This window comes from Micromonospora sp. NPDC023814 (assembly GCF_040639595.1).
GTDB lineage: Bacteria > Actinomycetota > Actinomycetes > Mycobacteriales > Micromonosporaceae > Micromonospora.
This window is the reverse complement of sequence record NZ_JBFAAF010000066.1, coordinates 1-41,581: the sequence shown is the minus strand read 5'-3', so window position 1 is coordinate 41,581 and position 41,581 is coordinate 1. Positions and strand designations below refer to the sequence as shown.

30 protein-coding genes are annotated in these 41,581 nt (G+C 71.9%); 19 read left to right on the top strand and 11 right to left on the bottom strand.

Annotated elements, in window-relative coordinates; all coding sequences use genetic code 11:
• Positions 1–377 precede the first annotated feature (377 nt).
• The 10 genes from AB0G14_RS27530 (at position 378) to AB0G14_RS27485 (ending at position 12,036) form a co-directional block, all read left to right on the top strand.
• Positions 378–629, top strand: a complete 252-nt coding sequence (locus AB0G14_RS27530; RefSeq protein ID WP_357702224.1) for a hypothetical protein — start codon at positions 378–380, stop codon at positions 627–629.
• A gap of 92 nt (positions 630–721) precedes the next feature.
• Positions 722–1,642, top strand: coding sequence for a helix-turn-helix domain-containing protein (locus tag AB0G14_RS27525; protein ID WP_357702222.1), 921 nt, complete (start codon positions 722–724; stop codon positions 1,640–1,642).
• 243 nt (positions 1,643–1,885) lie between these two features.
• Complete coding sequence (locus AB0G14_RS27520) at positions 1,886–3,130, top strand: hypothetical protein (protein WP_357702220.1); 1,245 nt, start codon at positions 1,886–1,888, stop codon at positions 3,128–3,130.
• A 443-nt stretch (positions 3,131–3,573) separates the two neighbouring features.
• Positions 3,574–5,211 carry a ribosomal protection-like ABC-F family protein gene (abc-f, locus tag AB0G14_RS27515; RefSeq protein WP_357702218.1) on the top strand — a complete coding sequence of 546 codons (1,638 nt, stop codon included), beginning with the start codon at positions 3,574–3,576 and terminating at the stop codon, positions 5,209–5,211.
• 74 nt (positions 5,212–5,285) lie between these two features.
• Positions 5,286–6,899, top strand: a complete 1,614-nt coding sequence (locus AB0G14_RS27510) for an ABC-F family ATP-binding cassette domain-containing protein (protein ID WP_357702216.1) — start codon at positions 5,286–5,288, stop codon at positions 6,897–6,899.
• Between the two features lie 140 nt (positions 6,900–7,039).
• Complete coding sequence (locus AB0G14_RS27505) at positions 7,040–7,927, top strand: ABC transporter substrate-binding protein (protein WP_357702214.1); 888 nt, start codon at positions 7,040–7,042, stop codon at positions 7,925–7,927.
• Positions 7,924–8,874 carry an amino acid ABC transporter permease gene (locus AB0G14_RS27500; protein ID WP_357702212.1) on the top strand — a complete coding sequence of 317 codons (951 nt, stop codon included), beginning with the start codon at positions 7,924–7,926 and terminating at the stop codon, positions 8,872–8,874. Before AB0G14_RS27505 ends, AB0G14_RS27500 begins: the two co-directional genes overlap by 4 nt.
• A complete protein-coding gene (locus AB0G14_RS27495; RefSeq protein WP_357702210.1) occupies positions 8,871–9,635 on the top strand; it encodes an amino acid ABC transporter ATP-binding protein in 765 nt (254 codons plus the stop codon). Before AB0G14_RS27500 ends, AB0G14_RS27495 begins: the two co-directional genes overlap by 4 nt.
• Positions 9,635–11,257 (top strand): D-aminoacylase, encoded by a 1,623-nt coding sequence (locus AB0G14_RS27490; RefSeq protein ID WP_357702208.1) that lies wholly within the window; start codon positions 9,635–9,637, stop codon positions 11,255–11,257. Before AB0G14_RS27495 ends, AB0G14_RS27490 begins: the two co-directional genes overlap by 1 nt.
• A gap of 8 nt (positions 11,258–11,265) precedes the next feature.
• Positions 11,266–12,036, top strand: a complete 771-nt coding sequence (locus AB0G14_RS27485; protein WP_357702206.1) for a serine hydrolase — start codon at positions 11,266–11,268, stop codon at positions 12,034–12,036.
• Here AB0G14_RS27485 and AB0G14_RS27480 read toward each other — a convergent pair.
• Positions 11,919–12,932: a LysR substrate-binding domain-containing protein gene (locus AB0G14_RS27480; protein WP_357702204.1), complete on the bottom strand. Its 1,014-nt coding sequence runs from the start codon at positions 12,930–12,932 to the stop codon at positions 11,919–11,921. The two genes, AB0G14_RS27485 and AB0G14_RS27480, sit on opposite strands and share 118 nt — an antisense overlap.
• A gap of 219 nt (positions 12,933–13,151) precedes the next feature.
• Here AB0G14_RS27480 and AB0G14_RS27475 point away from each other — a divergent pair, with 219 nt between their 5' ends.
• The 3 genes from AB0G14_RS27475 to AB0G14_RS27465 all read left to right on the top strand — a co-directional run bounded on the left by AB0G14_RS27475 (position 13,152) and on the right by AB0G14_RS27465 (position 18,037).
• Positions 13,152–13,796, top strand: a complete 645-nt coding sequence (locus AB0G14_RS27475; RefSeq protein ID WP_357702202.1) for a hypothetical protein — start codon at positions 13,152–13,154, stop codon at positions 13,794–13,796.
• A gap of 403 nt (positions 13,797–14,199) precedes the next feature.
• A complete protein-coding gene (locus AB0G14_RS27470) occupies positions 14,200–15,783 on the top strand; it encodes a class I adenylate-forming enzyme family protein (protein WP_357702200.1) in 1,584 nt (527 codons plus the stop codon).
• Between the two features lie 100 nt (positions 15,784–15,883).
• Positions 15,884–18,037, top strand: coding sequence for an MMPL family transporter (locus AB0G14_RS27465; protein WP_357702198.1), 2,154 nt, complete (start codon positions 15,884–15,886; stop codon positions 18,035–18,037).
• A 101-nt stretch (positions 18,038–18,138) separates the two neighbouring features.
• Here AB0G14_RS27465 and AB0G14_RS27460 read toward each other — a convergent pair whose 3' ends face one another.
• Together AB0G14_RS27460 and AB0G14_RS27455 are read right to left on the bottom strand one after the other, a co-directional pair.
• The gene (locus AB0G14_RS27460) at positions 18,139–20,526 is read right to left on the bottom strand and encodes a hypothetical protein (protein WP_357702196.1); all 2,388 of its coding nucleotides are present in this window, start codon (positions 20,524–20,526) and stop codon (positions 18,139–18,141) included.
• A 23-nt stretch (positions 20,527–20,549) separates the two neighbouring features.
• Entirely contained in the window at positions 20,550–22,193 is a 1,644-nt protein-coding gene (locus AB0G14_RS27455; protein WP_357702194.1) for a fatty acyl-AMP ligase, read from the bottom strand.
• A 178-nt stretch (positions 22,194–22,371) separates the two neighbouring features.
• Here AB0G14_RS27455 and AB0G14_RS27450 point away from each other — a divergent pair, with 178 nt between their 5' ends.
• Positions 22,372–28,011: an SDR family NAD(P)-dependent oxidoreductase gene (locus tag AB0G14_RS27450; protein WP_357702192.1), complete on the top strand. Its 5,640-nt coding sequence runs from the start codon at positions 22,372–22,374 to the stop codon at positions 28,009–28,011.
• 74 nt (positions 28,012–28,085) lie between these two features.
• On the opposite strand, the gene AB0G14_RS27445 is transcribed toward AB0G14_RS27450, so the two are convergent.
• From AB0G14_RS27445 to AB0G14_RS27435, 3 genes are read right to left on the bottom strand one after another with little or no spacing between them, the layout of a single operon-like run.
• Positions 28,086–28,556, bottom strand: coding sequence for an SRPBCC family protein (locus tag AB0G14_RS27445; RefSeq protein WP_357702190.1), 471 nt, complete (start codon positions 28,554–28,556; stop codon positions 28,086–28,088).
• A 31-nt stretch (positions 28,557–28,587) separates the two neighbouring features.
• Complete coding sequence (locus AB0G14_RS27440; protein WP_357702188.1) at positions 28,588–29,613, bottom strand: SDR family oxidoreductase; 1,026 nt, start codon at positions 29,611–29,613, stop codon at positions 28,588–28,590.
• Positions 29,610–30,854: an aminotransferase class III-fold pyridoxal phosphate-dependent enzyme gene (locus AB0G14_RS27435; RefSeq protein WP_357702186.1), complete on the bottom strand. Its 1,245-nt coding sequence runs from the start codon at positions 30,852–30,854 to the stop codon at positions 29,610–29,612. The genes AB0G14_RS27440 and AB0G14_RS27435 overlap by 4 nt, the downstream gene beginning before the upstream one ends.
• Positions 30,855–30,975: 121 nt before the next feature.
• On the opposite strand from AB0G14_RS27435, the gene AB0G14_RS27430 reads away from it, so the two are divergent.
• Both AB0G14_RS27430 and AB0G14_RS27425 read left to right on the top strand, forming a co-directional pair.
• Positions 30,976–31,809: an enoyl-CoA hydratase-related protein gene (locus AB0G14_RS27430; RefSeq protein ID WP_357702184.1), complete on the top strand. Its 834-nt coding sequence runs from the start codon at positions 30,976–30,978 to the stop codon at positions 31,807–31,809.
• A 16-nt stretch (positions 31,810–31,825) separates the two neighbouring features.
• Complete coding sequence (locus tag AB0G14_RS27425) at positions 31,826–32,308, top strand: SRPBCC family protein (protein WP_357702182.1); 483 nt, start codon at positions 31,826–31,828, stop codon at positions 32,306–32,308.
• A 184-nt stretch (positions 32,309–32,492) separates the two neighbouring features.
• Here the strand turns inward: AB0G14_RS27425 and AB0G14_RS27420 are convergent, their stop codons facing one another.
• Positions 32,493–34,694 (bottom strand): MMPL family transporter, encoded by a 2,202-nt coding sequence (locus AB0G14_RS27420; protein WP_357702180.1) that lies wholly within the window; start codon positions 34,692–34,694, stop codon positions 32,493–32,495.
• 659 nt (positions 34,695–35,353) lie between these two features.
• Here AB0G14_RS27420 and AB0G14_RS27415 point away from each other — a divergent pair.
• Positions 35,354–36,022, top strand: a complete 669-nt coding sequence (locus AB0G14_RS27415) for a hypothetical protein (RefSeq protein ID WP_357702178.1) — start codon at positions 35,354–35,356, stop codon at positions 36,020–36,022.
• A 181-nt stretch (positions 36,023–36,203) separates the two neighbouring features.
• Complete coding sequence (locus AB0G14_RS27410) at positions 36,204–36,818, top strand: class F sortase (RefSeq protein WP_357702176.1); 615 nt, start codon at positions 36,204–36,206, stop codon at positions 36,816–36,818.
• Between the two features lie 42 nt (positions 36,819–36,860).
• Here AB0G14_RS27410 and AB0G14_RS27405 read toward each other — a convergent pair whose 3' ends face one another.
• A complete protein-coding gene (locus AB0G14_RS27405; protein WP_357702174.1) occupies positions 36,861–37,715 on the bottom strand; it encodes a phosphotransferase in 855 nt (284 codons plus the stop codon).
• A gap of 647 nt (positions 37,716–38,362) precedes the next feature.
• Here AB0G14_RS27405 and AB0G14_RS27400 point away from each other — a divergent pair.
• The gene (locus tag AB0G14_RS27400) at positions 38,363–38,839 is read left to right on the top strand and encodes a MarR family winged helix-turn-helix transcriptional regulator (protein WP_357702172.1); all 477 of its coding nucleotides are present in this window, start codon (positions 38,363–38,365) and stop codon (positions 38,837–38,839) included.
• A 240-nt stretch (positions 38,840–39,079) separates the two neighbouring features.
• Here the strand turns inward: AB0G14_RS27400 and AB0G14_RS27395 are convergent, their stop codons facing one another.
• The 3 genes from AB0G14_RS27395 to AB0G14_RS27385 all read right to left on the bottom strand — a co-directional run bounded on the left by AB0G14_RS27395 (position 39,080) and on the right by AB0G14_RS27385 (position 41,581).
• Positions 39,080–39,496, bottom strand: a complete 417-nt coding sequence (locus AB0G14_RS27395) for a nuclear transport factor 2 family protein (protein ID WP_357702170.1) — start codon at positions 39,494–39,496, stop codon at positions 39,080–39,082.
• Positions 39,497–39,598: 102 nt separating this feature from the next.
• Positions 39,599–40,585 (bottom strand): DUF817 domain-containing protein, encoded by a 987-nt coding sequence (locus AB0G14_RS27390; protein WP_357702168.1) that lies wholly within the window; start codon positions 40,583–40,585, stop codon positions 39,599–39,601.
• 276 nt (positions 40,586–40,861) lie between these two features.
• The gene (locus AB0G14_RS27385; protein WP_357702166.1) at positions 40,862–41,581 is read right to left on the bottom strand and encodes a transposase; all 720 of its coding nucleotides are present in this window, start codon (positions 41,579–41,581) and stop codon (positions 40,862–40,864) included.

Here is a 41,581-nt window from a genome sequence, read left to right as displayed (position 1 = left end):
GGCGCGTTCCTGTCCATGCTCGTGCCGCTCGCGGTCTTCTTCGCCTTCCAGCGCTACTTCGTGCAGGGCGTCCTCGCCGGGTCAGGCAAGTAGCGAAAGGTGAATCACGGGGTGCGCGCCGGGCACGACGCAGGAGCCGCGCACCCCAGCACCCGGAACCCGAGACCGGGCCGGGACCGGAACCGGGGTGGGGCCCGACTCCGCCGACCCCACCCCGGGCACCGCCGTTCGGCGAATTCGTCGGCTGCCCGAAGTACGTCGGTCGCCCGAGGCGATCGGCCAGCCCCGCATCTCGTGCGTGCGACCTCGGTGGTGGTGCGCCTGGTGCCGGATCTGCCTCGCGGGCATGGCCGCCACCTACCGCAAAGGAGCCGGTGATGAGCCCGTCGGAACTGCTCAGTACCAGGGCGGAGGCACTTTTCGCCTCCACGCTCCAACCGTCGAAGGATCCGACGCCTGAACAGATCCGGCAGGCGGTGTTGTACAGCGTCAGCCGGCACCGGGCGGCCGGTTGCGCGGCACTCGTCGCGCAGGAGTACGGCGACCATCCGGTCGAGGCGGTCAGTCGCATGCGCTGGGCCGTGGCCGCCGTCCGAGCGGCGTACCAACTGGTCGGGCCGTCGGCCTGACCGCCGGCGTCCGGCGTCCGCGAGTACGGATCGAGGTTCAGGCTGGTCGGTGGGGGTAGTGGCGGCCGGCCAGCCAGATGGTGAGGCCCTTCATGGTGGTTGATCAGTCCATGGTCGGCCGGTCGGCCTGCTGCCTTCCGGCTGAGGACGTTTCTCCGGCGGCAGGCTCTGCGCTGTCGGCGATCTCTCGATGCCGTCAAGGACGGCGCCCGCGGACCAGCACCGGTCGCCGTCAGCTGTCCATACCCGTGCTGGATGTCCCGCTCTGCTACGCCGGGCTGGAGTTGCAGACGTCCACCGGCCTGGTCCGACTGCACGTTGAGTCGAGCGCGGTCATGCTCAGTGGCCAGCAGGTCGCCGTGCTGGCCGTCCTGATCACGGCGCGGGGGACGCCCCTCAGCCGGGAGGCGATCTGGGCCGCCATGCCGCGCGGGTATCGGCCGCCGACAGCTGCCCAGATCGGCGTGGTGATCGCCAACATCCGTAGGAAGATCGGTGCCGCACGCATTCTCACCGGGGCGGACGGCTGGTGGGTGCGGGATCCGATCGCGCCGGAACCGGTCGACGGCACCGACGTGCTGTCGTTCGGCAGTCTGCGACTCGATGTCGAGCATCGGTACGTGTTCGACGGGCCGGCTCGGTTCATCCGGCTCGGCCCGAAGAAGTTCGCCGTGCTGCGGGTGCTGGTCGAGGCGCGGGGAGTGCCGCGCAGCAGGAGTGGGATCTGGTCGTCGTTGCCGCCGCACGACCGGCCCGCAACGATCGCCGCGGTGGGCGTGCTCATCCACCACCTCCGGGAACGACTCGGGCCGGACCGGATCATCACAGGCGGGGGCGGCTGGCGGCTGGCCGGCCCGGCGAAGCCCCCGCCGCGCGGCGGAGTGGGCCGGCGTGCGATTGGAACGCACGACCAGCGAAACCTGGCTGGCCGGGCAGAATGCGCCCGTCAAGCTGAGCCCCCAGCAGGCCGAGGCGTTGCAGGTGCTGATCGATGCGCAGGGCGAGCCTCGTAGCGGCGCACAGGTCCGGGACGGGATGAGCGTCAGGGCGCGCCCGAAGAACGCCCTGGCGGTGGGCAGCGTCATCGCACGCCTGCGGCGCAAGATCGGCCGGGACCGGCTGGCCACTGGCAGGGCCGGCTGGTGGTTGACCGATCCGGCCCTCGCCCAGGTAGGAGGTGAGCGGAGGATACCGATGCGAGCCCAATGCGGATAGTGTCCTCGGCCGTACTGTCCGCTCGCCTGAAGGGTTCTGCCATGGCCTTTGGTCGTCGATGGCTGGTGCGAACTGCCGCCGCCGCGCTGCTCCTGCTTGCCGGGATGGCTATCCCCGCCGGTCCCGCCTCGGCGGCGGACCCGGGCGCGAGGTTCACGCTCGATCTGCCCGGTACGACGATTCCGCTGGGGGTCGAAAAGAAACGGGTCCACCTGCGACTCACCAATCTGACCGACCAGACCCCGAGAGAGATCATTTTCTACGTCCGCCCCTCCGAGTTGGACTGGTCGTACAAGGCCGCACTCATCTGGCCAGAGGGCGGTGGCTCCGGTGAGTGCGACGGCGACCACTCGGGCTGGTACTGCCGTATCGAATCGAGCCTGTTTCCGGAGCTGATGCCGGCACCCGGTGGGACGGTTGATCTGCCCATCGATATTCAGGTCTACGAAAAAAAGAAGCCCTACGAAGGCAGGTTCCACGTCGAGGCTGGCATGGCCTGGGGCGAGGACAAGATGCAACTCAGTGCCAGCAAATGGTTCACGCTCACGTTGGTCGACGATCCCGAAGCCGACCTGTCGGTGGTGGCGCCGGACGTGAAGCAGTCGGTGCGGGTCGGTGCGGACGGCCGGCTCGAATCCACCGGGACGTTGAACCCGGGCGAGACGGGCGCGGTGCGGTACCGGGTCGTCAACCAGGGCCGGAAGGCAGTCAGCGGCGTCAAGGCCACGCTGCACCTGCCCAAGGGTGTGACGTTCACCCGACCGCCGAAGGAGTGTGCGGTCGGCGACGACGGGCGGTCAGCGGTCTGTACCTACGACACGCTCGCGCTCGTACCGGTCGGCCAGGGCACCGACCCGAATGACAGCATCTACTCCGCCGTCGAGTTGCACAATCTGGTGACGGCGTCGGCCTCCGTCACGGCGCCCGTCACGTTGGCGGGCGGGACCGTGCGGGTCGAGGGCCTGACCGAGCGGACGGATGCCCGCTCCGGCCCGGAGCATGCCGTGCTTCCGGCGAACGCCGTCGCCGTACGGGCAGCCGATGTGGACGACAGCGACAACGGGGACGGGTTCGCCGTCGTGGTCGCCGCGAGCGGCAGTGGCGGGGACGGCGGCGATGACGGCGGCAGCGGTGGCGGCGGGGGTGATCTGCCGATCACCGGGCCGCAGTCCGGGCTGATCGCCGGAGCCGGTCTCGCCATGGTGGCGGGTGGCGGCATCATGTTGCTCCTCGCCCGGCGCCGCCGCGCGGTCCCGATGCGCGGGGACGAGACGCCCGCTGTCTGACCTGTCTTCCACCGGCCCGCGACGGCCGTTCACGTAGAGGGGCGGGATGGTTTCCCATCCCGCCCCTCGCTTTCCAGCAGGCACGTCGTGGCGTGTACGAGCACCACCGCATCTGACGCACCGCTACCACTCCGTCGTCTCGTAGACACGCTCAGGCGGTGTGGCTTCGCCGGATCGTCGGCCCAAGCCCAGGCGTTCTCCTGCGAGGCGGTTGCCGTACCGGTGCCACTCAGGAAGTTGTTAAGCTGGTGCTGCGCGGCGGAGACCGCGATGAGAGTGCGAGGGAGCGGACTGTGGTGACGGGGGACGACGACATCTCGGGGTGAGCGGCCCCGGCCGCCTGCTGCCGGCCTGCGCCGGTGCGGCGTGTCTCGTCGTAGACCTGTCTGCCCGACCGGGGCGTCTGTCGCGTCCCCGGCTCTCTTTCCGAGGGTGTCTCCCCGATGTCTGACGTCTGCATTGTTTGTACGAACCTGTCCTTTTCCTGGCCGGACGACACTCCGGTCTTCCGGGACCTGTCCTTCACTGTGCCGCCCGGCCGCACGGGCCTGGTCGCGCCGAACGGCGCCGGCAAGACGACCCTGCTCCGTCTGATCGCGGGCGACCTCATCCCGACCGGTGGCAGCGTGACAGTCGAGGGTGTGCTCGGCTACCTGCCGCAGGACCTGCCCCTGGCCGGTGACCTGACCGTCGCGGAGGTGCTCGGGGTCGACGCGGCCCTCGCGGCACTGCGCGCCATCGAGGCGGGTGACGCGGCGGAGGAGCACTTCACGGCCGTCGGGGACGACTGGGACGTGGAGGAGCGCAGCCGCACCGAACTCGACCGGCTGGGCCTCGGTGACGTGGGGTTGGACCGCCGTCTGCGCACTCTCAGCGGCGGGCAGGTGGTGTCGCTCGGCCTGGCGGCGCAGCTGCTCAGGCGCCCGGACGTGCTGCTGCTCGACGAGCCGACCAACAACCTCGACATCGACGCGCGGCACCGGCTGTACGAGGTGCTGGAGGGCTGGTCCGGGTGTCTGCTGGTGGTCAGCCACGACCGGGTCCTGTTGGACCGGATGGACCGCGTCGCCGAACTCGACCGTGGTGAGGTTCGCCTGTTCGGCGGGAACTTCACCGCGTACGAGGAGGCGTCGCGCGTGGCACGCGAGGCGGCGGAGCGGACCGTGCGTAGCGCCGAGCAGGACGTGAAGCGGGAGAAGCGGGAGATGCAGCAGGCCCGGGAGCGGGCCGACCGGCGGGCCAGCAACGCCGCCCGCAACCTCGGCAACGCCGGTCTGGCCCGCATCGTCGCCGGTGGGCTCAAGCGCAGCGCCCAGGAGTCGGCCGGCCGGGCACAGCAGGCACACGCCAACCGGGTCAGCGAGGCCCAGACCCGGCTCGACGAGGCCAGTCGGACGCTGCGCGACGACCAGGCCCTGACCCTGGACCTGCCCGACACCACCGTTCCCGCCGGCCGCACCGTGTTCACCGGCGAGCGTATGCAGGTCTACCACGGCGACCGGGCCGTCTTCGCCGGCGACGGCGCCGACCTGACCATCCGGGGACCGGAGCGGATCGCGCTGACCGGCCCCAACGGCGCCGGGAAGTCCACCCTGCTGCGTCTGTTGCAGGGTGAACTCCACCCCGACGCCGGGCAGGTGCACCGCGCCGCAGGCCGCGTCGCGTACCTGTCGCAACGCCTGGACCTGCTGGATCTCGACCGGACGGTCGCGGAGAACTTCGCCGCGTACGCCCCCGACCGGCCGCAGGCCGAACGGATGAACCTGCTCGCCCGGTTCCTGTTCCGCGGCGCCCGAGCCCACCTCCCCGCCGGCGTGCTCTCCGGCGGCGAACGGCTGCGCGCCACCCTCGCCTGCGTCCTCTACGCCCAGCCGGCACCCCACCTGCTGCTGCTCGACGAACCCACCAACAACCTCGACCTGGTCAGCGTGGGCCAACTGGGTAGCGCCCTCACCGCCTACCGGGGTGCGTTCGTGGTGGTCAGCCACGACGAACGGTTCCTCACCGACATCGGTGTGCAGCGGTGGCTCCGCCTCGATGGCGGCCACCTGCGCGAGATCCCCGCACCCGACCGCGCCTGACCGCCGACTCCGCCCGGCTCCGGGCCACGGGCCGTGCCGGCCCGTGGCCCGGAGCACCCCGAAGGTGACCCTCCATGCCCGAAGCACTGCTCGCTCACGACCTCGTCCACACCCTCGGCAGCCGTCGCGTGCTGGACGGGGTCTCCCTCACCGCGGCCCCCGGCCGCCGGATCGGCCTGATCGGCGAGAACGGCACCGGCAAGTCCACCCTGCTCCGCCTGCTCGCCGGTGCGGACGAACCGGACGCCGGCACCGTCGTTCGCCCACCGGACCTCGGATACCTGCCGCAGGAAGCCCCCTACGACCCGACCGCGACCGTGGCGGACGTGCGCGACGACGCCCTGCGCGAGGCCCGTGCCGTCCTCACCGACCTCGATCGGCTCGCCGACCAGCTCGCCCGCACCGCTGACGACACACCCGACCACGAACGGCTGCTCGCCGAGTACGGCGATCTGCTCGACCGCGCCCAGGACATCGACGCCTGGGGTGCCGAGCGACGTGCCGGCATGGTCCTCGCGGCACTCGGTCTCGGCGACGTGGCACCGGAGCGGGCGCTCGCCGCGCTCTCCGGCGGCCAGCGCGGCCGGCTGGCGCTCGCCGCCCTGCTCGTCCGCCGGCCCTCGGCGCTGCTGCTCGACGAGCCCACCAACCACCTCGACGACGTCGCGGCGGCCTTTCTCGAGCAGCAGTTGTGCGACCTGCCCGGAGCCGTCATCGTAGCCAGCCACGACCGGGCCTTCCTCGACGCGGTCTGCACCGACCTGATCGACCTCGACCCCGCTGTCGCCGGCCCGGTCCGCTTCGGCGGCACCTACCGCGACTATCTGGCTCACCGGCGCAACGAGCGGGAGCGCTGGCAGCGACGCCACGCCGAGCAGCAGGAGGAACTGGCCGAGCTACGCCGGCAGCTCGAGGTGACCGCGCACGAGGTCGCGCCGGGCCGGGACCGGCGCGACAACGAGAAGATGGGATACGGCCACACCGCCGGCAGGGTGCAGAACCAGATCGCCCGACGGGTACGCGCCGCCGGCCGCCGGCTCGACGACCTCGAACGTACCGCCGTCGCGTCACCACCCGAACCGCTGCGGTTCCGCGCCACCGCGCTCGCCACCGCCACCGCCGACGGGACCATCGTCAGCCTGCGTCACGTGCGGATACCCGGCCGACTCACCCTCGACCGTCTCGACCTCGCCGCCACCGACCGGCTGCTGGTCACCGGCGCCAACGGTGCGGGCAAGTCCACGCTCCTCGCCGTCCTCGCCGGCCGGCTGGACCCGGCCGGTCACGTCCGGCGCCGCCCCGACCTGCGCATCGGCGTACTGACCCAGGACACGGTGTTCGACCGGCCCGAGCGCACCGCCGAGGAGATCTACGCCGACGTCCTGGGCCAGGTGCGCGCCGACGCCGTACCGCTGGACGACCTCGGCCTGCTCACCGCCGCCGACGCGCGCCGGCCGGTCGGCGAGCTGTCGGTCGGCCAGCGACGCCGGCTCGCCCTGGCCCTGTTGGTGGCCGACCCACCCGACCTGCTGCTGCTCGACGAGCCCACCAACCACCTCTCGCCCCGACTCTGCGACGAGCTGGAGGACGCCCTCGGCGGCAGCCCCGGCGCCGTCGTGGTCGCCAGCCACGACCGGTGGTTGCGCTCCAGGTGGCACGGACGCGAGATCCAGCTACGCGGCACCTGAACGGGTGCCTGCCACGGCCTGCACAGCGAACGCGGGTGAGCGTCGAAGAATTCGATGCTCACCCCGCAAAGCATTCGGGCTGTTCATGCTGGCTGATCCCCGATAGGGTCCCCGCCATCGTCTCAGGCAGGAGGTTTCCGGTGGTCAGGAAGCGTGCGCTTCGCGTTGTCGTCGGTCTCGCCGCACTCTCGCTCGCCGTCGCCGGCTGCGGACGTTCGACCAGCGGTCAGACGCCGCAGGCCGGTGGTTCCGCCTCGGTCGCCGCCGACGCCAAGGCTGCCGACCTGGTCCCGGCCGCCATCAAGGAGAAGGGCGTGCTCCGGGTCGCCACCGCCGAGGGCTACCCGCCGATGGAGATGTACAAGGAGGGGACCCAGGAGCTGACCGGCGTCGACCCGGACCTGGCGGCGGCGATCGCCGGGCGGCTCGGCCTGAAGCTGGAGATGACCAACGCCAGCTTTCCCGGCCTGATCCCGGGCCTGCAGGCCGACCGCTGGGACCTGGCGATGTCCTCGATGAGCGACACCGAGGAGCGCCGTAAGGCCGTCGACTTCGTCGACTACTTCCAGGCCGGCGGCGCGATCATGGTGGCGAAGGGCAACCCGGCCGGGGTGAAGGACCTGGCGGACCTGTGCGGCCGGGCCGTGGTGCTCGCCAAGGGCAGCTCCAACCTCGCCATCGGGGAGAAGCAGAACGCCTCGTGCGCCAAGAAGATGACCATCTCGCAGAGCGAGGACGCCCCGACCGGCCTGCTGCAGATCGACGCCGGGCGCGCGGTGGCCACCATCGTCGACTACCCGGTGGCCAAGATGCTCGCCGGACAGAGCGGCAAGTACGAGGTACTGGAGGCCCAGTACGAGGCCGGCCCGTGGGGCATCGCGATCGACAAGAAGGACAGCCAGCTGCGGGACGCCGTCCAGCGGGCACTCCAGGAGCTGATCGAGACGGGCGAGTACGCCAAGATCCTCGAGAAGTGGGGCGTGCAGGGCAGCGGTGTGCAGACCGCGACGGTCAACGACCAGAAGTGAGCACACCGGTGGATGCGACCGTCAAGGGCCCGGCTTCGGCCGGGCCCGCCAGCCCGGAGGTGAACCGGATCAGCCACCCGCTGCGACCGGGGCGCTGGCTGGCCGCCGGGGCGACCGTCCTGATCCTGGCCTGGCTGGCCTGGACCATCGCGATCAACCCGAACCTGCACTGGGACATCGTCGTCGAGTACCAGTTCGACCGGGTCATCCTGGAAGGGCTCTGGGTCACCGTCCAGCTCACGGCCGCCTCCATGGCGATCGGCGTGGTGCTCGGCGTCATCGTGGCCCTGATGCAGGTCTCCGACAGCCGTACCCTGCGCGCCGGCGCCATGGCATACGTCTGGTTCTTCCGCGGCACGCCGCTGCTGGTGCAGCTGATCTTCTGGTTCAACATCGCGCTGATCTTCCCCGAGATCGGGCTGGGCGTGCCGTTCGGCGGCCCGAAGTTGGTGACCTGGGAGACGAACACCCTGGTCACCGGATTCGTCGCGGCGCTGCTCGGGCTGAGCATCAACGAGGGCGCCTACATGAGCGAGATCGTCCGGGCCGGCCTGCGCTCGGTCGACCCCGGCCAGCAGGAGGCCGCGGCGGCGTTGGGCATGTCGCGCACGAAGATCATGAAGCGGGTGGTGCTGCCCCAGGCGATGCGGATCATCGTCCCGCCGACCGGCAACCAGTTCATCTCCATGCTGAAGACCACCTCGCTCGTCTCGGTGATCGCCGGCGCCGACCTGCTCACCGTCGCCCAACGGCTCTACCTGACCAACTTCGAGGTGGTCGCCCTGCTGATCGTCGCGTCCATCTGGTACCTGGTCCTGACCACCGTCGCCAGCATCGGCCAGTACTACCTGGAACGCCGGTTCAGCCGTGGCTTCGGCGCCACCGCTGCGGGCACCCTGCGCGGGCGGATCACCCGCAACCTGCGCTTCACGGGGAGCGCGCCATGACCCCGCCGATGGTGCAGTGCCGGTCCCTGCGCAAGAGCTTCGGCCGCGTGGAGGTGCTGCGCGGCATCGACCTGACCATCGAACGCGGCCGGGTGGTCTGCGTGGTCGGCCCGTCCGGATCCGGCAAATCCACCCTGCTGCGCTGCCTCAACCACCTCGAGGAGCCGCAGGCGGGTCGGGTCTACGTCGACGGGGAGCTGATCGGGTACGAGGAGCGCGGCGGCCGGCTGCGACCGCTGCCGGACGCGCGACTGCGCCGGCAGCGCGAGTCGATCGGCATGGTCTTCCAGCGCTTCCACCTGTTCCCGCACCGCACGGCCCTGGAGAACGTGATGGAGGGCCTGGTCGCGGTGAAGGGCGTCCGGGCGGCCGACGCGCGACGGCGCGCCGCCGACCTGCTCGACCGGGTCGGCCTGGCCGACCGCGCCCACCACTACCCGGCACAGCTCTCCGGCGGTCAGCAGCAGCGGGTGGCCATCGCGCGGTCCCTGGCCATGTCGCCGAAGCTGATGCTCTTCGACGAGCCGACCTCGGCGCTCGACCCGGAACTGGTCGGCGAGGTGCTGGAGGTGATGAAGGACCTCGCGGCGAGCGGGATGACCATGATCGTGGTGACCCACGAGATGGGCTTTGCCCGGGAGGTCGGCGACCACCTCGTCTTCATGGACGAGGGCCTGATCGTCGAGCAGGGGCCACCCCGCGAGGTGCTCGCCGCGGCGCGGCACGACCGTACCCGCGCCTTCCTGTCCAAGGTGCTCTGATGACGCGGTTGGGCCTGCTGGTCACCGGCGGGGACGTGATCGACGGCAGCGGCTCGCCGGCCCGCCCCGCCGACGTGGGCGTCCGGGACGGGCGGATCGTGCTGCTGCCGCCGGGCAGTCGCACGCCCGCCAGCGAGGTCATCGACGCGAGCGGGCTGGCCGTCACGCCGGGCTTCATCGACGTGCACACCCACTCCGACCTGCTCGCCGGCGACGACGCGCAGCGGGAGGTGCTGCGCCGGGCGCCGCTGGTCCAGGGCGTCACCACGGAGATCTGCGGCAACTGCGGGATCAGCCCCTTCCCGGTCCCACCCGAACGCGCCGGGCCGGTGCGGGAGCTGCTCGCCGCGACCTTCGGTCCGCCCGCCTCGGCGTACGCGTCGTTCGCCGAGTTCGCCGACGCGCAGGGCGTGGCCCGGCGCAACCACCTCGCCGCCCTCGTCGGACACGGAACGTTGCGCGCCGCGGTGGTCGGCTTCGCCCAACGGCGGGCCACGCCCGAGGAGACCCGGCGGATGTGCCGGCTGCTCGACGAGGCGCTCGCCGCGGGCGCGGCCGGCCTGTCGACCGGCCTGATCTACTCCCCGGGCGTCAACGCCGGCACCGACGAGGTCATCGCGCTGGCCCGGGTAGCGGCGGCGCACGGCAAGCCGTACGTGACGCACCTCCGTGACGAGATGTCCCAGGTCGAGTCGGCCCTCGAAGAGGCCGTCGAGATCGCCACCGCGGCCGGGGCGGCGCTGCAGGTCTCGCACCACAAGACGGCCGGGCGGCGCGCCTGGGGCGCCACCGTCCGCACCCTCGCCCGGCTCGAACGGGCGCGCGCCGAGGGACTCGACGTCACCTGCGACGTCTACCCGTACACCGCGGGCAGCACCGCCCTGCACGCGATGCTGCCGCCGTGGCTGATCGCCGACGGGGTGCCCGCGATGCTCACCGCCGTCGCCGATCCGACGGTCCGCGACCGGATCCGGACCGACCTGGTCGCCGGGGTGCCGGGCTGGGAGAACACCGTGGGAAACGGCGGCTGGGACCTGATCCGGGTCGCCTCCGCCTCGCGCAACACCGACGCCCAGGGGCAGACGATCGCCGAGCTGGCCGCCGTGCGTGGCGTCGACCCGGTCGACTACGCCTGCGACCTGCTGGCCGCCGAACGCGGCGACGTCACCATCCTCAGCCACTCGATGCACGAGGACGACGTACGCCGGGTGCTGGCCAGCCGGCTGACCATGCTCTGCTCGGACGGCGTACCGAAGGGGGGCCGCCCGCACCCGCGGTGGGCGGGCAGCTTCGCCCGGGTCCTCGGCCACTACGTTCGTGACGTGGGACTGCTGGAGCTGGCGGAGGCGGTGCACAAGATGACGGCGATGCCCGCCCGCCGCTTCGGCCTGCCAGACCGGGGGCTGCTCGCCGACGGGTACCACGCCGACCTGGTGGTCCTCGACCCGCAGCGGGTCGCCGACGGCGCCACGTACGACGATCCGCTGGCGCCTCCGCACGGCGTGCGGTGCGTGGTGGTCGGTGGCCGGATCGTGGTGGACGGCGGCGAGGTCACCGACGCGCGGCCGGGCCGGGTGTTGGCCGTGCCGGACCGGCAGCCCGCCCGGCCGGGGCCGCGATGAGGCCGGCGGTGCGGGTCGGGGCGATGGTGCGCCGGCTGGACGACGGCCGCACGGTCTCCGCCGAACCGGATCTTGCCCTGCCGCTGGCCAGCGTCGGCAAGGTGCTGCTCCTCGCCGAGGTGGCCCGGCGGCTCGCCGACGCCACGCTCGCGCCGGACCAGCCGGTGGAGCTGCTCGACGCCGACCGGGAGGTCGGCGGCACCGGACTGCTCGGCCGGCTGTCCCCTCGGCGATGGACGGTCGCCGACCTGGCCATGGCGGTCGCCGCGGTCAGCGACAATGCCGCCACCAACGCCCTGCTGCGGCTGGTGACCCTGGAGGCCGTGCAGGAGCTGGCCCGCCGTGCCGGGCTGCGGGACACCACCGTGCACGACCGGATCCGGGCCGAGCGCGGCCCCGACGTGCCGCGGACCTTCGCCACCGGCACCGCCCACGAGCTCTGCGCCTTCCTCGCGGACGTGGCGACGGGGACCTGGCAGAGCCCGCAGGCGTGCCGGCTGCTGCGCGGCTGGCTCGCCGGCAACACCGACCGCACGATGGTCGCCGACTCCGTCGACCACGACCCGTGGTCGAGCGACGGCGTCCGGGTGGCGAACAAGACCGGCACCGACACCGGGGTACGCGCCGACACCGGGATCGTGTCCGGCCGGCACACCGTCGTCTACGCCGTGATCGCCGCGTTCGAGCCCGGGGCCGAGCGGGAGGCCGTGGCCGAGCTGCGGCGCTGGGGCGCGGCGGTCGACCGGCTCGCCGGAGCCCACCGCGCGGACAGCTCCTGACTGAGCGTCGCCGCCGCGCCGGCCAGCCGCTCGACGAAGCTGCCGACCACCGGATTGGGGTTGCCGGGGCGCAGCGCCACGCCGATCTCCCGGTGCAGATTCGCGTGGGCGAGCTGCCGCACCGCCACCCCGCCGGGATCGCCCAGGCCGAGCGACGGCACGAGCGCCACCCCGACACCGGCCCGCACCAGGCCCAGCACCACCTCGTAGTGGTCGCTGCGGCAGCGGACCCGGGGCGGGAAGCCCTCGGCCCGCGCCGCCAGCTCCAGCACCGAGACCTCACCCTGCACGCCGAGGGTGGTGATCCACGGGTCGGCGGCAAGGTCTGCGAGCCGCAGCCGCCGCCGCCCGGCGAGCGGGTGGTCGGCGGGGAGCACCACCAGTTGCGGGTCCACCATCAGCGGCTGGACCTTCGTGTGCGGCGACTCCTGCGCCGGGCTCAGCGGATGGTCGAAGACCACCACCAGGTCCAGCTCACCCTGGTGCAGCCGGGGCAGCAGTTCGTGCGGCTGCCCCAGGATCAGCGCCAGCTCCACCTGCGGATGTTCGCGGGTGAAGCTCGACAGGGCGCGCGGCAGCAGCTCGGTGCCGGCGGTGGCGAAGAAGCCGATCCGCAGCATTCCCTGGCGGCCCTTGCCGTGCGTGGCCAGTTCGTCCCGGGCGGCCGACATCAGATCGACGATCTGCTGCGCGTAGTCCGCCAGGCGCTGGCCCGCGGTGGTCAGCCGCAGGCTGCGCGGCCCCCGCTCCACCAGCGCCACCCCGGCCTCCTGCTCGAGGGTGGCGAGCTGGTGGGAGACCGCGGACGGACTCAGCCGAAGCTGCTCCGCGGCGGCGACGATGGTGCCGTGGCGGGCGATCTCGAGGACGACCTGCAGGCGTGCGGTGTTGAACATCGGCGGGCTGCCTTCCCCTGCTCAAGGGCGGTGCGGTCAACCGCCGACCGCCGCCCGGCCCACACTGTCGCACGCCGCCCACGCCTGCTCCACGCCGACCGACGGCACCGCCGACCTGCCGAGACCACAGATCAGTCAAGTGCGGCTGTCGTTGATGTGGACCTGCGGGTGGCCGTGTGCCGGCAGCCCAGCCCAAGCCGCCCCTGGGAGGATGGACCGGTGGACGGTGATCTGTCTGTGGCGGTGGCAGGCCTTCAGGAGGCGTTCGCCCGGTATCCGCGCAGGGCGATGCTCGAAGGCTGCCCGCATTGCCGAGGGCCGGTGCCGGTCGACGATCACGACCTGTTCTCTTTGACCATCAGCCTCGGCAACACGGTCGGCAGCCGTGACGACCTGAAGAGTCTGCTGCCCCTGCTGTTGGAGCGCATGGCCAGCTCCACCGAACTCGACCCGGCGATCGTATTGGGCAAGCTGCCTCGCGAGCAGTGGCGCACCTGGCCCGAAGCCGAGCAGGGCGCTGTCGACGGCTACCTGGATGCGGTGTGGCGCTCGTTGCTGGCGACGTACCCGTCGCAGGTCGGTTCGTTTCTCGACCCGGCCACCTTCCTGGACGCGGTCGTGGCCGGCGGGGAGAGCGTCGAGCGGTTCCTCGATGTCTGGGACGTCACGCTCAGTTCGGCGGCGGATCGCCACCTGGCTGTCACGGTGAACGGACTCGACTTCGCGGACAGGAGGTCGGCGGCGCTTGCCGCCTGGCTGCGCCGCGAGTCGGTCCGCGACCGGCTGTTTCGGGCGTTCGAGCGTGACCACGCCATGTCCTGGGGTGACGACCTGGCGTGGGCCTACGACCTCGTCCGTATGTGACGACACACCATTCCAGATCCAGGTCCAGCGCGGGTGCCGGCTCTCGCGTCCCGCCACGTCGCCGACGGGGCATTATGGCCGGTCGCCCCTCCGTCCACACTGGTCGGACGGTCCGGGGCCGGATGCGTTCGGGGTCGGATTCCGTCCACCCAGATCTGGTCTACGCCGGACAATGTCGATATCGTTACCGGCCAATTGGACGGCCGATGATCATTCGTCGTCAGCTGACCTCCCCAAGCCCCGAGAACAGGAGGACGCGCTCGTGGCCTCACCCGCCGATTCAACGGTCGCCGGCGACGACGTCGAGCCGCAGCGGCCCATTCCGCGGTTTCTCACCGAGTTCACGCCCACCCGGTGGCGCCGTCGGCTGAGCCCCTTTTCGCGCGTACCGAAGCACTCCAAGATGGGCGAGACCTGGCACGTGGCGGCGAAGACCGCCCCGGACGAGCTGGTCATCGTCGACCGCCCGCCGGACATCGACCCCGCCGGAGCCGAAGCCCGCACCTACACCCAGTGGGCGGAACTCGTCGATCGCGCCGCGGCCTGGCTGCACAAGGCGGGCGTGCGCCCGTGGGACCGGGTGGCGATCCTCAAGCAGAACCACCTGGACATCGTCATTCTCGGCTGCGCCATCGCCCGGATCGGCGCCATTCCCTGCATGTTCTCCGGCTCCTACGGACCGGAGGCGATGATCCCGATGCTGGAGCGGCTGGAACGGCCGTTCCTGTTGACCGACCAGAAGCACCTCGACAAGTGCGGCATCACCCCGGAGGTGGTGGCGGAGCTCACCGTACGGACGATCAGCGTCGACGCGGTGGCGGACCGGCCGGACGTGCTGCACCTGGACGACTTCAAGGACGCGCCGCCGGTCCAGCCCAACATGCGTGAGTTCAAGGAGCCGGTGGTCATCACCCACACCTCCGGCACCACCGGCATACCGAAGCTCGTCATGCACTCCGCCGAGTCCATCTACGCGATGGCGATCGTGGAGACCGAGCGGTGGCCCAGGTTCGGGCTCCGGCGCAGCGACACGGTGGCGTTCTGCGACCCTTACACGCACGAGCGGCTCACCACCATGCAGTTGGCGATGGCCGCGGTCGGCCCGCGGGTGCTCTACCTGTCCGACCCGCTTTCGCCGAGGGTCCGGGAACTGCTGGCCGAGCACAAGCCGACGCTGGTGGAGGCGCTGCCGAACATCTATCTCGCCTGGGAGCCGCTGGCCCGCGACCCCGCCGGCCTGTTCAGCAACGTGCGCGAGTACGTCAACTCGTTCGACGCCATCCACACCCGTACGATCCGCACCTTCATGGCCGCCACCAAGCGCCGGTTCCCGATCTGGGTCCAGTCCTGGAGCCAGAGCGAGAACGGCGCGCTGTGCATCCGGCCGTTCTTCCGCTTCGTGGTACGCCGCAGGGGGCACCGGCCGCCGCCGACGCAGTTGATCGGCTGGCCCATCCCGTTCCACGCCAAGATGCGGGCGGTGGACCCGGAGACCGGCAAGGAGGTCCCGCGCGGCCAGGTCGGCCTGATCGAGATCGACCAGCCGGGACGGTGCCTCGCCTACGTCGGCGAGCAGGACCGGCACGACCTCAAGTGCAACGGCAGGTGGTGGAACACCGGCGACCTCGCGGTCATCAACAAGTGGGGTGCCGTGCGGATCGTGGACCGGGAGATCGACCGGATCCCCGGCGGCAGCGCGATCGAGTTCGAGGACCTCATCCTCGACCGGATCGACTACACCACCGAGGTCGTCATCCTCCCGGTCGCCGGTGACCTGCCGGTACCCGTGGTCAGCACTGCGGACGACGTTCCGCTGGACAAGGCCGACTGGGAGCGGGCGGTCGCCGACCTGAGTCCAATGGCCCCGCCGATCCAGATAAAGTGGGACGAGTTCCCGCGAACCGGCACGTGGAAGATCCGCCGGGTCGCGCTCCGGGAGAAGCTGCTCTCCGGTGCCCAGGCGATCGGCATCGGGCGCTGGAACTGACCGTCGTCATCCTCTGATCAGCCCGACGCGGCGCCGGTCCTGACTGTGCCGGCGCCGCGTCGTTCTCCCGAGCACCGCGGTCGAGCGAAGGGTTACTGCCATGTTGGATCTCCTCGGCCGGCTCGCGCACCGGGCGCGCTGGTGGGTGATCGCCGGCGCCGCGGTGTTCCTGGTCGCCGCCGGCAGCTGGGGCGCCGGCGCGTTCGGCGACCTGGCCGTCGGCGGGTTCACCTACGCGGCGAGCGAGAGCTCCCGCGCCGACGAGGTCGAACGGAAGGCGCTCGGCCGTAACGACGCGGACGTCGTCGTGCTGTTCGGCAGCGACCGCTGGACGGTGGAGGACCCCGCGTACGCCGACGCCGCCCGGCGCGTGCTGGACGGGCTGCCGGCGCACCGCGTCGAGGGCGTGACCGACTACTGGCGGGCCAAGGTTCCCGCCCTCGTCAGCACCGACCGGCACGAGACGTTCGCGGCGGTGCAGATCGCCGGTGCCACCGAGAACGAACGCCTCACCAACTACCTGGCCATCAAGGACAGCCTGACCAGCCCGGATCTCGACGTCACCGTCGGCGGGCCGCTGGCGCTGGTCGACGACGTCAACAGCCAGAGCAAGGCGGACCTGACCCGCGCCGAGGCGCTGGCGTTGCCGATCCTGTTCCTGCTGCTGGTGCTCATCTTCCGTAACCTGCTGGCGGCGCTGCTGCCGGTCGCGGTCGGGGTGCTGGCGATCGTGGGCTCGTTGGCCGGCCTGCGGCTGCTGGCGCAGTTCACCGAGGTCTCGATCTTCGCGGTCAACGTGGTCACGCTGCTCGGTCTCGGGCTGGCCGTCGACTACGGTCTGTTCATGGTCAGCCGGTTCCGGGAGGAACTCGGCGCGGGCCACCCCGTCCCGGCGGCGTTGCGGCGGACCATGGTCACCGCGGGCCGCACGATCGTCGTCTCCGCGGTGACCGTCGCGCTCGCGTTGGCCAGCCTGGCCGTCTTCCCGCAGGTGTTCCTCCGCTCCATCGCCGTCGGCGGGGTCGCCGCGGTGCTGCTGGCAGGGTTCTTCGCGCTGACCGTGATGGCGGCGATGCTGTCCCTGTTCGGGCCGCGGCTGCGGGAGCGTCGCCGCAGGCCGGTCGACACCGACCCGAACTCCGGCGCGTGGGCGCGGATCGCGCGGACGGTGATGCGCCGACCCGTACTGGTCGGCGGCGCGGTCATCGCCGTGCTGGTGGTTCTCGGTCTGCCGTTCCTGCGCATCTCCTACGGCTGGCTCGACACCCGGGTGCTGCCCGCCTCGGCGGAGAGCCGGCAGGTCCAGGACGCCATCGAGCGGTCGTTCCCGGACAGCGTCACCCGGCCGGTCGAAGCCATCGTCACCCTGGACGGCCCGGTGACCGGTCCTCCCGGCCGGGAGGAGATCGTCGCGTACGTGGAGCGGGTGACCGCGCTGCCGGGCGTACGGCAGGCGGACGTCAGCGGTCTGGCCGGCGACACCGCGCGGGTCACCGTCCGGTTCGACGCGGAACCGATCTCCGAGCAGGGACGGGAGCTGGTCGACGCGGTGCGCGGCGTCGAACCGCCGCCCTCCGGCACGGTGCTGGTCGGCGGCGACGCCGCCGGGTTCGCCGACCTGATGGACATGCTCGCGCAGCGGCTGCCGTGGATGGCGCTGCTCGTCGTGGTCACCACGTTCGTGCTGTTGTTCCTGTCCTTCGGCTCGCTGGTGCTGCCGGTCAAGGCGATCCTGATGAACGTGCTGAGCCTGACCGCGGCGTTCGGCGCGGTGGTGTGGGTCTTCCAGGACGGCCACCTCGCCGGGCTGCTGCGGTTCACCTCCACCGGCAACATCGACGTGGTGCAACCCATCCTGATCTTCGCCGTCGCGTTCGGCCTGTCGATGGACTACGAGGTGTTCCTGCTCTCGCGCATCCGCGAGCACTACGACCTCAGCGGTGACAACACCGAGGCCGTCGCGGTCGGGTTGCAGCGGTCCGGCCGGATCATCACCAGCGCGGCCCTGCTGCTGGTGGTGGTGATCGTGTCGTTCGCGACCGCGAGCGTGCTGGTCGTGAAGATCATCGGTATCGGGCTCGCCCTCGCCGTCGTCGTCGACGCCACCATCGTCCGGGCGCTGTTGATGCCGGCCACGATGCGGCTGCTCGGCCGGCTCAACTGGTGGGTGCCCGGGCCGCTGCGACCGCTCTACAGCCGGTGGGGGATCCGCGAGGAGAGCAGCCACCTGGACGCGGAACGCACGGCCGCGTAAAGCCGCTCCGCCGCGGTGCCCGCTGGGGAGTCCCCGCCGTGCCAGCCCGTCGTGAGGCGCGCCCGTGGCCTGGGGCCGCCCCAGGCCACGCCGATGGCGGGTTAGTAGATCAACGCCCGGCCGAGGCCCATGTCGGTGAGGCGGGTGGAGTGCACGATGCTCGTGACCTCGACAGCCTTCTGGATGCGTTCCTCCGGCGTGGTGTCGACCAGCCGCCGCCCGTCCCACACCTCGTAGTCACCGATGGCGGCCAGGTGCGCGGCGATGCCTTCCTGGAACCAGTTCTCCCAGCGGGTGAGCTGGTCGGACACCGGCAACTGCTCCCACAGCCGCATGCCGTCGCGGATGAGTTCGACGAGGCGTTCCTTCTCGTCGGGGTGCCGCTGCACGTGCTCGCGGATGATCGACGTGCCGACGGCCAGGTGGCGCACCTCGTCGATGGCGGCGCCCTTCTCCATGTTCGCCATCCGCGGGTCGATCGGTCGCCACTTGCGCTCGCTGAGCTCGAACGACGGGGCGAGGAACCCTTCGACCAGGATCGTCAGCAGCACCACACCGCCGACGAAGTCCTGCTGCTCGCGCACGATCGGCATGCCGTACTCCTCCAACGGGTCGAGGATGGTCGCCTTGTCGTGCGCGGTCTGCTCGGCGATGACGGCGGCGACGTCGTGCTCGTCGATGCCGAGGTTCCGCAGGTGGTTCCGGAAGATCATCGCGTGCCGGGTCTCGTCCATCAGCTGGGTGGCGTAGAACTCGGCGGTCGTGGAGTCCGGCGCGCACGCCACGATGTGACCGATCGCGCGGGCCGCCCGCTCCTCGGCCAGCGCGCGGAACGCGACCTCCTGGATCAGTGCGTCCCGCAGCGGGCCCGGCTCGTGCAGGAAGTCCGGGGTCACCAGCTCCGGCGAGTAGCCCACGATGTTTCCGCGCAGCGTGCGCTGCGGGACGTTGGCGAACCAGTACCGCAGGTCGCAGTCGCGTGCGGTCAGCCGGATGCCCTCCGCGCCGTCGAACAGGGCGGACGCCTGGTCCCAGTCGGCGGCGTCGGCCGCCGTCATCCCCGACCGCTCGTCGGTGCGGGGGGCCGCGGGCTGGGGACTGTAGGTGACCACCGGCTGCGGGCGCGGGCCGGGCACGGTGACCGGTGCCGCGTCGGCGGATCGAGGAGGGGCCGGGGTCGGGGCCGGCTCGATCGTGAGGCCGGGCGCGGGTGCACCGGCCGGCGGGACCACGGACGGCGGCACCGGCGCCGCCGGCGGCTGCGCGGCAGGTGCCTGCGGCGCCGCTGGCGGCTGCGCGGCAGGTGCCTGCGGCGCCGCCGGTGGCTGCGCGGCCGGCGCCGGGGCGCTGTCGTTCATGATGAACGGGCGGGTGCCGTCGAGGTAGTCGACCAGCGGCGACGCGACGCTGGCCCGCGACGGCGGGTGGAACGCGACGCACTGACAGGCCGCGACCAGGTAGGCCACCTCGGGGGAGCGGATGAACGACATGCCTCCGAGCATCTCGACCGCCTGGCGGGCGGCGTCGGTGATGGCGTCCTGCGTGCCGTAGCGGGCCATCAGGACACGGGCCAGCGCGTCGTTGTCCGTCTCGCCGGCCTGCATGGCGCGGGCCGCGCCCTCCAGCAGCTGCGTCGCCGTCTCCAGCCGGGTGCCCAGCGCGGCGCGGTCGGTGACCGCGCCGCGCCCGGCGGCCAACGCGCGTTCGACGAGCGCGCTGGCCATGCCCAGGTACGACGCGGTGATGAGCAGCTCGAACCAGATGAACCCGACGGTCTGCAGGTCGTCGAGCATCCCGTCCGGGCCGTTCTCGGTCGGGATGACCAGTTCCTCCTCGATGAACACGTCGGTCAGCCGGACCTCGTCGCTCTCCGCGCCGGCGAGCACGCTGCTGCCCCAGAACGGGTGCCGGGTGATGCCGCGCAGCGTGGCCGGCATGAGCAGGAAGGCGGTCTGCTGGCCGCCACCCGGTGCGGGCACCGCCACGCTGGCCGTCAGCAGGTCCATCGAGTGGCTCAGGCTGCACGGTTTCTTCGACCCGTTGATCCGGTAGCCGCCGTCCACCGGCGTCGCCGTCATTGAGGGGGAGAGGATCCCCTGGGCCGGGCGGCCCTCGGCGAAGCCCGAGGAGACCAGCAGGTTGCGGCTGGTGATCGCCTCCAGCAGGGCCCACTCCATGCCCGAGTTCTTGATGCTCTCGGCGAAGGTGAACAGCGTCGCCACGGAGAAGTGGTGCATCGTGGTCGCGACCGCCAGTGACGGTGCGTGGGCGCCGATCGCGCGGGTGACCCGTACCGCGTCCAACGGGGACGCGCCGAGCCCGCCGTAGTCCTTCGGGATCACCAGGCTCGGGCCGCCGCTGGCCCGGAACACCGGCAGCGTGCCGCCACCGGAGGCCTCCCGCTGCTCGAACGGGACCGTCGACAACCCGTCGAGCAGCCCCGGCAGGTACGACTCGCAGAGGGCACGGGCCTGATCAAGGGATCGCACAGAATTCCTCCGGAGGCGGACGGTCAACGAGGGATGAGCGAGCGGGCCGCCGCGCGGCGCAGCTTGCCCGACGGGGTCTTCGGAAGGCTGCCCGGAGGCAGCACCACGACCTCCGCCGGACGGGCGTCGACGTCGGCGAGGACCCGGTTGGCGATCGCGTCGGACAGCGCCCTCTCGGCGGCCGGGTCACCGACCAGGCGTGACTCGACCAGCACCGCGAAGGACTCCCGCGCCACCCCGTCGCCGGCCATCAGTCGTACCGCCGCGACGTTGCCGTCCCGGACGCCGTCGACGCCGGCGGCCGCGCGCTCGATGTCGGTGGGATAGATGTTGCGACCGCCCATGATGACGACGTCCTTGCGGCGGCCGCAGACCACGATCTGACCGTCGACCAGGTAGCCCTCGTCGCCGATGTCCAACCAGCCGTCGTCGTCCAGGGCCGGGGCCGGACCGTCCTCGGTGAGGTAGCTCCGGGTAACCGAGTCACCGCGCAGCTGCAACCGGCCGACCTCACGGTCGCCCAGCTCGGCGCCGGAGTCGTCGACGACCCGCACGGTCACGCTCGGGTGGGCGGCGCCGAGCATGGGCAGCCGGCGCACGGCGGTCGGGTGGTCGTCGCCCGCCGGTACCGCCCGCCGGTTCTTCTCCAGCTCCAAGGCGTCGACGGTGTCGAGGAGCATCGGATCCGACAGCGCCGACAGCGAGATGACCAGGGCGCTCTCCGCCGCGCCGTAGCAGCAGTTCACCGCCTCCGGCCGCAGGCCGAACCGGGCGCCGGCCGCGACGAACGCCTCCACCGTCGACGGGTCGATCGGCTCCGCGCCGTTGCACAGGGCCTTCAACCGGGACAGGTCGAGCGAACCGGCGTCGGCGCGGGCGAGCTGCCGGGTCAGGATCGCGTACGCGAAGTTCGGCGCGGCGGTGATCGTGCCGCCGTACCGGCTCATCAGTTCCGCCCACACCATCGGACGGCCGAGGAACTCCGCGGGCGTGACCATGACCAGGTCGATGCCGGTGAACATGGGCAGCAGCAGGCAGCCGACCATGCCCATGTCGTGGAACAGCGGCAGCCAGCTGACCAGCACGTCGTTGTCGCCGCACTCGAGGTGGGCCGCGGTGTCGACGAGGTTGGCGTGGATGTTGCGGTGGGTGATTCGCACCGCCTTCGGCTCGGCGGTCGAGCCGCTGGTCAACTGGAGCAGCGCGGTGTCGTCCTCGGCGGCGGGCACGACGGTGAACTCCCGGTCGTTGTCCAGGTCGCCGATCATCCGGTGGGGGACGCCCTGCTCACGCAGCACGCCGGCCATCGCCTCGAACGGGGCACCCACCAGCACCAGACGCGCGTCGATCATGCGCAGGACACGCAGCGTGTCGTCGCGCCAGACGGACAGGTCGGTCCGCGGGGTCGGCTGGTGCAGCATGGTCACGCTGCCACCGGCCAGCCACGTCCCCTGGGCGACCCGCGCGACCTCCCCCGGGTCACCGGCCAGGACCGCGACGGCCTGGCGGGGAGCCAGGCCGCCCGCGACCAGTGCCGCCGCCGTACGCCGGGCCGCCTCGTGCAACTGCCCCCAGCCGCGCCGCACCGGGTTCGCGGGGGCGCCGGTGACCATGCCGCCCGGCGACCGCCCGGCGGTGCCGACGACGCCGTCGACGAAACGGCTCACCTCGATCTCGCCTGAATCATGCGGGACAGCGTAGACAGGGCGATCGACAAAGACCATAGATCCTTTGTGGAGTCCGTACGGGCGATTGTGTTGGCCGCCGTGACCGATGGAGGATGATCGCTGCCCGGTGGGTGACCGCGGCACCGACGTTGATGATCGCGGAAGGGCGGCCGCCTGAATGGGTGACTCCAGGACGCAGTGGTGGTTGGATGTCGTACGTACCCAGGCGGCCGAGGTGCTCGGTCGGCCGCGTGGTGACGTCACTGCCGACGGTGCCTTCGCCGAGCTTGGCTTCGACTCACTGACCGCGCTCGAACTGGCCGACCGGCTGTCCGAGGCGAGTGGGCTCCAACTGTCCGGCACCCTCGCCTTCGACTACCCCAACCCGTCGGCCCTGGCCGGGTACCTGGCCGAACAGGTCGGCGGCCCGGACGCGGACCCGCAACCGGGGCGCCGCGTGGCCACGCCGACGGCCGGCGAGCCGGACGGCACGCCCTCGGATGCGTCCGAGTCGATCGCCATCGTGGCGATGGCCTGCCGTTTCCCCGGCGGAGCGGCCACCCCCGAGGACTTCTGGACCTTCCTGGCCGACGGCCGCGACGGCATCGGGCCGTTCCCGACCGACCGGGGCTGGGACCCGCAGGTGTTCCATCCCGACCCCGACCGTCCCGGCTCCACCTACGCCCGCCACGGGGGGTTCCTCTACGACGCCGGCGACTTCGACGCCGGCTTCTTCGGCCTGTCGCCCCGCGAGGCGTTGGCCACCGACCCGCAGCAGCGGCTGATGCTGGAGATCTCCTGGGAGGCGCTGGAACGCGCCGGCATCGACCCGCGCACGCTGCGCGGAAGCCGCACCGGCGTGTACACCGGCGTCATCGCCGGCGACTACGCCCCGCGCCTCGGCGCCATCCCGCCGGAGGTCGCCGGCTTCCTGATGGCCGGCAACGCGTCCAGCATCGTCTCCGGCCGCGTGTCGTACACGTTGGGCCTCGAAGGACCCTCGCTGTCGGTCGACACCGCCTGCTCGTCGTCGCTGGTGGCGCTGCACCTGGCGGCCCGCTCGCTGCGTACCGGCGAGTGCGACCTCGCACTGGCCGGCGGGGTCACCGTGATCGGGACGCCGTTGGTGTTCACCGAGTTCAGCCGCCAGGGCGGGCTCTCCCCGGACGGGCGGTGCCGGTCGTTCGCCGCGTCCGCCGACGGCACCGGCTGGGCCGAGGGCGCCGGTGTGCTGGTCCTCGAACGGCTCGCCGACGCACGCCGGCACGGCCGGCGCGTCCTGGCGGTCCTGCGGGGCAGCGCGGTCAACTCCGACGGGGCGTCCAACGGCCTCACCGCGCCCAACGGTCCGTCCCAGCAACGCCTGATCGCCGACGCGCTCGCCGACGCGGGCCTCGACGCACCCGACGTGGACGTGGTGGAGGCGCACGGCACCGGCACCCGGCTGGGCGACCCGATCGAGGCTCAGGCGCTGACCGCCGCGTACGGCTCCGGCCGGCAGCGTCCGCTGTGGCTCGGGTCGGTCAAGTCGAACATCGGACACACCCAGGCGGCGGCCGGCGTGGCCGGGGTCATCAAGATGGTGCTGGCGCTGCGGCACGGCCGGCTGCCCCGCACGCTGCACGTCGACGAACCCACCCCGTACGTGGACTGGTCCGCCGGCCCGCTACGGCTGCTGACCGACGAGCAGCCCTGGCCGGCCGGCACCCGGCCGCGTCGCGCGGCGGTGTCGTCGTTCGGGATCAGCGGCACCAACGCGCACGTCATCGTCGAGGAGGCGCCGCAGGACGAGCCCGTCGCCCCGACCGACAGCGCGGCTGTGCCGGTGCCGCTGGTGCTCTCCGCGCGGACCGTCCCCGCGCTGCGCGAACATGCCCGCCGCCTCGACGCCTACCTCGACGCCCACCCCGACCTGCCGGCCCGCGCGGCGGCGGTCGCGGCAGCCCGCCGTACGGCGTTCGAACAGCGCGCCGTCGTCCTCGACCGCGACGCCCTCGCGGCGCTCGCCGCCGGGCAGGACGCCCCGGCCGTGGTCACCGGCACGGTAAGCGAGGGCAGGCTGGCCCTGGTCTTCCCCGGACAGGGATCGCAGCGACCCGGGATGGGGCGGGAACTCGCCGCGGTCGAACCGCGCTTCGCCGCCGCCCTGGACGAGGCCTGCGCCGCACTGGACCGGCACCTGGACCGTCCCATCCGCGCGGTCATCGACGGCGACCCGGACCTGCTGGACCAGACCGAGTACACCCAGCCGGCGCTGTTCGCCGTGGAGGTGGCGCTGTACCGGCTGCTGCGACACTGGGGCGTCCGGCCGGACTTCGTCCTCGGCCACTCGATCGGGGAGATCACCGCCGCCCACGTGGCCGGCGCGCTGTCGCTGGACGACGCCGCCCGCCTCGTCGTCGCCCGCGGACGGCTGATGCAGGCGCTGCCCGCCGGCGGCGCGATGGCCGCGATCCAGGCCACCCCGCAGGAGGTCGAGCCGCTGATCGCCGACCCCGCGGCGCAGGTCGGGCTCGCCGCCGTCAACGGCCCGACGTCGGTCGTCATCGCCGGCCCGCAGGGCGCGGTGCAGACCGTCGCCGACGCGTTCGCCGCACGAGGCCGCAGGACCACCCGGCTACGCGTCAGCCACGCGTTCCACTCCCCGTTGATGGAGCCGATGCTCGCGGACCTCGCCAAGCTGGAGGCGGACCTCACCCACCGGGCGCCGGAGATCCCGCTGGTCTCCAACGAGACGGGCCTGCCGGTGGACATGATCACACCGGGGCACTGGAGTCGGCACGCGCGGCAACCGGTGCGGTTCGCGCAGGGCGTACGCCGGCTACGCGAGCAGGGGGTGAGCCGGTTCCTGGAGGTCGGGCCCGGCGGCGTGCTGTCGGCCATGGTCCTCGACTCCGTCGGCGACCTGGACGCCGACACGGGTGACCCGACGATCGCCGTGCCGCTGCTGCGCGGCGGGCGCGACGAACGGGACTCCGCCTGGGGCGCGGTGGCTCGCCTGTTCGCCCACGGCGTGGACGTCGACTGGCCCGCGCTGGTCGGCGGGGACGTCCCGCCCGCGGAGCTGCCCACCTATCCGTTCCAGCACCGGCGGTACTGGTTGACCCAACCGGCCCGGCCGCTGCTCGGGGAGCCGGCCGAGACGCTGGACGCCGGAGTGCTGCTGACCGGCGAACTGTCGATCGCCGCCCAACCGTGGCTCGCCCAGCACCGCGTGGGCGGGGCGGTCGTCGTACCGGGCGCCCTGCTGGCGGAGCTGGCGGCGCGCGCGGGCGCGCACGCCGGCTGCCCCGAGGTGGTGGAGCTCCTCCTGCAGGCGCCGCTGGTGCTCCCCGAGGCCGGCGCCGTGGAGACCCGGGTGGTCGTCGCCGGGACGGACGGCGACCCGACCCGCCCGCTGACCATCCACGCGCGCCCACCCGGCGGAACGTGGACGCCGCACGCGACGGGAACCGTCGCCCCGGTGCGGACCAGCGACGCCACCCGGTTGAGGCTGTGGCCGCCGCCGGGCGCGGCGCCGTTGGACACGGACGGCTTCTACGACCGCCTGTGCGCCGGTGGCTACGACTACGGCCCGGTGTTCCAGGGTGTCGGCCGGGCGTGGCAGCGGGGCGACGAGATCTTCGCCGACGTGACGCTGCCCGCCGACGCCGCCGCGACCGAGGGTTTCCTGCTGCACCCGGCGCTGCTCGACGCTTCGCTGCACGCCCTCGCCCTGCTCGCCGACGCCGGCGCGGACGACGGGATCGCGCTGCCGTTCTCCTGGACGGGCCTACAGGTGCACGCCCGAGGCGCCACGGCGCTGCGGGTCCGGCTGACCCGCGACGGCGACGGTGTCGACGTCGTCCTCGCCGACCCGTCCGGTGCGCCGGTCGCCTCGGTCCGGCACGTCGCGCTGCGGCCGATCACCCCCGACCGGCTCGCCCTCGGGCCGTCCGGGTCGGGTGGCGGGTACGAGCTTCGCTGGGTGCCGGCCGCGCCGGTCCGATCCGACCAGCCGGTGGTCTGGCTCGACGAGTTGACGGCCAGCGACCAGGTTCCCGACCTCGTCTTCACCGAACTGCCGCCGGGCGGTGACGACCCGCACCCCACCGTCGCCGCCGCGCTCGACCTGGCACACCGCTGGCTGGTCGACCCCCGGTACCGCGCCGCCCGGTTGGCGGTGGTGACCCGGCGGGCCGTCGGCGACCAGTCCCGGGACCTCGCGCAGGCGGCGGCGTGGGGGCTGCTGCGGTCGGCGCAGTCCGAGCACCCCGGCCGGTTCGCGCTGATCGACCTGGACGACGACCCGGCGTCGCGGCAGGCGCTCGCCGCGGCCGGCTCCGCCGGAGAACCGCAGGTCGCCGTCCGCGCCGGCGGACTGCTGGTGCCTCGGCTGCGCCCGTCGGCCGCCGACAGCCTCGTCCCGGAGACCGGGGCCCCCACCGATTCCGAGGCCGTCACCCGCGTCGGACCACGGCCGTGGGCCCCGCAGGGCACCGTCCTCGTCACCGGCGCGACCGGCGCCATCGGCCGTCTCGTGGCACGGCACCTGGTCGAGCGGCGCAGGACGCGGCACCTGGTGCTCACGTCCCGGCGTGGAGCCGACGCCCCCGGCGCCGCCGACCTGGTCGGCGAGCTGACCGCGCTCGGCGCGGAGTCGGTGCGCGTCGTCGCCTGCGACGTCGCCGACCCGGCGGCCCTGACCGACCTGCTGGGGTCCATCCCCGCCGAGCATCCGCTCACCGCCGTGCTGCACCTGGCCGGTGCGCTGGACGACGGGGTCGTCGAGTCGCAGACCCCGCAGCGGGTGGCCGGAGTGCTGCGGCCGAAGGCGGACGGCGCACGGCAGTTGCACGAGCAGACCCGCGAGTGCGACCTGGCCGCGTTCGTGCTCTTCTCCTCCGCCGCCGGCCTGCTCGGCTCGCCCGGGCAGTCGGGTTACGCCGCCGCCAACGCCTACCTCGACGCCCTCGTCGAGCAGCGGCGCGCGCAGGGGCTACCGGGGCAGTCGCTGGCGTGGGGCCTGTGGGAGCTGCCGGACGGGATGGCCGAGCAGGTCAGCGACACCGGCCTGCGTCGCATGCGCGGGATCGGGCTGACGCCGTTGCCGCCGGGGCGCGGACTTGCCCTGCTGGAACGGGCGCTCGACTCGGACGCGGCGACGCCGGTCCTCGTCGACGTGGACAGCGCCCTGCTCGACGGGCACGACCGGCGGTCGGTGCCGCCGGTGCTGCACGACCTGATGGCCCCGGACCGCCCGGCCGGCGCGGACGTCGCCGGCCGGGGGCTGCCGGCCACCGCGTCGGTCGACCCGGTGACCGGCGGCGCGCCCGGCCCGGTCGGCGGCACCCAGGCGGGAGGCACGGACCTCGCCAGGACCCTGCCCGGGCTCGCTCCCGCCGAACAGGACCGGGTGCTGCGGGAGATGGTGCTCGCCGAGGCCGCCAGGGTTCTCGGCCACACCTCCGCCGCCGACCTGGACGGCACCCGGAGCCTGCCCGAGCTCGGGTTCGACTCGCTGACGGCGGTCGAGCTGCGTAACCGGCTCGCCACCGCGACCGGGCTGACCCTGCCAGCGACCCTGGTGTTGGACTACCCGAACGTGCGGGAACTGGTCGGCTACCTGCGTGGTGAGCTGCTACCCGAGCAGGCGTCCACCGCGCTCGGGGCGCTGGAGGAGCTGACCCGGCTGGAGTCCAGCCTGGCCAGCCTGACAATGGACGGTGTGGCGCGCAAGCGGCTCGCCGACGCCCTGAACCAGCTGCTGTCGCTGGTCGACACCGAGTCGGACAAGGTCGACGCGGCGAAGGACGACTTCTTCGACCTGCTCGACTAGGAGCCCGCCTCGGCCGTCGAGAAAGCGGGCCGTCCTCCATCCGATCGGGCGGCTGGAGGACGGCCCGCGGTCGCTCACCCGAGCGGGGCGGCCTCCACCACGGTGACCTCGATGTCGGAGCCGAACAGCCCGACCAGGATGTCCCGGATCGAGTCGCGCATCGCCGCGCACGCCACCGGGTCGATCAGGCTCGCCAGGGAGGCGATGCCCAGGTCGAATCGGCTGTCGAACTCGACCCGCACCCCCTCGTCGGCCTCGACGACCAGCCACGAGCCGGTGAACGTCGCGAAGTCGCCCGTGGTCTGTTCGAAGTCGATGCGGCGGTTGACCGGGTCGATCTCGTCGCGTTCGGTCCAGACGAGGATGCCCCGGCGGAAGTTCACCTCCCACTTCGACTCCACCTGGGTCGGGCTGACCTGGGTCACCCCGACCGTCCGTACGGTGTCGGTGAACTCCGGATACGCGGCGAAGTCGGCCAACCGGTCGAACGACTCCTTGGCGTCTGCCCTGGGTAGCAGAGCGTGCACGATGACGGAGCACTCCATCGCGGGTGGCCTCCTTAGCTCGGGTTGACGATCACTGCGGCAACCCCCGGATCAGGTGACGCAGGCTGACCCGCCACGCGTCCTCGGCCTGCGCCGGGGTCATCGCGTCCGGTCCGCCGGGAATCGTGCCGAACGACGTCGGCAGCAGTTCGGGGATGATGACCAGCCCGCAGACGGCCACCACGCCGTCCAGCCGCGCCAGGTCCTCGGGAGGTAGGACGTCCGCGAACGCCGGCCGGACCAGCCGGTCCACGATGGACGGATCCGCGATCCGGCCGTCGGGTATGTCCATGCCGCACTCGCGGGCGGTTTCCGTCACCAGTTCGAGGTAACGCTCCACCGGGATGCCGGCGGGCCCGGCGGTCAGCCAGTAGTCGCCCTTGCGCAGGTCGGCGTCGAGCACCGCGCGGATTCCCTGCGCGACCATGTCCTGGGGGACGAGGTCGAAGAACGTGCCGGGATGCGCCGGGATGAACGGGAGCTTGCCGGTCACCAGGTACTCGGCGAGCTGGTGCACTCCCTGGGGCTGACGGATGACGCCGGTACGGGAGTCGCCGATGACGATCGCGGGCCGGACGATCACCGCGTCGATGCCGCTGTCGCGGACCGTCTGCTCGCCGAGGTACTTCGACGTGACGTACTCGTCGGTCCGCGCGGCCACCTTCTCGGTGCCTAGCCTGCCGCCGCCACCGGCGCGGCCGTACCGGGACACGTAGGCGGTGCTGACGTGGACCAGGGTGGCGTCCGCCTCGGCGGCGAACTCGACGACCCGGCCGAGGCCCTCGATGTTGAGCCGGTCCACCTCCGCCTGGTCGGCGGAGAAGTTGACGATGGCGGCCGAGTGGACGACCGCGTCGACCTCGGCGCACAGCTCGCGGTAGGCGCGGCGGTCGAGCCCGAGCGACGGGGCGTGCAGGTCCAGCCGGACCACCCGGTTCGAGCCGCCCGGCAGGCGCCGGTAGGCGGCGGCGATCACGTCGTACCCGGAGAGCTCGGCCAGTACGGCGGTGCCCACGACGCCGCTGGCCCCGGTGACCAGGACGGTACGTCGCGTCATGCGGGGGAGTCGCTTCCGGTGGCGGGGAAACGCGCGGCCAGAGCGGCGCAGGCCCGCTCGAACGAGGCGACCAGCCGTTCTTCCTCGTCGGGGGTCATCGTGGCGGGCGGGGTGAGCCGCAGCACCGGGTGCGCGTTCATCGAGTGGTTGACGACCACGTCGTTGTCGAGCAGGTCCATCAGGAACTCCGCGGCGTGCATTCCGGAGCGGAACTCCACTCCGATGAGCAGCCCGGCGCCGCGTACGTCGGCCACCAGGTGCCCGATCGACCGCACCGTCTCGGTGATCGCCGCAAGTAGCCGCGCGCCCAGGTCGGCCGCCCGCTCCACCAGCTTCTCCTCCCTGATCACCTCGACCGTCGCGCGGACGGCGGCCATGGCGAGGGGGTTTGCGGAGAACGTGGACGTGTGCAGGTAGGGGTCCTTGTCGAACGGGGCGAACGTCTCCGCGGTCGCCAGGGTCGCCGCGACCGGCACCAGCCCGCCGCTGAGCGCCTTGCCGACCAGCAGGACATCCGGCCGTACGCCGTCGCGGTCCGCCGCCCACCAGGTCCCGAGCCGCCCCAGCCCGGTCATCACCTCGTCCAGGACGAGCATCGCACCCCGATCGCGGCACAGCGTCTCGACCGCCTTGAGATAGCCGGGCTGGGGGATGATCACCCCGCCCTCGCTCTGCACCGGCTCGACGACCACGCAGACGTCACGGTCGACGACGGCGGCGAGTTCGTCCAGGTCGCCGAACCTGACGTGGGTGACCTCGGGCAGCAGCGGGCGGAACGGGTCCTGATAGAGCGACCGCGCGGTGAGCGACAGCGCGCCGACGGTCTTGCCGTGGTATCCGCTGTGCATGGAGACCAGCCGGTGTCGCCCGTTCGCCCGGGCGATCTTGATCGCGGTCTCCACCGCCTCCGCGCCCGAGTTGGAGAAGTGCACCTTGACCAGGCCCTCCGGCGCCACCGAGGTCAACGCCTCGGCGGCCCGGGCGGCGGGCTCGTTCAGCAGCACCCGGGTGGACAACGCCTGCCGTTCGAGCTGGTCGCGCACCGCCGTGAGCACGGCCGGATTCCCGGCGCCGACGAAGAACACGCCGTAGCCGGCGCAGTTCAGCAGTTGACGACCGTCCGCGGTGTGCACCACGGCGCCCGTGGCGCCGACCTCCAGTGGTGTGTGGAGCATGGCGGCGACCCGACCCAGCCCCTCGCCGAGATGGCGGCGGTAGATATCGAAGACACTGGAGGACACGGCGGAAGTCTGCCCGAACGGCACGACTCGATCAATGGTCTACTCAGGACAGCGGTCGATGACCGAACAGCCGACCCGTCGAGCATTGCTGCGGGCCTTGACCTTGCTCTAGGGTGCCGGCGTGGACACGTACAGCGAGATCATTTACTCCGTTTCGGACCGGATCGCCACGGTCTCGCTCAACCGTCCCGAGGAGCGCAACGGCTACACGCTGCGGATGGCCGACGAACTCGCGCACGCGTTCGACCGCGCCGACCGCGACGACGACGTCCGGGTCGTCGTCCTCACCGGCACGGGTGAGCACTTCTGCGCCGGGTTGGACATGTCCGTGACGGAGTTCGACACCCCCGACGACCCGGAGGCCGAGTGGGCGGAACCGGCGGGACGGTGCTCGATGCGGATCTTCGCGATGAACAAGCCGGTCATCGCCGCGATCCGGGGCGCGGCCGTCGGCGCGGGAGCCACCATCATCCTGCCGGCCGACTACCGGCTCGCCGCCACCGACGCGCGATTCGGGTACGTCTTCAGCCGGCGCGGCATCTACGCCGAGGGCGCGTCCACCTGGTTCCTCCCGCGGCTGGTCGGGATGGGCTGCGCGCTCGACTGGATGATCAGCGGGCGGGCGTTCGACGCCGCCGAGGCGCTCTCGGCCGGCCTGGTGCACAGCGTCCACGAGCCGGAGCACCTGCTCGACAAGGCGTACCAGCTCGCGCGGACCATCATCGCCACCACCGCGCCGGTGTCCGTGGCGGTCATCCGGCAGATGCTGTACCGGACCAGCGCGCTGGACTCGCCGTACCCGGCGCACCGGCTGGACTCGCGACTCTCCGCCGAGGCCCTGACCAGCGCGGACGCGCGGGAGGGCTTCGACTCCTTCCGGCAGCGACGGCCTCCGGCCTTCCCCGGGCGGGTCAGCAGCGACCTGCCCGACCACCTCCCGTGGAGGAACGAATGACGTCTATGGTTGCGGCATGACTGCGGGAGCGGCCGGGCACGGTCCGGAAATCGCCGAACAGATCACCGTCGCGGCACCGGCGGGGACGGTCTACGCGGCCGTTGCCGACGTACGCCGGATGGCCCGCTGGAGCCCGGAGTGCGTCGCGGTCTGGGTCACCCGGCGCGACGACGGGCAGCCGCGACGGTTCGTCGGCTGGAACCGCCGGGGCCCGTTGCTGTGGTTCACCACCTGCCGGGTCGTCACCGCGACGCCGGGCAGCGAGTTCGCCTTCGACGTCACCACCTTCGGCCAGCCGGTGGCCCGCTGGGGCTACCGGTTCAGCGAGACCGACGGCGGCACCGAGGTGACCGAGTACTGGCAGGACCGGCGCAACGGGACGGCCCGCGTTCTCGGCCGGATCTTCACCGGCAGGGCGTCGGGCGACCGCCCGACCGTGAACCGGAACGGCATGCGGGAGACCCTGCGCCGGCTGAAGCGGGAGCTGGAAGCGGCCTGACCCCGCGGCGGCCGACCGCGTCACGCCGCCCAGGCAACCGGCCGCGTCGGCGACCCCGGATCCGACCTCGGGCCCGCCGCCCGGCGTGCCGGCCCTCGGGACCGGAGGTTCGGTCACGCGCCTGACCCGACGGCGAACCCGGCCTTGACCCGAGGACGGGTAGGGCCGGGTTCGGCGGGCGGGGTCATGCCCCCGTCGTCGCCAGCGTGCGCTCCTGCTGCGGGGCCGCGGGCAGGTCGTGCGACACGCGCGGGAGCCATTCCAGCCACCGGGGCAGCCACCAGTTCTTCTCGCCGAGCAGGGCCATGACCGCCGGCAGCAGTACCGCGCGGACGATCGTCGCGTCGAGCAGCACGGCTGCGGCGAGCCCGACGCCGAGCTGCTTGGGAGCGGCCATCGGCAGCGTGGCGAACAGCGCGAACACGGCCACCATCACCGTCGCCGCGCTGGTGATGACCCCGGCCGTGCGGGTGATCCCCTCGGTGACCGCCAGCCGGGTCGGTAGTCCTCGGTCGTGGCCCTCCCGGATCCGGCTGACGACGAAGACGTGGTAGTCCATCGACAGCCCGAACAGGATGACGAACAGGAACAGCGGCATCCAGTTGGTGATGCCGTCGGCGGCGCGGAAGTCGAGCAGCGACTCGAAGTGACCGTACTGGAAGACGTAGACCAGCATGCCGTAGGCCGCGGCGACGGACAGCAGGTTGAGCAGCACGCCGGTGACGGCCACGACGACGGACCGGAACGACACCAGCAGGAGCAGGAAGGCCAGGCCGAGAACGAACCCGAAGACCAGCGGCAGGGACTTCGCGAGCTGGTCGTTGAAATCCTGGGAGGTGGCGGTGGCGCCGGTGACGCCGACCCAGGCGTCGGGCAGCCGGCCGAGGGTCGCCGGCAGCGCGGTTCCGCGCAGGGTCGCCAGGGCCTCCTCGGAGGTGCGGTCCCCGCCGGAGCCGGACAGCCCGACGCTGACGACGGCGACCGTACCGGCGGGGTTGACCTCGACCGTGATCGGCTCGTGCAACCGGCCGGTCGCCAACGCCTGCTCCTTGAACGCCGCCATCGCACCGTTCCAGGCGGGCCCCGTGACCTGCGGGGCCTTGACCACGATCTCGGCCGGGGCGGCGCCGCCTGGGAACGCCGTCTGGATCGCCACGAACGCCTGCGCGATCGGCGCGCTCGGAGACAGGTCCTCGACACCCTCCCCCTTCGTACACAGGTCCAGTGCGGGTGCGGCGAGCGCGCCGAGAGCCACGGCGGCGAGCACCGCCGAGACCAGCGGGCGACGCAGGACGAGCCGCAGAACCGTGCCCCACACCCGGCCGTCGGAACGGGTGCGGTACAGGACGGGGATCCGGCCCGAATCGACGCGGTCGCCGAGCGCGGACAGCAGCGCCGGCAGGACCGTCAGCGAGCCGAGCACCGCGGTCGCGATGACGAGGATGGTGCCGACGGCAAAGCTGACGAAGGTGGTGTCACGGGTGAGGAACATGCCGGCCATGGCGACGATGACGGTCAGCCCGGAGATCCAGACCGACCGGCCGGAGGTCTGCGCGGCGATGACCAGCGCGCGCTGCGGATCCGCGCCGTTGCGGCGTTCGTCGCGCTCCCGGCGGATGTAGAACAGGCAGTAGTCGACGCCGACGGCCAGCCCGACGAGCAGCATGACGTGCATGGTGGTGTCGACGGTCGGCGCCAGGTGGCTGGTGAAGCCGAGCAGGCCGATCGCGGCGACGACGGCGGTGATGGCGAGCCCGACCGGCAGCAACGCGGCGGCGACCGCGCCGAAGGCGACGAACAGGATGCCGAGGGTGACCGGGATGGAGAGCATCGACAGCCTGGTCAGGCCGGCGTCGAGGTCGTCGCCGACGAGTTTGTCGCTGCTGGCGTCGCCGGCCTGCGCGATGTACAGCTGCGGGTGCGCCCGCTGGACGGCGGCGACGGCGTCGAGGACCGGCCCGACCCGGTCCTTGGCAGTCCGCGGGTCGCCGTGCATGGCGAAGGTGAGCAGCGCCGACTTCCCGTCCCCGGAGATCACCGGCGGCTCCATCGCGTCGGTGGCGCCGGTGGCCTGCACGGCGGCGGTGACCTCGGCGATGGCGGCCCGCCCCTCCGGACCGTCCACCGTCGATGTGCGCGAGCTGACGATCACCATCTCGCCGGCGTGCTCTGTGGGGAAGCCGGCCTGTTCGACGATACGGTCGGCGTGGCCGGACTCGCCGAGGCCGAAGTCGCTGTCGGTCGCCTTGACGATGCCGGCCTGCCCACTCAGGACGGTGACGCCGACGACGAAGACCAGCCAGCCGAGTATGGCGAGCGTGCGGTGACGGGCACTCCACACCGCGACGTGCGCCGCGACGCCGGTGACGTCTTCCCTGGATCTCATGGCTCGAACGGTATGGAGCGCGACGGGGCGGGTCGATCCCGTGAGCCTCCTGGTGGGGGTGGGGACAGCCCTACCTTGACGACCGGGGCGGGGCGGATGGACGTACCGGCCGGCTGGCACCTGCGAGTTCGCGCACCCAAGGCAAGATCCCATTGCGTCGCCCTCGTCCTACGACGCGGGCAAGAAGATCAACGGTTCGTCATCACCGACACTTCGGGCCTGCTGGGGGTACGTCGCCGTCACTCCGGCTGACGGCTTGATCCAGACCGCCCACCCGGGCTGCGCCGCGTGTCCGGAGGCCCGCCCGGCCGCATGTGCCAGGTGGCCCTCGACGAGCACCTTCGCGTCACCGGGCAGCGGCCGGGGCGCGGAAGCGGTTCCTCAGTCGCCGCGATCAGCAGGCCGGCGGCTCCCCCGACGGCGGTGGGTAGGTGCCACCACGAGCCGCGCAGGTGGCAGCGCCGCCTGGCAGCATCTAGCCGCTACCGGACCTAGGCGGACAGAACGGTCCTTACGCCCCAGTGAACGTGAATCAACTACTTATAGCACCCCAAGGGCCAGATGTTGCGAAACCCGGAAAAGCCCTCTTGTTTCATATGAATCGGCCTAACGTTCCTCATGGCTCGTCCTCCTGAGCCGACCAGAAGGGAGTGAGGAACATGTCGATGAGGTTCTTGACCAAGCTCGCCGGCGGGGTGGTGCTGGGCAGCGCCGCCCTGCTGCTCGCTGCGCCCGCCACCGCGCTCGCCGCGACCGACGAAGGTCCCAAGGAGCCCACGACCTCGAACCAGGGGCAGGCGAAGAAGAAGTCAGACGACAAGCCGAAGACCTTCAGCCTGCAGGACAAGAAGGGTAACGGGGTCACCTGCGCTACCAACAAGCAGATCAACGAGCAGAACATCACCCAGATCATCAAGGACAACACCATCACGAACAGCATCGTCACCTTCAACCTGTCCGCGGCGCAGTCAGCGTCGAACGACAACAGGACCCAGCCGAACAACATCGTCGTCTGCATCCGCGACCTCGACGTGGAGGTGGATGTCGAGACCGATCTGCTCGCCGACCTCCTCGGGATGGTCGAGGCCGGTATCGGCAAGGCTGGTTCGCCGGTGGGCCAGCCTGCCGGCAGCAGCGGCGCGTACGCGGGTCCGGACGGAGCCTGGGTGTTGCCGAGGACGGCCGGCGTCGCGGCCGGTGACGGTGGCGCGCTCTCCGACACCAACACCGGTGCCCTGACGGCGGCCGGTGCCGGCATGATGGGCGTTGGCGTGCTCGGTGGCATCGCACTGCTGCGTCGGCGGTCCGCCAATGGCACTGTCGCCTAGAGCGGCCAGGAGCGCCAGCGGCCGCCACGGATTCCCGTGGCGGGCCGCTGGCCTCGTCCTGGTCGTCCTCATCACGCTTACCGGAGCAGGACTGATCACGGTCGCCGCCACGGCTCCTGATCCGGTCGGGCCGCCGCAGCCCGACCCCGCCGCCGCACCGCAGTCCCTGCTCTCACCGTTGGTGGACGAACCCACCACACCAGACCCGACGCCGAGCGAAGCCAACGCGTCGCCGGCCGGGACGACCCACGGCGAGGCGCACAGTGCTCGCGGCCGCCTCGAAGCCGATCCCGGGTCCACCGCGACCCGCCCGTCTCCCGCACCGAAGGTGGCCGGGATGCCGCGATCGCAGCCCACCCGCATCAGGATCCCGCGGATCGGCGTCGACGCGCCGACGGTTCCGCTCGGGCTGGACCGGAACCAGCAGATCGCGGTCCCGCCGCTGAATCAGCCCAAGACGGCCGGGTGGTACAAGCTGGGACCAAGTCCCGGTGAGGTCGGGACCGCGGTGGTGGTGGGCCACGTCGACTCACGCGCCACGGGTCGGGCGGTCTTCTACCGCCTGGGCGCGCTGAAACCCGGAGACACCATCGAGGTGCCCCGCCAAGACGGCAAGAAGGCCCGCTTTGTCGTCGACGGGGTGGCCCGCTACCCGAAGAAAAAGCTCCCGCTTAGCCTGGTCTACGGTCACACCGGCAAGGCGCAGCTCCGCGTGATCACCTGCGGTGGCGACTACGACAAGGCAGCGAAGTCGTACAAGGACAACATCGTGGTGTTCGCGACGCTGGCGTCCTGACCACCACCGTTCGCTGCGTTGGTGGCACGCCGCCCTCTCACGCTATTGACGGAACAGCCACGTCATCGCCTCCAGGCTCTTGCTCACGTAGGCGTCCTGCCCGGTGTCGACTCCGTACATCACGTCCTCGAACAGGGTGCATCGGGCGTAGAAGACCGCCCGGTCGTGCAGGCCCGTGCGGTCGGGCCCAGGTGCGTCGTACCTGGCTAGGGCGAGGTCGAGTGCGTGTGGGCCAAGGTCGCGACAGATCAGGCCGAAGTCGTAGGCGGGGTCGGCGATGGCGGCGTCACTCCAGTCGATGATGCCGGTGACCTCACCGTCGTCGGGGTCGACGAGGACATGTTCGATGCCGAGATCATTGTGGGTGAACACCGACGTGTGCGGTTCTGGCGGCGGGGTGGACTGGAAGAAGGCGTCGACGGCTGGCCGGTGCCGAGGTGGGATGTGCCCGGCGACAACCGAGTAGAACTCCTCGGCGTCGCGGTGCCACTCGATCAGCGGCGTGTCGTCGATGTCGACCAGCCCGGCCACGCGGTCGGCGGGGATGGCGTGAAGAGCGCGGAGCAGTTCACCCAGGGCGGTCGCGACTGACGGGATCAGCGCCGCGCGCGATGTCTCACGAATCGACAGGAGTGGGCGGCCGCGCAGTTTGGGGTACGCCAGAACACCGGTTTCGGCCGCCGCGAGCAGTGGTTGGGGCACCGGTAGAGGTGATGCGGGTGCGACCACCTGTAGTAGCTGACATTCACGGATCGCGCGGGCGGTGCGTTCGTCGGAGTCGGGGTCTTTGGAGATTCGGACCACGAGGTTGTCGTTCACCTCGTACGAAATGTTGTCCAGGCCTGCCCCGAGCGGGACCACCGACGTGACATGAATGTCGGGCAGGTGGGCGGACACCGTTCGCAGTGCGGTTTGTTGATCGTCCCACTCGGATAGGGCTGGGCCGGCTTGCCCGGGCATGGAGCCTCCACGGTGTGATGCGATGACTGGCGTCGGGGATGAAAAGGCTGAAGTGGTCTTGGATGTCTCCGCGTATGCAACGGTGGCCGGTGGACGATCTATGCGCGACACCGTTGGCGTCGGCGTGGCCGGAAACCCATCACAGCGAGGCCGACAATCACGGTGACCACGCCGGCGGCCAGCCAGCCGGGTGACCCACCCGTGACGGGTTGACAGTCGGCGACGCACAGGATCGGCCTTATCCGGATGAGGTCGGCCCCCTGCAGCATCCATAACAGGCCGAGCAGGACGAGGGTCATTCCGGCGACCACCCTCGCGGTCCTACGCCATCTCACGGCCACGCCCCTTCCGGTTGGGTGAGGGATGGGATGCGCCAGGGGTATCCCGCAGTCGGTGTCGCTGTCGCGAGGCCGGCAACCGGCGGCGAGTCGCCGGCCCGGCGCCAACGGCCGGGATGGGGGATGGCAGTGGTGAAGCCCTGGGTGGGCACCGCCTCGGAGATGCCGACGAGGTGGGGCTGGGGCATGCTGCTCCGTTTGGCTAGGCTCAAGTAATCAAGCAACCTTAGAAGGCGAGATTATAAGGTGCCCGAAGGATCCACAAGCGACCAGCCGTTCCTCCCGCAGCTCATCGGTCAGGCGTTCAACCTGATCCTCGACCAACTCCACCACCACCTCGTCGAGACCGGACACGGCGATCTGCGGCCCACCCACTACCTCAACGTGTTCCGGTTCATCGACTGTGACGGCACCCGGCCCACCATCCTGGCCAGGCGAGCCGGGATGACCCCTCAGGCGATGAGCGAGCTTGTGGGTTACCTGGAACAACGCGACTACGTGCGGCGTGTCCCTGACCCCACCGACGGCCGCGGTCGCGTCGTCGTCTACGCCGACCGCGGCACCCGGGCCGCCGAGGTCGCCACGAGATTCTTCGCGGACCTGGAGGCCCGCTGGGGGGCCGTGGTCGGACACGACCGCCTCCAGGACGTGACGTCCGCACTCGCCCAGATCCTCAACGCCTCTCCTCGTGGAGCCGACACGTCGAGAGTCCCCGCACCGTGACACCGTCGCCCCAACACTCGCCGACCGGCGGGAAGCCCCAGCTTCCACCACGACACGAGGACGGCTGGCGTCGAACGCCGGTCTTCGCCGGCCCGTCATGCTCGAGCTGCGGCACGGTGGTCGCCCGGCCCCACTCGGTGTCCAGCGGCGTGGCGTACGCCGCGGATCGGGATGCCCGGCCACCTGGGCAGGCTCGCCGGCGCCGGCGACGTGCAGCCCAGCCGTCACGGCTCGGCGCGGTCAGCCGGCCGGCGGGATCTTCCAGACCTCGTTGAAGGCGATGCTGTCGAAGAACGCCGTCCCGTCGACCACCTTGCCGTCGCGGAAGGTCAGGAACCAGGCGACGGTGCTGTCGTGGGTGGTGCCGGCGACGGTGACGCCGGTGCCGTCGAACACGGCGATGACGGTGTTCGCGTCCGGGTCCTCGTAGATCGCCCGCACGTGCACCGGCCGGTACGGGCTCTCCGGCCTGAATCGCGCGTCGAACGGCCGCAGCGCCTGGGTGACGAAGTCGTCGACGCCGTGGTACGTGCGCGACACCGCCGAGTTGCCCACGATCTCCCACCGCACGTCGGGAGCAAGGATGTCGGAGATGGCGCCGGTGCCGGCGGACCAGTTCGCGAGGGCGCGGGAGACGACGTCCCGGTTCGTCGCCATGAGGCGGACCGCCCTTCTCCTGTCGCGCGGGCGCCGCAGCCGGGCCCGCGCGGCGGCTCGATCGTTCGTGCCGTCAGGTGTTCGGGCCCACTGTATCGACGGTCAGGTCGACCGAGGCCAAGTCGGCGGATCGCGGAAGTCGTACGGCTGCGGCCCGCTATGGTCGCGGCCGCGACGACTGCTGCCAGCACGCACCCCCGCCGGGAGGGGCCGCCGTCGCCGGTCGTCGGGCGGCTGCGGCGGCGAGATCCAGGTGACCAGCACGACCGAGATGATCATGAGGAGGAACCACGACGCGAGCTTCTCCGGCGAAACCGGGTGCCAACCGCTCATCTGGCTCGGGTAGAGCCAAGCCTGCGACCAGGTGGCGACGTTCTCCGCGAGCCAGATGAAGAGGGCGACGAGGAGGAAGGCCAGCAGGAGCGGCATGCGCAAGCGGAACCGGAACACGCGGAACTGCATGACACAGCGCCCGAACACCAGCGCGACGACGGCGACGAGCACCCATCGCACGTCCAGGACGTAGTGGTTGCCGAAGAAGTTGGCATAGATCGCGGTGGCCACGACAGCCGTCACCCAGCGTTTCGGGTAACGCGCGAAACGCAGGTCGAACAGCCGGTTGACCCGGACCATGTAGGAGCCGACGGCGGCGTACATGAAGCCGCTGAAGAGGGGCACCCCGGCAAGTCGCAGGACCCCGTCGGGCGCGTAGGACCACGAGCCGACGTGGGTCTTGAACAGCTCCATGGCCGTGCCGACGAGGTGGAACAGGACCACCACCCGCAGTTCGCGCAGGGTTTCCAGGCGTCCGGCCACCATCCCGATCTGGATGGCGACCGCGGCGAGAGTCAGGAAGTCGTTGCGGGCGAGTGCCGCGTCCGCCGGGTACCAGAGGCGCGCCGCGAGGATGACCGCCAGCATCGCCGCACCGAACACGCACGCCCAGGCCTGTTTGAGCCCGAAGACCACGAACTCGGCCAGCCAGCAGATCGGCCCACGCTCGGGCAGCCGTGCCAGGACCGCGCGGAAGCGGGCATCGATCGCGCGTTCGGCCGTGGTCAGGGCGGCTGGTCCGGACGGGGTACGCATCACCGCGACGCTATCGGCCGGCCCAGCCCGAGCCCGCGCCGGTGGGCGGTGGGTGCCCTGCTCCGGGAGGTCATCCCTACCAGCACGGCCGACGCGGCGTCCTGTCGCTCAGCGGAGTCCACCGCAGGTCACCCCGTCTGCTCAGCCGGCCGGAACTCGTGCACCACCTTCAGGACCGACGAGGTGCCGGATTGGCTGCCCTCGGCCGATCGGCGGGGCGGAGATCCGTCGACCGGGCTCGAACCGGCGTCCTGCCGGTCCCTAGTGCGGTGTCCACTAACGTTCACCGGGTGTCCGGTGGGGTGTTGTGGATCCTCGCCGTGTGGGCGAGCGACTCCCCACCAACGGTTGGTGGGGCGGGCCACCGCGGGCCAAACTGATCCTCGCGCCGCCCTGGGGGCGGCGGGGGTCACGTCGGGACTGGCCGGCGCCGGGTAGGTGCCGGCCGGCTCGACGGTGCGTGACCACCCCAGGCAACACGACGTCTGTCGGGGTGGTGGGTCCGCCGCCCGGGGTGCGGGTGGCGATGCTGGCCGCCGCGACCAGGTCACGGTGGCCCGAAAACTGGCAGTGCGGGCAGGTCAGGGTCCGCCCCCGCGGCTTCGGCACGCGTTGACGGCAGGCAGGGCAGGTCGACGAGGTGCCGCGTTCGTCGACGAGGTGGACGGTGATGCCGGCGAGGGTGGCCTTGTCGGTCAGGATCTGAAGGAGCCGGCCGATCTGCCACTGCCGTAGCCGCAGGTTGTGCCGCCGCCCCGCCCGTATCTGAAGGACGCCGCGTGGGTCGCCGACGTGCAGCACCCCGACCCGCTGGCCGACAGCCCAGGCCACGACGGTACGGGCGGCCTCGTGCTGGGCCTGCCGCACCCGCCGCCGATGCCGACCCTCCACCGCCCGCGCTCGGGCCCGGTACTTCCGCCACCGCCGTGACCCCCGCTGACCCGGCCTCGGCACCCGCCGGGCCACAGCGCGACGGCGGGCTTTGGTGTCGGCCAG

What these genes read in the sequence shown, in the direction of transcription:
- AB0G14_RS27525 (WP_357702222.1), top strand. Translation starts at nt 722, where the DNA reads ATGGTGGTTGATCAGTCCATGGTCGGCCGGTCGGCCTGCTGCCTTCCG.
- AB0G14_RS27415 (WP_357702178.1), top strand. Translation starts at nt 35,354, where the DNA reads ATGTCGATGAGGTTCTTGACCAAGCTCGCCGGCGGGGTGGTGCTGGGC.
- AB0G14_RS27445 (WP_357702190.1), bottom strand. Translation starts at nt 28,556, where the DNA reads ATGGAGTGCTCCGTCATCGTGCACGCTCTGCTACCCAGGGCAGACGCC.
- abc-f (WP_357702218.1), top strand. Translation starts at nt 3,574, where the DNA reads ATGTCTGACGTCTGCATTGTTTGTACGAACCTGTCCTTTTCCTGGCCG.
- AB0G14_RS27520 (WP_357702220.1), top strand. Translation starts at nt 1,886, where the DNA reads ATGGCCTTTGGTCGTCGATGGCTGGTGCGAACTGCCGCCGCCGCGCTG.
- AB0G14_RS27440 (WP_357702188.1), bottom strand. Translation starts at nt 29,613, where the DNA reads ATGACGCGACGTACCGTCCTGGTCACCGGGGCCAGCGGCGTCGTGGGC.
- AB0G14_RS27425 (WP_357702182.1), top strand. Translation starts at nt 31,826, where the DNA reads ATGACTGCGGGAGCGGCCGGGCACGGTCCGGAAATCGCCGAACAGATC.
- AB0G14_RS27450 (WP_357702192.1), top strand. Translation starts at nt 22,372, where the DNA reads ATGGGTGACTCCAGGACGCAGTGGTGGTTGGATGTCGTACGTACCCAG.
- AB0G14_RS27470 (WP_357702200.1), top strand. Translation starts at nt 14,200, where the DNA reads ATGGGCGAGACCTGGCACGTGGCGGCGAAGACCGCCCCGGACGAGCTG.
- AB0G14_RS27465 (WP_357702198.1), top strand. Translation starts at nt 15,884, where the DNA reads ATGTTGGATCTCCTCGGCCGGCTCGCGCACCGGGCGCGCTGGTGGGTG.
- AB0G14_RS27395 (WP_357702170.1), bottom strand. Translation starts at nt 39,496, where the DNA reads ATGGCGACGAACCGGGACGTCGTCTCCCGCGCCCTCGCGAACTGGTCC.
- AB0G14_RS27420 (WP_357702180.1), bottom strand. Translation starts at nt 34,694, where the DNA reads ATGAGATCCAGGGAAGACGTCACCGGCGTCGCGGCGCACGTCGCGGTG.
- AB0G14_RS27495 (WP_357702210.1), top strand. Translation starts at nt 8,871, where the DNA reads ATGACCCCGCCGATGGTGCAGTGCCGGTCCCTGCGCAAGAGCTTCGGC.
- AB0G14_RS27480 (WP_357702204.1), bottom strand. Translation starts at nt 12,932, where the DNA reads ATGTTCAACACCGCACGCCTGCAGGTCGTCCTCGAGATCGCCCGCCAC.
- AB0G14_RS27530 (WP_357702224.1), top strand. Translation starts at nt 378, where the DNA reads ATGAGCCCGTCGGAACTGCTCAGTACCAGGGCGGAGGCACTTTTCGCC.
- AB0G14_RS27490 (WP_357702208.1), top strand. Translation starts at nt 9,635, where the DNA reads ATGACGCGGTTGGGCCTGCTGGTCACCGGCGGGGACGTGATCGACGGC.
- AB0G14_RS27390 (WP_357702168.1), bottom strand. Translation starts at nt 40,585, where the DNA reads ATGCGTACCCCGTCCGGACCAGCCGCCCTGACCACGGCCGAACGCGCG.
- AB0G14_RS27510 (WP_357702216.1), top strand. Translation starts at nt 5,286, where the DNA reads ATGCCCGAAGCACTGCTCGCTCACGACCTCGTCCACACCCTCGGCAGC.